At 63.1% G+C, this 56,708-nt stretch carries 53 protein-coding genes, 1 tRNA gene and 3 pseudogenes (1 of these 57 running past the window's edge); 31 read left to right on the top strand and 26 right to left on the bottom strand.

Translation table 11 applies throughout. The annotated features are described in order from the left end of the window. From EN955_RS07155 to EN955_RS07095, 13 genes are all read left to right on the top strand, one after another. On the top strand, positions 1-32 hold the end of the coding sequence (locus EN955_RS07155; protein ID WP_128278528.1) for an ABC transporter permease. It extends 835 nt beyond the left edge of the window; only the last 32 of its 867 coding nucleotides appear in the window; its start codon lies beyond the left edge, outside the window; the stop codon is at positions 30-32. Then, positions 29-949 (top strand): ABC transporter permease, encoded by a 921-nt coding sequence (locus tag EN955_RS07150; protein WP_024502122.1) that lies wholly within the window; start codon positions 29-31, stop codon positions 947-949. Before EN955_RS07155 ends, EN955_RS07150 begins: the two co-directional genes overlap by 4 nt. 33 nt (positions 950-982) lie before the next feature. Continuing rightward, positions 983-2,626, top strand: coding sequence for an ABC transporter substrate-binding protein (locus EN955_RS07145; RefSeq protein ID WP_024502121.1), 1,644 nt, complete (start codon positions 983-985; stop codon positions 2,624-2,626). After that, positions 2,616-3,560 carry an acetamidase/formamidase family protein gene (locus tag EN955_RS07140; RefSeq protein ID WP_024502120.1) on the top strand — a complete coding sequence of 315 codons (945 nt, stop codon included), beginning with the start codon at positions 2,616-2,618 and terminating at the stop codon, positions 3,558-3,560. The genes EN955_RS07145 and EN955_RS07140 overlap by 11 nt, the downstream gene beginning before the upstream one ends. 46 nt (positions 3,561-3,606) lie before the next feature. Next, positions 3,607-5,370: an ABC transporter ATP-binding protein gene (locus tag EN955_RS07135; protein WP_024502119.1), complete on the top strand. Its 1,764-nt coding sequence runs from the start codon at positions 3,607-3,609 to the stop codon at positions 5,368-5,370. Between the two features lie 206 nt (positions 5,371-5,576). Then, positions 5,577-6,785 (top strand): ABC transporter substrate-binding protein, encoded by a 1,209-nt coding sequence (locus tag EN955_RS07130; RefSeq protein ID WP_024502118.1) that lies wholly within the window; start codon positions 5,577-5,579, stop codon positions 6,783-6,785. 12 nt (positions 6,786-6,797) lie between these two features. Next, positions 6,798-7,577, top strand: coding sequence for an ABC transporter ATP-binding protein (locus EN955_RS07125; RefSeq protein WP_024502117.1), 780 nt, complete (start codon positions 6,798-6,800; stop codon positions 7,575-7,577). Next, positions 7,570-8,280 (top strand): ABC transporter ATP-binding protein, encoded by a 711-nt coding sequence (locus tag EN955_RS07120; protein WP_013528528.1) that lies wholly within the window; start codon positions 7,570-7,572, stop codon positions 8,278-8,280. The genes EN955_RS07125 and EN955_RS07120 overlap by 8 nt, the downstream gene beginning before the upstream one ends. A 7-nt stretch (positions 8,281-8,287) precedes the next feature. Continuing rightward, positions 8,288-9,175, top strand: a complete 888-nt coding sequence (locus EN955_RS07115; RefSeq protein ID WP_024502116.1) for a branched-chain amino acid ABC transporter permease — start codon at positions 8,288-8,290, stop codon at positions 9,173-9,175. Between the two features lie 22 nt (positions 9,176-9,197). Then, a complete protein-coding gene (locus EN955_RS07110) occupies positions 9,198-10,169 on the top strand; it encodes a branched-chain amino acid ABC transporter permease (RefSeq protein ID WP_024502115.1) in 972 nt (323 codons plus the stop codon). 27 nt (positions 10,170-10,196) lie between these two features. Further along, the gene (locus EN955_RS07105; RefSeq protein ID WP_024502114.1) at positions 10,197-10,844 is read left to right on the top strand and encodes a class I SAM-dependent methyltransferase; all 648 of its coding nucleotides are present in this window, start codon (positions 10,197-10,199) and stop codon (positions 10,842-10,844) included. A 91-nt stretch (positions 10,845-10,935) separates the two neighbouring features. Further along, entirely contained in the window at positions 10,936-11,994 is a 1,059-nt protein-coding gene (locus EN955_RS07100) for an aminopeptidase (RefSeq protein ID WP_024502113.1), read from the top strand. A gap of 336 nt (positions 11,995-12,330) precedes the next feature. Continuing rightward, positions 12,331-13,821 (top strand): gamma-glutamylcyclotransferase family protein, encoded by a 1,491-nt coding sequence (locus EN955_RS07095; protein WP_024502112.1) that lies wholly within the window; start codon positions 12,331-12,333, stop codon positions 13,819-13,821. A gap of 200 nt (positions 13,822-14,021) precedes the next feature. Here EN955_RS07095 and EN955_RS07090 read toward each other — a convergent pair whose 3' ends face one another. The 9 genes from EN955_RS07090 to EN955_RS07050 form a co-directional block, all read right to left on the bottom strand. Further along, positions 14,022-14,255 carry a hypothetical protein gene (locus tag EN955_RS07090; RefSeq protein ID WP_024502111.1) on the bottom strand — a complete coding sequence of 78 codons (234 nt, stop codon included), beginning with the start codon at positions 14,253-14,255 and terminating at the stop codon, positions 14,022-14,024. 104 nt (positions 14,256-14,359) lie between these two features. After that, a complete protein-coding gene (locus EN955_RS07085; RefSeq protein WP_024502110.1) occupies positions 14,360-14,743 on the bottom strand; it encodes a VOC family protein in 384 nt (127 codons plus the stop codon). Positions 14,744-14,838: 95 nt separating this feature from the next. Continuing rightward, complete coding sequence (locus tag EN955_RS07080; RefSeq protein ID WP_013528521.1) at positions 14,839-15,819, bottom strand: 2-dehydropantoate 2-reductase; 981 nt, start codon at positions 15,817-15,819, stop codon at positions 14,839-14,841. 2 nt (positions 15,820-15,821) lie between these two features. Next, entirely contained in the window at positions 15,822-17,348 is a 1,527-nt protein-coding gene (locus tag EN955_RS07075) for an acyl--CoA ligase (RefSeq protein ID WP_024502109.1), read from the bottom strand. Between the two features lie 88 nt (positions 17,349-17,436). Beyond that, positions 17,437-19,023: a gamma-glutamyltransferase gene (gene ggt / locus EN955_RS07070; protein WP_024502108.1), complete on the bottom strand. Its 1,587-nt coding sequence runs from the start codon at positions 19,021-19,023 to the stop codon at positions 17,437-17,439. Between the two features lie 61 nt (positions 19,024-19,084). Continuing rightward, on the bottom strand, positions 19,085-19,885 hold the full coding sequence (locus tag EN955_RS07065) for an ABC transporter permease (protein WP_024502107.1): 801 nt from the start codon (positions 19,883-19,885) through the stop codon (positions 19,085-19,087). After that, positions 19,882-20,808, bottom strand: a complete 927-nt coding sequence (locus EN955_RS07060) for an ABC transporter permease (RefSeq protein ID WP_013528517.1) — start codon at positions 20,806-20,808, stop codon at positions 19,882-19,884. Before EN955_RS07060 ends, EN955_RS07065 begins: the two co-directional genes overlap by 4 nt. Then, positions 20,808-21,890: an ABC transporter ATP-binding protein gene (locus tag EN955_RS07055; protein ID WP_024502106.1), complete on the bottom strand. Its 1,083-nt coding sequence runs from the start codon at positions 21,888-21,890 to the stop codon at positions 20,808-20,810. The genes EN955_RS07060 and EN955_RS07055 overlap by 1 nt, the downstream gene beginning before the upstream one ends. An 82-nt stretch (positions 21,891-21,972) precedes the next feature. Continuing rightward, positions 21,973-23,013: an ABC transporter substrate-binding protein gene (locus tag EN955_RS07050; protein WP_024502105.1), complete on the bottom strand. Its 1,041-nt coding sequence runs from the start codon at positions 23,011-23,013 to the stop codon at positions 21,973-21,975. 231 nt (positions 23,014-23,244) lie between these two features. On the opposite strand from EN955_RS07050, the gene EN955_RS07040 reads away from it, so the two are divergent. Beyond that, positions 23,245-23,946, top strand: a complete 702-nt coding sequence (locus EN955_RS07040) for a GntR family transcriptional regulator (RefSeq protein ID WP_024502104.1) — start codon at positions 23,245-23,247, stop codon at positions 23,944-23,946. A 124-nt stretch (positions 23,947-24,070) separates the two neighbouring features. Next, positions 24,071-24,640 carry a TMEM175 family protein gene (locus tag EN955_RS07035; RefSeq protein ID WP_027161123.1) on the top strand — a complete coding sequence of 190 codons (570 nt, stop codon included), beginning with the start codon at positions 24,071-24,073 and terminating at the stop codon, positions 24,638-24,640. A 28-nt stretch (positions 24,641-24,668) separates the two neighbouring features. Here EN955_RS07035 and EN955_RS07030 read toward each other — a convergent pair whose 3' ends face one another. Together EN955_RS07030 and EN955_RS07025 are read right to left on the bottom strand one after the other, a co-directional pair. After that, a complete protein-coding gene (locus EN955_RS07030) occupies positions 24,669-25,427 on the bottom strand; it encodes an SDR family NAD(P)-dependent oxidoreductase (protein ID WP_024502102.1) in 759 nt (252 codons plus the stop codon). A gap of 276 nt (positions 25,428-25,703) precedes the next feature. Beyond that, on the bottom strand, positions 25,704-26,597 hold the full coding sequence (locus tag EN955_RS07025) for a LysR family transcriptional regulator (RefSeq protein ID WP_024502101.1): 894 nt from the start codon (positions 26,595-26,597) through the stop codon (positions 25,704-25,706). A 55-nt stretch (positions 26,598-26,652) separates the two neighbouring features. Between EN955_RS07025 and EN955_RS35950 the strand changes: the two are divergent. The 3 genes and pseudogenes from EN955_RS35950 to EN955_RS07010 all read left to right on the top strand — a co-directional run bounded on the left by EN955_RS35950 (position 26,653) and on the right by EN955_RS07010 (position 29,619). Next, positions 26,653-27,989 (top strand): annotated as a pseudogene (locus EN955_RS35950) (MFS transporter). Continuing rightward, positions 27,980-29,074, top strand: a complete 1,095-nt coding sequence (locus EN955_RS07015; protein ID WP_024502100.1) for an alpha/beta hydrolase — start codon at positions 27,980-27,982, stop codon at positions 29,072-29,074. Before EN955_RS35950 ends, EN955_RS07015 begins: the two are co-directional and overlap by 10 nt. A 74-nt stretch (positions 29,075-29,148) precedes the next feature. Next, the gene (locus EN955_RS07010) at positions 29,149-29,619 is read left to right on the top strand and encodes a cyclophilin-like fold protein (protein WP_024502099.1); all 471 of its coding nucleotides are present in this window, start codon (positions 29,149-29,151) and stop codon (positions 29,617-29,619) included. 371 nt (positions 29,620-29,990) lie between these two features. Here the strand turns inward: EN955_RS07010 and EN955_RS07005 are convergent. Together EN955_RS07005 and EN955_RS07000 are read right to left on the bottom strand one after the other, a co-directional pair. After that, a tRNA-Arg gene (locus EN955_RS07005) sits at positions 29,991-30,067 on the bottom strand. Positions 30,068-30,390: 323 nt separating this feature from the next. After that, positions 30,391-31,893, bottom strand: coding sequence for a HAMP domain-containing sensor histidine kinase (locus EN955_RS07000; protein WP_013528506.1), 1,503 nt, complete (start codon positions 31,891-31,893; stop codon positions 30,391-30,393). A gap of 278 nt (positions 31,894-32,171) precedes the next feature. Here EN955_RS07000 and rpmH point away from each other — a divergent pair, with 278 nt between their 5' ends. From rpmH to EN955_RS06975, 4 genes are all read left to right on the top strand, one after another. Beyond that, positions 32,172-32,306: a 50S ribosomal protein L34 gene (gene rpmH, locus EN955_RS06990; protein ID WP_008833937.1), complete on the top strand. Its 135-nt coding sequence runs from the start codon at positions 32,172-32,174 to the stop codon at positions 32,304-32,306. Between the two features lie 16 nt (positions 32,307-32,322). Then, positions 32,323-32,676: a ribonuclease P protein component gene (gene rnpA / locus EN955_RS06985; protein WP_013528505.1), complete on the top strand. Its 354-nt coding sequence runs from the start codon at positions 32,323-32,325 to the stop codon at positions 32,674-32,676. A 14-nt stretch (positions 32,677-32,690) separates the two neighbouring features. Next, entirely contained in the window at positions 32,691-34,502 is a 1,812-nt protein-coding gene (gene yidC, locus EN955_RS06980; RefSeq protein ID WP_013528504.1) for a membrane protein insertase YidC, read from the top strand. Positions 34,503-34,679: 177 nt separating this feature from the next. After that, complete coding sequence (locus EN955_RS06975; protein WP_013528503.1) at positions 34,680-35,240, top strand: fasciclin domain-containing protein; 561 nt, start codon at positions 34,680-34,682, stop codon at positions 35,238-35,240. Between the two features lie 185 nt (positions 35,241-35,425). Here the strand turns inward: EN955_RS06975 and EN955_RS06970 are convergent, their stop codons facing one another. The 3 genes from EN955_RS06970 to EN955_RS06960 are packed head-to-tail and all read right to left on the bottom strand — an operon-like array spanning position 35,426 to position 38,713. After that, the gene (locus tag EN955_RS06970) at positions 35,426-36,967 is read right to left on the bottom strand and encodes a DHA2 family efflux MFS transporter permease subunit (protein ID WP_024502098.1); all 1,542 of its coding nucleotides are present in this window, start codon (positions 36,965-36,967) and stop codon (positions 35,426-35,428) included. Then, on the bottom strand, positions 36,964-38,256 hold the full coding sequence (locus EN955_RS06965; RefSeq protein WP_024502097.1) for an HlyD family secretion protein: 1,293 nt from the start codon (positions 38,254-38,256) through the stop codon (positions 36,964-36,966). Before EN955_RS06965 ends, EN955_RS06970 begins: the two co-directional genes overlap by 4 nt. After that, on the bottom strand, positions 38,249-38,713 hold the full coding sequence (locus EN955_RS06960) for a MarR family winged helix-turn-helix transcriptional regulator (protein ID WP_013528500.1): 465 nt from the start codon (positions 38,711-38,713) through the stop codon (positions 38,249-38,251). The genes EN955_RS06965 and EN955_RS06960 overlap by 8 nt, the downstream gene beginning before the upstream one ends. Positions 38,714-38,891: 178 nt before the next feature. Between EN955_RS06960 and EN955_RS06955 the strand changes: the two genes are divergently transcribed. The 3 genes from EN955_RS06955 to yihA all read left to right on the top strand — a co-directional run bounded on the left by EN955_RS06955 (position 38,892) and on the right by yihA (position 40,623). After that, positions 38,892-39,206: a hypothetical protein gene (locus EN955_RS06955; RefSeq protein ID WP_024502096.1), complete on the top strand. Its 315-nt coding sequence runs from the start codon at positions 38,892-38,894 to the stop codon at positions 39,204-39,206. Positions 39,207-39,328: 122 nt separating this feature from the next. Then, entirely contained in the window at positions 39,329-39,967 is a 639-nt protein-coding gene (locus EN955_RS06950; RefSeq protein ID WP_024502095.1) for a CatB-related O-acetyltransferase, read from the top strand. Continuing rightward, a complete protein-coding gene (gene yihA / locus EN955_RS06945; RefSeq protein ID WP_024502094.1) occupies positions 39,964-40,623 on the top strand; it encodes a ribosome biogenesis GTP-binding protein YihA/YsxC in 660 nt (219 codons plus the stop codon). Before EN955_RS06950 ends, yihA begins: the two co-directional genes overlap by 4 nt. A 91-nt stretch (positions 40,624-40,714) precedes the next feature. Here the strand turns inward: yihA and EN955_RS06940 are convergent, their stop codons facing one another. After that, positions 40,715-41,449 (bottom strand): TetR/AcrR family transcriptional regulator, encoded by a 735-nt coding sequence (locus EN955_RS06940; RefSeq protein ID WP_024502093.1) that lies wholly within the window; start codon positions 41,447-41,449, stop codon positions 40,715-40,717. Positions 41,450-41,581: 132 nt separating this feature from the next. Here EN955_RS06940 and EN955_RS06935 point away from each other — a divergent pair, with 132 nt between their 5' ends. Together EN955_RS06935 and EN955_RS06930 are read left to right on the top strand one after the other, a co-directional pair. After that, the gene (locus tag EN955_RS06935; protein ID WP_024502092.1) at positions 41,582-42,781 is read left to right on the top strand and encodes an HlyD family secretion protein; all 1,200 of its coding nucleotides are present in this window, start codon (positions 41,582-41,584) and stop codon (positions 42,779-42,781) included. Positions 42,782-42,803: 22 nt separating this feature from the next. Next, positions 42,804-44,399 (top strand): DHA2 family efflux MFS transporter permease subunit, encoded by a 1,596-nt coding sequence (locus EN955_RS06930; RefSeq protein ID WP_024502091.1) that lies wholly within the window; start codon positions 42,804-42,806, stop codon positions 44,397-44,399. A gap of 198 nt (positions 44,400-44,597) precedes the next feature. Here EN955_RS06930 and msrB read toward each other — a convergent pair whose 3' ends face one another. From msrB to EN955_RS06910, 4 genes are all read right to left on the bottom strand, one after another. Further along, on the bottom strand, positions 44,598-45,101 hold the full coding sequence (gene msrB, locus EN955_RS06925) for a peptide-methionine (R)-S-oxide reductase MsrB (RefSeq protein ID WP_013528493.1): 504 nt from the start codon (positions 45,099-45,101) through the stop codon (positions 44,598-44,600). A 213-nt stretch (positions 45,102-45,314) separates the two neighbouring features. Then, positions 45,315-45,872, bottom strand: a complete 558-nt coding sequence (locus tag EN955_RS06920; protein ID WP_013528492.1) for a fasciclin domain-containing protein — start codon at positions 45,870-45,872, stop codon at positions 45,315-45,317. A 221-nt stretch (positions 45,873-46,093) separates the two neighbouring features. After that, positions 46,094-46,822, bottom strand: coding sequence for an anti-sigma factor (locus tag EN955_RS06915; RefSeq protein WP_024502090.1), 729 nt, complete (start codon positions 46,820-46,822; stop codon positions 46,094-46,096). Then, a complete protein-coding gene (locus EN955_RS06910; protein WP_013528490.1) occupies positions 46,819-47,358 on the bottom strand; it encodes a sigma-70 family RNA polymerase sigma factor in 540 nt (179 codons plus the stop codon). Before EN955_RS06910 ends, EN955_RS06915 begins: the two co-directional genes overlap by 4 nt. 151 nt (positions 47,359-47,509) lie before the next feature. On the opposite strand from EN955_RS06910, the gene EN955_RS06905 reads away from it, so the two are divergent. Both EN955_RS06905 and argB read left to right on the top strand, forming a co-directional pair. After that, a complete protein-coding gene (locus EN955_RS06905) occupies positions 47,510-49,009 on the top strand; it encodes an amidase (protein ID WP_024502089.1) in 1,500 nt (499 codons plus the stop codon). Positions 49,010-49,112: 103 nt separating this feature from the next. Further along, positions 49,113-50,006, top strand: a complete 894-nt coding sequence (argB, locus tag EN955_RS06900; protein WP_013528489.1) for an acetylglutamate kinase — start codon at positions 49,113-49,115, stop codon at positions 50,004-50,006. 8 nt (positions 50,007-50,014) lie between these two features. Here argB and bchE read toward each other — a convergent pair. Next, positions 50,015-51,581: pseudogene (gene bchE / locus EN955_RS06895) on the bottom strand (magnesium-protoporphyrin IX monomethyl ester anaerobic oxidative cyclase). A 116-nt stretch (positions 51,582-51,697) separates the two neighbouring features. Beyond that, positions 51,698-52,174, bottom strand: a complete 477-nt coding sequence (locus EN955_RS06890) for an Lrp/AsnC family transcriptional regulator (RefSeq protein WP_024502088.1) — start codon at positions 52,172-52,174, stop codon at positions 51,698-51,700. A 136-nt stretch (positions 52,175-52,310) separates the two neighbouring features. Between EN955_RS06890 and phhA the strand changes: the two genes are divergently transcribed. Beyond that, a complete protein-coding gene (phhA, locus tag EN955_RS06885; protein ID WP_013528486.1) occupies positions 52,311-53,147 on the top strand; it encodes a phenylalanine 4-monooxygenase in 837 nt (278 codons plus the stop codon). Between the two features lie 122 nt (positions 53,148-53,269). Here the strand turns inward: phhA and EN955_RS06880 are convergent. From EN955_RS06880 to EN955_RS06870, 3 genes and pseudogenes are all read right to left on the bottom strand, one after another. Next, positions 53,270-54,705: pseudogene (locus EN955_RS06880) on the bottom strand (GMC family oxidoreductase). Then, positions 54,702-54,878: a hypothetical protein gene (locus EN955_RS06875; RefSeq protein ID WP_013528484.1), complete on the bottom strand. Its 177-nt coding sequence runs from the start codon at positions 54,876-54,878 to the stop codon at positions 54,702-54,704. The pseudogene EN955_RS06880 and the gene EN955_RS06875 overlap by 4 nt, the downstream one beginning before the upstream one ends. A 194-nt stretch (positions 54,879-55,072) precedes the next feature. Next, a complete protein-coding gene (locus EN955_RS06870; RefSeq protein WP_013528483.1) occupies positions 55,073-55,834 on the bottom strand; it encodes a GGDEF domain-containing protein in 762 nt (253 codons plus the stop codon). Between the two features lie 160 nt (positions 55,835-55,994). Here EN955_RS06870 and EN955_RS06865 point away from each other — a divergent pair, with 160 nt between their 5' ends. Continuing rightward, entirely contained in the window at positions 55,995-56,708 is a 714-nt protein-coding gene (locus EN955_RS06865) for a pyrimidine 5'-nucleotidase (protein ID WP_013528482.1), read from the top strand.

Genomic DNA, 56,708 nt, shown 5'->3' with positions numbered 1-56,708 from the left:
TTCTCGATCCGACGCAGAGGGGCCGGGCATGATCGCCTATCTCGGCCGCCGCCTCATCCAGTCGCTGCTGATCCTGCTCGGCGTCTCGCTGATCACCTTCGCGCTGCTCTATCTCCTGCCGGCCGATCCGGTGCGCCAGATCGCCGGCCGCAGCGCCACGCCGCAGACGGTCGAGAACATCCGCCAGCAGCTCGGCCTCGACCAGCCGTTCGTCGTCCAGTACTGGCGCTATCTCACGAAGCTCGTCAGCGGCGATCTCGGCCGCTCCTACATCCAGCGCTCCGAAGTCACCGAGCTGATCGTTTCGCGGCTGCCGGCCAGCCTGTTGCTGATGGTCGGCGCCATCCTGTGCGAGCTGTTGCTCGGCCTGAGCATGGGCCTGATCGCCGCCGTCAAGCGCGGCACCGCCACTGACCAGACGTTGATGGTCGCCTCCTTCGTCGGCGTCTCGGCGCCGCAATTCGTCGTCGGTCTGCTGCTGCTCTACGTCTTTGCCGTGCGGCTCAGCTGGTTCCCGATCGGCGGCTACGGCACCTGGCGTCATCTGGTGCTGCCGTCGCTGACCATGGGAATCCTCGGCGCCGGCTGGTACGCGCGCATGATGCGCTCGTCGATGATCGACGTGCTGCGCCAGGATTACGTGCGCACCGCCCGCGCCAAAGGCCTGGCGCGGCGAGCTATCCTGTTCCGCCATGCGCTGCCCAACGCCATCCTGCCGGTGATCGCCATGATCGGCATCGACATAGGCATCTTCATGGGCGGCATCGTCGTCGTCGAAAGCGTGTTCGGCTGGCCCGGCATCGGCCAGCTCGCCTGGCAGGCCATCCAACGCGTCGACATCCCGATCATCATGGGTGTGACGCTGGTGTCGGCCTTCGCCATCGTGCTGGGCAATCTGCTGGCCGACATCATCGCGCCCTTCATCGACCCCCGCATCAAGCTCAGATGAAATGAAAACCAGACAGAGAAAGGGAACATAAAAATGAAAAATTTTCTCGCATCCACGGTAGCGGCATCGGCGCTGGCGCTGATGCTCGGCATGACGAGCGTTCGCGCCGAGGACGCCGTCGATCCGAACGCCAAGCAGGGCGGCGCCATCACCATCACCTACAAGGACGACGTCGCCACGCTCGATCCGGCGATCGGCTATGACTGGCAGAACTGGTCGATGATCAAGAGCCTGTTCGACGGGTTGATGGATTACGAGCCGGGTACCACCAATCTGAAGCCCGACCTCGCCGAAAGCTACGAGATTTCGCCCGACGGCAAGACCTTCACCTTCAAGCTGCGCCATGGTGTGAAATTCCACAATGGTCGCGAGATGACGGCCGACGACGTGAAATATTCGCTCGACCGCGTCACCAATCCGAAGACGCAGAGCCCCGGCGCCGGCTTCTTCGGCTCGATCAAGGGCTATGACGATGTCGCCGCCGGCAAGGCCGAGAGCCTCTCCGGCGTCACTGTCGTCGACCCTTACACGGTCAAGTTCGAACTGACCCGCCCCGACGCCACCTTCCTGCATGTGATGGCCATCAACTTCGCCCATGTCGTGCCGAAGGAAGAGGTCGAGAAATACGGCGCCGATTTCGGCAAGCATCCGGTCGGCACCGGCGCCTTCAAGCTCGCCGAGTGGACGCTCGGCCAGCGCATCGTCTTCGAGCGCAATGCGGACTACTGGCACAAGGGCCTGCCGCATCTGGACAAGATCACCTTCGAGATCGGCCAGGAGCCGATCGTGGCGCTGCTGCGCCTGCAGAAGGGCGAGATCGACGTCCCCGGCGACGGCATTCCGCCAGCAAAATTCCAGGAGGTGATGGCCGATCCCGAGCAGAAGGCACGCGTCGTCGAAGGCGGCCAGCTGCACACCGGCTATGTCACCATGAACACCACCATGGCGCCGTTCGACAATGTTAAGGTGCGCCAGGCAGTCAACATGGCGATCAACAAGGCGCGCGTCATCCAGATCATCAACGGCCGCGCCGTGCCGGCCAACCAGCCGCTGCCGCCGTCGATGCCGGGCTACGACAAGGAATACAAGGGCTATCCCTATGACGTCGCCAAGGCCAAGGCGCTGCTCGCAGAGGCTGGCCACCCCGACGGCTTCGAGACACAGCTGTTTGCCATGAACACCGATCCCAACCCGCGCATCGCCCAGGCGATCCAGCAGGATCTGGCGGCGATCGGCATCAAGGCAAGCATCCAGTCGCTGGCGCAGGCAAACGTGATTGCCGCCGGCGGCGACAAGGCCGGCGCACCGATGATCTGGTCCGGCGGCATGGCCTGGATCGCCGACTTCCCGGATCCGTCGAACTTCTACGGCCCGATCCTCGGCTGCGCCGGTGCGGTGCCAGGCGGCTGGAACTGGTCGTGGTATTGCAACAAGGATCTCGACGCCAAGGCGGCCGAGGCCGACTCGGTGGTCGACCCGGCTAAATCAGGCGAACGCGACAAGATGTGGAGCGCCATCTACGACAAGGTGATGGAAGACGCGCCCTGGGCGCCGGTCTTCAACGAGCAGCGCTTCACCATGAAATCGGCGCGCATGGGCGGCGCCGACAACCTCTATGTCGACCCGGTTCATATCCCGATCAACTACGACAATGTGTACGTAAAAGATGTGCAATAACTGCGACTACACCATCCACGGGCGCCAACATCATTTCGGCTGGGACAATTCGTTTGCCCCGGCCGAGCGGGTGGCGCCCGGCTCGACGATCGAGTTCCAGTGCCTCGATTCCTCCGGCGGCCAGTTGCAGGCCGGCAGCACGGTCGCCGACGTCGCCAAGCTCGACTTCGCCACCGTCAATCCGGTGACCGGGCCGATCTTCGTCGAGGGCGCCGAGCCGGGTGACGCGCTGAAGGTGACGATCGAGATGTTCAAGCCGTCCGGCTTCGGCTGGACGGCCAACATTCCGGGGTTTGGGCTGCTCGCCGACGACTTCAAGGAGCCGGCGCTGAACATCTGGAAATACGACGCTGCCTCGCTCGAGCCGGCGCTGTTCGGCAAGAATGCGCGTGTGCCGTTGAAACCCTTCGCCGGCACCATAGGCAACGCGCTGGCGGAAAAGGGCCACCACTCGGTGGTGCCGCCAAGGCGCGTCGGCGGCAATCTCGACATCCGCGATCTCGCCGCCGGCACCACGCTCTATCTGCCGGTGGAAGTGGCGGGCGCGCTGTTTTCGGTTGGCGACACCCATGCCGCGCAAGGTGACGGCGAGGTCTGCGGCACGGCGATCGAAAGTCCGATGGACGTCGTGCTCAAGCTCGACCTGGTCAAGGATGCCAGGCTGAAGACGCCGCGCTTCACCACGCCAGGCCCGGTGACGCGCCATCTCGACGCCAAGGGCTATGAGGTGACGACCGGCATCGGTCCGGACCTGATGACCGGCGCCAGGGAAGCGGTTGCGCAGATGGTCGACCTGCTCGCCGGTCGTTATCACATCGACCCAGTCGAGGCCTATATGCTGGCCTCGGTCTGCGGCGATCTCCGCATCAGCGAGATCGTCGACATGCCGAACTGGGTGGTGTCGTTCTACTTTCCGCGCTGCGTGTTTGAATGAGGAGGGGGGTGTGCCGGAGTAAATCCCTCTCCGGGTCACGCGCGCAATGATCGCCGCCAGCGAACCCATACTCGGCATCGCCAACCTCTCCGTCAGCGTGCGCGGCGAGGAGGGCGAGCGCGAGGTCGTCTCCGACCTGTCGCTGACGTTGTCTCGTGGCGAGACGCTGTGCATTGCCGGTGAATCCGGCTCCGGCAAATCGATGACCGCTCTGGCCATCATGCAGCTTCTGCCGCAGCCTGCCGCCAGGATTTCATCCGGCAAGGTCCATCTCGGCGACACAGATCTGACGATTCTGGACGAGCGCCGGATGCGGCGCATTCGCGGCAACCGCATCGCCATGATCTTCCAGGAGCCGATGACCTCACTCAACCCGGTGCTGTCGATCGGCCGGCAGCTCACCGAATCCATCGAGGCGCATACCTCCCTGTCGCAGAGCGAGGCTCGCCAGCGTGCCATCGAGGCGCTGAAGGCGGTGCGCATTTCGGAAGCCGAAAGCCGGCTAAAGCAGTTTCCGCACGAACTGTCCGGCGGCATGCGCCAGCGGGTGATGATCGCCATGGCGCTGGCGCTCGAGCCGGACGTGCTGATCGCCGACGAGCCGACGACGGCGCTCGACGTCACCGTGCAAGGCGAGGTGCTGGAACTTTTGCGCGATCTGCAGCGCCAGCATGGCACCAGCGTCATCCTCATCACTCATGACATGGGCGTCGTCGCCGAAATGGCCGACCGCGTCATCATCATGCGGCATGGCCGCATGGTCGAAGAGGGAAAAACCGCTGACATTTTCGCCAGGCCGCAAGCCGGCTACACGCGCGAGCTGCTGGCCGCCGTGCCGCGCATCGGCAGCGGTATCGGTCGCCAGGAATCCAGGAGTGCCGAGACGGCAACGCCGGCCAATGTCGCTGACGTCAAGGACCTGCATGTCCGTTTCGACCTGCATGGCGGCTTCTTCGGCCGGGTCACTCGTCGCGTCCACGCCGTCGAAGGCGTCAGCTTCTCGATCGCGCCCAACGAGACGCTGGCGCTGGTCGGCGAATCCGGTTGTGGCAAGTCGACCACCGCCAAGGCGCTGGCCGGACTGGTGCCCTACAGCGGCGACATCGCCATTGGCGGCCGCAATCTGTCCGGCCTCGGCCGCGACGAGCGCAAGGCGGTGCGCCGCGACGTGCAGATGATTTTCCAGGACCCCTATGCCTCGTTGGACCCGCGCATGCGTGTCGGCGACCTCGTCGCCGAGCCGCTGCTGATCCACGGTATCGCCTCGAAGGAAGAGCGCAGCGAGCGTGTCGCGGCGCTGTTCGAGCGCGTCGGCCTGTCGCCCGATCAGATGGAACTCTATCCGCATGAATTCTCCGGCGGCCAGCGCCAGCGCGTCTGCATTGCCCGCGCGCTTGCACTGCGGCCGAAGCTGATCATCGCCGACGAAAGCGTCTCGGCGCTCGACGTCTCGGTGCAGGCGCGCGTGCTCGATCTGTTGAAGGAGTTGCAGCGCGAATTCGGCGTCGCCTATCTCTTCATCTCGCATGACATGGCGGTGGTCGAGAACATCTCCGACCGCGTCGCCGTCATGTATCTCGGCCAGATCGTCGAGATGGGCACCCGCGACCAGGTCTTTTCCAACCCGCGCCATCCCTACACCAGGCGCCTGATCGAAGCCGTGCCCGTGCCCGATCCCGCGCAGCGCAGAAGCCGCTTCGCGCGCCTCGACCAGGAAATCCCGAGCGCCACCCGCAGGATCGGCGAGGCGCCGCTGAAACTGGCGCTGAGGGATGTCGGCAACGGCCACCTCGTCGCCGTCGAGGGCTGAGCCGGCACTGCCGCCGGGCGGTTCACATGTTTGTGTCTCTATCTCTCGCCCAAGGCTCGCGTTCCGCCGCCAAACCGTATCGCTTCGAACACTAAATCCCTAACGGCCTCTTGCCCTCTGTCCCTATCTTCCTCATGTTCAATACCATTGCGATGATCGATCGTAGGAGGGTCGGTCGGATTCATCGCTATGGGAGGAAGTCAACCATGAAGGTAAGCCTTTTCGTTTCCGCGGCACTTCTCGCCGCATCCGCGATCCCCGCTTCGGCCGCCGAAATTTCCGACGGCAAGGTCAAGATCGGCATCCTCAACGACCAGTCGGGCGTCTACGCCGACTTCGGCGGCAAGTGGTCGGTCGAGGCGGCCAAGATGGCCGTCGAGGATTTCGGCGGCAAGGTGCAGGGAGCGCCGATAGAAATCATCAGCGCCGACCACCAGAACAAGCCGGATATCGCCTCCAACATCGCCCGGCAGTGGTACGACACCGAGCAAGTCGATGCCATCATGGAACTGACGACCTCTTCGGTAGCGCTCGCCGTCCAGGGGATTTCCAAGGAAAAGAAGAAGATCGACATCGTCACCGGCGCGGCGACCACGGAGCTGACCGGCAAACAGTGCTCGCCCTACGGCTTCCACTGGGCCTATGACACTCACTCGCAGGCGGTGGGTACCGGCGGCTCTCTCGTGCAGCAGGGCGGCGACAGCTGGTTCTTCGTCACCGTCGACTATGCATTCGGCTATTCGCTGAAGGATCAGACCACCAAGTTCGTCGAAAGCCATGGCGGCAAGGTGCTGGGCGAGGTGCGTTATCCCTTGGGATCGACCGATTATTCGTCCTTCCTGCTGCAGGCGCAATCGTCGGGCGCCAAGGTCATCGGCTTGGCCAATGCCGGCCTCGATACCTCCAACTCCATCAAGCAGGCGGCCGAATTCGGCATCGTGCAGGGCGGTCAGCGTCTTGCCGCACTCCTGTTCACGCTGGCCGAGGTGCATGGGCTTGGCCTTCAAGCGGCGCAGGGCGTCGTGTTGACCGAAGGCTATTACTGGGATCGCGACGACAAGAGCCGCGAATTCGGGCAGCGCTTCTTCAAGCGCACCAACCGCATGCCGAACATGATCCAGGCCGCGACCTATTCGGCGGTGACGCAGTATTTGAAGGCGATCGACAAGGCCGGCACGGACGAGACCGAAGCCGTCGCCAAGCAGCTGCATTCGATGCCTGTGGACGACGCGGTGATAACCAACGGCAAGGTGCAGGCGGACGGCAACATGGTCCACGACATGTACCTCTACCAGGTCAAGTCGCCAGCCGAGAGCACCAAGGATTGGGACTACTACAAATATCTCGCCACCATTCCAGGCAACGAGGCCTTCCTCAGCGAGAAGGAAAGCGGCTGTTCGACGGCCGGCCAGTGATAGGCGCGGCCGATGGCGCCGACTGACCTGGACGCGAACGAGCCGCGGGTTGTGCTTTCCGCCCGCGGGTTGCGACGCGACTTTGCCGGCTTCATCGCCGTCAAAAACGTCGATATCGATGTCCGCCATGGCAACATCCATGCCCTGATCGGACCCAACGGCGCCGGCAAGACGACCGTCTTCAACCTGCTCACCAAGTTCCTGGCGCCGACCAGCGGCAGGATCGAGCTGCTTGGCCACGACATCACCCGCACCTCGCCGGCCAGGGTTGCGCGGATGGGGCTGGTGCGCTCGTTCCAGATATCGGCGATTTTTCCGCACCTCAGCGTGCTCGACAATGTCCGCGTCGCGCTGCAGCGGCCGGGAGGGCTCGGCGTTCAGTTCTGGCGCTCGCTCGCGGCGCTCGACCGGCTGACGCCGCGCGCCGAGGAATTGCTGCGCTCGGTTGGTCTCGACGACGCCAGGAACAGGCTCGCCGGCGATCTTTCCTATGGCAGGAAACGCGTGCTGGAGATCGCCACGACGCTCGCGCTCGATCCGAAAGTGCTGCTGCTGGACGAGCCGATGGCCGGCATGGGGCACGAGGACGTGGCCACGGTTTCCAGCCTCATCCGTTCGGTTGCCAGGGATCGCGCCGTGCTGATGGTTGAGCACAATCTGACCGTGGTGGCCGACCTTTGCGACTGGATAACGGTCATGCAGCGCGGCGAGGTGCTGGCCGCTGGCGACTACGCCACCGTTAGCCGCGACGAGCGCGTCAAGATCGCCTATATGGGCACCGCCGATGACTAGTGCCGCACCTCTGCTTGCCGTCACCGGCCTCAACGCCTGGTATGGCGAGGGCCATGCGCTGCACGGTGTCGATCTGGAAGTGTTTGCCGGCGAGACGGTCACGCTGCTCGGCCGCAACGGCGTCGGCAAGACGACGACGCTGCGCGCCATCATGGGGTTGATCCGCAAGCGGACCGGCCGGATCGCCTTCGACGGCAAGGACCTGATGCGGCTGCCGCTGCACCGCACCGCCCATCAAGGCATCGGCTTCGTGCCGGAGGAGCGCGGCATCTTCGCAACGCTGACCGTGGACGAGAATCTGGTTCTGCCGCCGGTCGTCGCGCAGGGCGGCATGAGCGTCGAGGAGATATTCGATCTGTTCCCCAATCTGAAGGAGCGGCGCAACAGTCCCGGCACCAGGCTGTCGGGCGGCGAACAGCAGATGCTGGCGATCGCGCGCATGCTGCGAACCGGCGTGAAGATGCTGCTCCTCGACGAACCGACGGAGGGGCTCGCTCCCGTCATCGTGCAGCGCATCGGCGCGTTGCTGGCGACGTTGAAAAAGCGCGGCATGACGATCCTGCTGGTCGAGCAGAACTTTCGCTTCGCCAGTCGTGTCGCCGACCGTTTCTATCTGATGGAGCACGGCAAGGTGGTGGCGGGGTTTCCGGTCGGCGAACTGCCGGACCGCATGGCGCAGCTCCACGAAGTCCTGGGTGTATGATGGCGCCATGACGATGATCTTCGGAATCCCGGTTCAGGCCTTCCTCGGCCAATTGCTGGTCGGCCTGATCAACGGCTCGTTCTACGCCATGCTGAGCCTGGGCCTGGCTGTCATATTCGGCTTGCTGCGCGTCATCAATTTCGCCCATGGCGCCCAGTATATGTTCGGCGCCTTCGTCGGCTATCTGCTTCTCACCCATCTCGGCATCGGCTATTGGCCCGCTTTGATCCTTGTGCCGCTGATCGTTGGCGTCTTCGGCGTCGTGGTCGAGCGCCTGGCGCTGTCGAGGCTGTACGATCTCGATCCGCTCTACGGGCTGCTCTTCACCTTCGGCCTCGCTCTCGTGCTCGAAGGCATCTTCCGCTATTATTACGGCGTCTCGGGAAACCCTTACGCCGTGCCGCCGCTGCTTGCCGGCGGCACCAATCTCGGCTTCATGTTCCTGCCCAACTATCGCGGCTGGGTCGTGGTCGCCTCGCTGATCGTCTGCTTCGGCACCTGGGCGCTGATCGAGAAGACCAGGCTTGGATCCTATCTGCGCGCGGCAACCGAGAATCCCCGTCTCGTCCAGGCTTTCGGCGTCAACGTGCCGTTGCTGCTGACCCTCACCTACGGCCTTGGCTCCGCGCTGGCCGGGCTTGCCGGCATTCTAGCAGCACCGATCTATCAGGTGAGCCCGCTTATGGGATCGGACCTCATCATCGTCGTCTTCGCGGTGGTGGTGGTCGGCGGCATGGGATCGATCCTCGGTGCGATCGTCACCGGCTACATGCTTGGCCTCGCCGAGGGCCTGACCAAGGTCTTCTACCCCGAGGCCTCCAATCTCGTGGTCTTCGTCATCATGGCCATCGTGCTTCTGGTCCGGCCGGCTGGCCTGTTCGGAAGGGACGCTTGACATGTCGGAAGGGACATCTGACATGACCGAACTGACGCTTCGCGAGGCATCGGCCAAAACCTCGGCACGGCTGGAATGGATGCTGGTCGGGCTCGGCATCCTGGCGCTGCTGGTAGCGCCTTTCCTGATCTATCCGATCTTCCTGATGAAGATGCTGTGTTTCGCGCTGTTTGCCTGCGCGTTCAATCTTCTGCTCGGCTATACCGGGCTCTTATCGTTCGGCCACGCCACCTTCTTCGGCGGCGCCGCCTACTTCACTGCGCATGCCGTCAAGGTCTGGGGCTGGCCGCCGGAAGCCGGCATTCTGCTCGGCATGGCGGGTGCGGCCTTGCTCGGCCTTGTCATGGGCTTTTTCGCAATTCGCCGGCAAGGCATCTATTTCGCCATGATCACGCTGGCGCTGTCGCAGATGTTCTTCTTCTTCTGTGTGCAGTCGCCCTTCACGCAAGGCGAGGACGGCATTCAGGGCGTGCCGCGCGGCATGCTGCTTGGCGTCCTCGACCTGAACGTCTCGCTGAACATGTATTACTTCGTGCTGGCGGTGTTCCTGATCGGCGTCTTCGCCATCTGGCGCATCGTCAACTCGCCGTTCGGCATGATCCTGCGCTCGATCCGCGAGAACGAGAACCGCGCCATTTCGCTGGGCTATTCCGTCGCCAACTACAAGCTGGGCGCCTTCGTCATGTCGGCGGCCCTGGCCGGGCTGGCCGGCTCGCTCAAGGCGATCGTTTTCCAGTTCGCCACGCTCACCGACGTCACCTGGCAGATGTCGGGCGAGGTGATCCTGATGACGCTTCTCGGCGGCATCGGCACCATGGTCGGGCCGATCATCGGCGCCAGCCTTGTCATTGGCCTGGAAAACACGCTTGCCACTTCCGGCTTTCCGGTGACCATCGCCACCGGCCTCATCTTCATGGTGTGCGTGCTGATCTTCCGGCGCGGCATCGTCGGCGAATTTTATGCGCGGATTTTCAAGCGGGCGGGCAAGGACTGAGCACCGGAATCTGGGGGCCGCACGCCAATGTTGGACAACTACGCGGTGGACGGGTTTGGCGTGATCCACCAGGTCGACTCCAAACCGATCAAGTATGACAAGCAGTATATTTCCTATTACGAGGACCTGAGTGACCGGACCATCAAGCTCGGATATCAGCGACTCGGCTGGGTGCTGGGGATCACTGGCGAGATTCCCCGGTCCGTGCTGGAGATTGGATATGGCACCGGCACATTCATCGAAGCCGCGAAAATAACCGGGGTCGCCGACTGCGCCGGCTGCGACATAACCAGGTTTCCGCTGCCCAAGGGCGTCCGCTTCGTCGATTGGGATGAGGCGCTCTCCAGCTCGTGGGATCTCGTCGCCATGTTCGATGTGCTTGAGCATATCCCGGATCTGGGTTTCCTCGCCCGGCTTAAGGCCCGCTACCTGGCCGTCGCCGTCCCTTATTGCCGCTGGCGCGAGCTCGGCGCCGACGGCGACGCCTGGTTCCGGACGTGGCGTATGCGTCTTCCCGACGAGCACCTCCACCACTTCGATCGTGACTCGCTGGTGGCACTCCTCGCACACAGCGGCTTCGAATGCATGACGCTGAACTGCTTCGAGGACGGGATCAGACTGCGCCCTGGCGAAGTGGGTCCGAATATTCTGTCCGGATTCTTTAGAAAGCTATAGACCTCGATCAAATCGATGCGGCTGCTTGGGACCTGGGGCAATCGCGACAATCGCCCGATCGGTACGGGAGCACTGCTGTGGGCAAATCGTGATGCGCGCATTCTTTCGATTGGTTGCCGTTATGATCGTGGTGTCTGGCGCGACCGGCTGCACCAGTGTTTCCTATTACGCGCAATCCGTGCAGGGTCATCTGCGGATCATGACGGCGCGCCAGGATGTCGGAAAACTGATCGAGGACCCTTCGACGCCGAAGGCATTGCGCGCTCGAATGGCATCGGCGAGCGCCATACGACAGTTCGCAACGGATGAACTGGCGCTGCCCGACAACAGCAGCTACCGCAGCTATGTCGATATCGGCCGGGATTCGGTGACATGGGCCGTCTTCGCCGCGCCGGCATTCTCGCTGACGCCGCGAACATGGTGTTTTCCCGTTTTCGGCTGCGTGCCCTACCGGGGATATTTCTCCAGGAAGTCCGCAATTGAAACCGCTGCCGAACTTCAAGGACAGGGCATGGATGTCTATGTGACGGGCATCACCGCATATTCCACGCTTGGCTGGTCGAGTGACCCGCTGCTGAGCACGATGTTCAGCGAGGATAAAACCTATCTTGCAGGGCTGGTGTTCCATGAACTGGCCCACCAGCGCGTCTACGTGCACGACGATTCCGCATTCAACGAGTCGTTCGCTGTCGCCGTCGAAACGACCGGCGTGAAAAAATGGCTGCGCGCGGCTGGCGATACCGCAGCATTGCGCCGTTACGAAGCCGCCCGGAGGCGCAAAGCTGAATTTCTTGCGTTGGTGTCGCAAACACGGGACGAGTTGGCGAAAGTCTATTCCAACGCCGGAACCTCGGAGCAAAAACTGGCCGCGAAGACGGCCGCGATCGAACGGCTGCGGATGCGCTACCGACACATGCGCGACAGGCGCTGGGGCCGATACCGGGGATACGATGCCTGGTTCACTTCCCCGATCAACAATGCAAAGCTCGCCGCGACTTCCGTCTATAGCGATCGGGTGACCGCGTTTCTCCGCCTGTTCGATCTGTGCTCGGGCGACTATGTCAGGTTCTATGCGTCGGTCCGACGGATTGGCGCACTGGACCAAGCTCACCGTGCCGAAGCCCTTGCGGCGGCAGATCGCTGTTATTGAGTCGGTCGAAGTGACGGCCAGAAGTGTCGCGATTTATGATTTTGGTGGAATGAATCGCCTATGCACTCGGCAGCCGATGGAGGAGTTGAGTGGATCATTGGTTGGCCGAGCTCCAAAACCTCTCCGACATGATGGGCCGGTAACGGACCGGCAGGTTCCGGCATCCGACAAGTGACAGCGGCCGCTGAATTCGGTGGACTAACGTCTCAAATTGGCCCAATGCGGATATCCCGCGTTGCAGCGCTGGATTTTGAAAGCTCAGTGACATCGGACTATTGTTGAGGCTGTCGCAAACCCTTTGCAGCGCTGTATGACAGGCGTTCGCGGGAGACAATCATGTTGAAGGCTACCGAAGAGGAGATCGAGGAGGTCCAGGAATACTTTGAATGGCAGGCGCCCGACCTCGAAGTGACCTTTATGCAAAAGGTCTACTCGGAATCTGTCCTGAACACTCGCCACGATGTGTGGGATATCCATACCAACAAGGATCGCTGGTGGGTCATCACGGGCGGCACAAACCTCTACTCTCAGGAGCAGTTCCCAAATATGGACCTTGCTCTCACCTTCCATATTGGCCTAATGCTCCGCATTCCGCGTACGGAAAAACAACAGGAGGGAGATCTACGCATACTCCCGTTCGGTCCCGTCTTCGAGAAGATGGAAGAATCCGGCACCGCTGTGACGCAAGCGCATAATCTCGCGGACTATCAAGCTGTAGGCGTCCGCTGCCGGGAGGCGCTTCTCGAACTGATCAGTGTCGCGCAGGACGCGGCAATATGGACAGGCACGCCGCCACAACGTGCGAACTTCCGCATTTGGACGGAGATCATCTGCAACGATCTTCTGCCGGGCGACACCAACAAAGAGCGTCGCGGGACCCTCAAGAGTGCGCTTGAGTCCGCATGGACGTTTTCAAACTGGCTGACGCATTCAAAGTCGGCCACTTGGATTGATGCCGAGATGGCGCAATCGTTGATCCAACACGCCATCGGCATGGCGACATCACTAATCATTCGCGAGTTGCGCGGGGTGCCTCCGGAGTGCCCGAACTGCGGTTCGCCGCATCTCGAACCCGAGCATGGCGGAAATAATGAGGCACCCGGTATACTTTGGGAACGACCGCGCTGCGCCGACTGCGGATGGGCAGGCAGGCCAGTTCCAATCATTGATCTCGAGGACGGACGGCCAATCATCACACGCGAAGGCGAAGAAACCGACGAGTGCAGCATAATGACGGTACCGTTACGAACGATCCTGAAGCCGGGAAATCCCACGATCGAACCGCTGAGGAACATAGAGACCGGCCCCCCCGAACACGTCGTCTATTTTGCCTACGGGTCAAACATGTCGACCGCCCGGCTGCGCGAACGCATGCCGAGCTGCAAGCCACTCGGCATCGCCACCTTGCCGGGTCATGAACTCCGTTTTCATAAGCGTAGCGTCGACAAGTCCGCGAAGTGCAACGCATTGGCCACTGGCAACGAGAATAGCGTGATCGGGGTTCTGTTCAGCTTCGACCCTGCCGAACGTGCTGAGCTAGACAAGGCCGAAGGCGTCGGAATTGGCTACGAGCACGCGACGGTCACGGTCATTAATGACAAAGGTCGTAGGCGAAAGGTCCTTACATATCTCGCCACTCCCGACTACATCGACGACAGCCTCAAACCTTATAGCTGGTATAAGGACTTTGTCCTTGCAGGTGGCAGAGAACACGGACTGTCACCGGAGTATATTGCCAAATACATCCAGTCGGTTGAGGCGATCGAAGATTCCGACAAGACACGGGACAATAAGCAACGGGCCACGCTCGGAAGTTTCGGGCGGTGAGACTACGGTGTCGGGGCAAGTTGCCCGGCCACACTGCGGACCCGATGTCCGCTTAAAGCGCAACACGCGACCGCATTCAGATGTATGCTTGGGTAGCCGCAATCAACATCGTTGCGGCAAACATACAGCGCAGTCCCGACGTCCAGATGGCGACGGACCGAATCGAGAAACGGCGCGGTTGAGATCGCCCGTGCGCGGTTCTATTGGTCCGAAAACGTCACGCTCACGCCGCGTTGCCGAAAATAAGCCTGCATCAACTTGCGGCCCGAGCGGTTGTTCTGCGCCAGCTTGGTCGGATCGAACACCGCCTGTTTGATCCCCTCTCGCGTCAGCGCCGCCTTAAGCGCCGCGATATGTGTGTCGATGTCGGCATTGTCCGCCCGGAGCGAGGCATAGATGCTCTCGGTCGCCTCGGCCACGGTCAGTTCGCTCATTGGTGTCGTCCTTTGGTTGGTTGGGCGGCGCTTAGCACAGATTCGCGGTCCGCCGATACCGAGACCGTCAGTACAAAGCGCCCATCGTGAAATCGAACCGTTCCTTATGGGGCTTCGTAGAGTTCCAGCGGCAATCCATCCGGGTCCCTGAAAAAGGTAAACCGTTGGTCTGTGTATGGATCGATCCGGATTGGCTCGACGGCAACGCCTGCGGCTTCCAGCCGGATAATCACGGGATCAAGATGAGCCACCGCGAATGCCAGATGTCTCAGGCCTGTAGCCTCTGGGTGGGACGGCCGCATCGCCGGTGCAGGGAAGGAGAACAATTCCAGTTGGGCCGACCCGATCCGCAGATCCGCCTTCCATGACTGCCGCTCCTCCCGATAAACCTCCCGGACCAGATCGAGGCCGAGGAGTTCGACGTAGAACCGTCGCGATCGGTCGTAGTCGGTGCAGATGAGCGCGACGTGGTGAATGGCGTTCAGCATGCTGCTAACCCTGGTCAAGCTGGGAGATGAGGCCAAGGCGCTTCAAGGCCTGGATCGTCGCGCCCTTGCCACGGTGCTGATCAACCCCGAGCCCATTATCCATAACACCCGCGTTCCACCGCCAGCCGCCGCACCAGCGCCAGCACGGCATCGATGGTCGGGGTCGGCTTGTCCGTTAGCCTGCCAAGTTCCTGCACCGCGCTCACCAGCGCGTCGATCTCCATCGGCCGGCCACGCTCCAGGTCCTGCAGCATCGAGGTCTTGTGCTCGCCGACATCGCCGGCGCCCTTGATGCGCCGGTCGACCGCGATGGGAAAACGCACGCCGAGGCTTTCGCCGATCGCCTGCGCCTCCAGCATCATGGTGCGGGCGAGCGTCCGGGTGCCCTCGTCGGCAACGATCGCGGCAAGCGTGCTGCCGGTCAGCGCCGAGATCGGGTTGAAGGAGAGATTGCCCCACAGTTTTACCCAGATCTCGCTGCGGATGTCTTCGCGCACCGGCGCCTGCAAGCCGCCCTTGACCATCTCCTCGGCCAGAAGCGTGACCCGTTCGCTGCGCTCGCCCGAGGGTTCGCCGAGCGAGAAGCGTTTGCCCTCGACATGGCGGATGAGCCCCGGCGCATCTACCTCGACCGCGGGATAGACGACCGAGCCGATGACGCGGTCCGGTCCAATCCGCTGCCAGATCGCGCCGCCGGGATCGACCGCGTTCAGCCTGGTGCCTTCGAGTGGCCCGCCGACGCCGTGGAAATACCACCACGGCACGCCGTTCTGCATGGTGACGACTGATGTGTGGTCCCCAAGCAGCGGTGCGATCTGGTCGAGCGCCGGGGTGAGGGAATGGGCCTTCAGCGCCAGCACGACATAATCCTGCACGCCAAGTTCCTCGGCCTTGGCGGCGGCCCGGACAGGGACGGACGTCTCCTGGCCATCCTCGATCAGGCGCAGGCCATCTGCCTTGATCGCTTCCAGATGGGCGCCGCGCGCGACGATCGAGAGATCGGTGCGGCCGGCGGCGGCAAGCTTGGCAGCGAGATAGCCGCCGATCGCACCGGCGCCGAAGATGGTGATCTTCATCGTCAAAGCCCGAGTTTGGCGGCAAGGCCGATGCGCTGCAATTTGCCGGTCGCGCCCTTGGGGATCTCGTCCAGGATCAGGATCTTGCGCGGCACTTTGAAGTCGGCAAGCCGCGTCGCGGCATAGGTGCGGATGTCGCCCTCGGTGGCGCTGATGCCTTCGCGCAGCACAACCGCCGCCGCCACCTCCTCGCCAAGCTTGCCATGCGGCATGGCGAAGGTGACGACCTGCGCCACCGCCGGATGGTCCATCAGCACATCGTCGACCTCGAGTGGCGAGATCTTTTCGCCGCCGCGATTGATGATCTCCTTGAGCCGACCGGTGACCCTGAGATAGCCGTCCCCGTCCAGCACGCCCTGGTCGCCGGTGTGGAACCAGCCATGCGCGAAAGCCGTGGCGTTGGCATCCGGGTTCTTTTCGTAGCCCGTCGTGACATTGGGCCCGCGGATGACGATCTCGCCGGTCTCGCCTGCATCGAGCAGCCGCCCGTCGGGCGCCATCACAGCCACCTCCGGCCCGGCGGAGGCACCAACGCTGCCGGGCTTGCGCTGGCCCGGCGGCAGCCGGTTCGAGGCCATCTGGTGAGCCGCCTCGGTCATCCCGTAGGATTCGATCACTGGGCAGCCGAAGGTCGCTTCCAGCTCGGTCATTACCTGCGCCGGCAGCGACGCCGAGGACGAGCGGATGAAGCGCAGGCGCGCCGCCGCCAGCGCCTCGGTGTTGCGCGCCGCGCGGGCCAGGATCGCCTGATGCATGGTCGGCACCGCCGTGTACCAGCTCGGCTGCGCCTCGCTCAGCCACTGGAAGAAGCGCAGCGCGTTGAAACCCGGCGTGCAGTAGATGCTGCCGCCGGCAGCCAGCGACGACAGCACGGCCGCGATCAGGCCGTGAATGTGGAACAGCGGCATGATATTGAGGCAACGGTCATCGGCCGTCAGGCCAAGCGTGCCGCCGATATGAGCTGCCGAGGCCGCGATGTTGGCATGGCTGAGCGGCACCAGTTTTGGACGCGATGTCGTGCCGGAGGTATGCAGCAGCAGCGCAATGTCGCTGTCTTGCGCCATGTCGGGCGCGGCCTTCGGTCCGATCGCCGCGCCCTCGATAGCAAAACTGCCGGCGGGTGTGCCGGGCTGCACGACAAGCCGCAGCACGCCGATGCCGAGGCGTTCGGCCACCGTCACCGCGGGGCCGGTCTCACCCTCCGCGACAAGGATCGCCTTGGCGCCGATGTCGGTCAGGTAGAAATCGAGCTCGTCGGCCCGGTAGGTGGGGTTGAGCGGCGCCGTCGAGGCGGCGGCCGCCACGGCGACGAAGGCGGTGGCCATCTCGGGCCCGTTCGGCAGCACGATCGCCACCCTGTCGCCGCGGCCGATGCCGCGCGCATGCAGCTGTTTTGCCGTGTCGGCGATCATGCTGCGCAATCCGCCATGGCTGAGCGTTGCCCTGTCGGGCGCCAGAATGGCGGGGGCGTCGTCGGCGCCGGCGGCGAGACGGCGGGAGAGATCTGCGTGGGTTTCAGTTTGGGTCATGATCACCGGCTGGATTTCGAACGATTACTGGCGAGAGCCCTTCTGACGGGCTTGCCTCGATATGGGCGCCATTGGACAACGGATCGCCTCAATAGCCAAGCGCCAAACCATCCTTGCGCGGATCGGAAGCGCCGGTCAGCGTCCCCTTCTCCCAGTCGATCAGCACCACTTGCCCGCCGCCAAGCGGATGATGCGGTTCGGCGATGCGGTGGCCGCGCCGGCGCAGGCCCTCGGTTGCATCAGTGGGAACGCCACGCTCGGCTTCCACTGTGTCATCGTTGTAAAACACCCTCGGCGCATCCAGTGCCTGCTGCGGGTCCATGCCGAAATCGATCATGTTGGTGAGCAGGTGGACATGGCCAAACGGCTGGTAACCGCCGCCCATGACGCCGAACGGCATCACCACGCGGCCGTTCTTCGTCGCCATGCCCGGCATGATCGTGTGCATCGGCCGCTTGCCCGGCGCGATCGCGTTCGGATGCGCCGGGTCGAGGCGGAAGCTCGAACCACGGTTCTGCAGCACGATACCGGTCTTCGGGCCGACGACGCCACTGCCGAACGAATAATAGGTCGAGTTGATGAAGGAGACCGCGTTGCGGTCGCGGTCGACGATGGAGATATAGACCGTGTCGCTGCCGGGCAGCTCGACGCGCGGCAGATGCGTCATGGCGCGGTCGCGGTCGATCTCGGCGCGTAGCCGGTCGGCATAGGCGCCGGACAGGAGCTGCTTCAGGGGCACCGGGACATGGTCCTGGTCGCCGACATAGCGGTCGCGGTCGCGGTAAGCCAGGCGCCCGGCCTCGATCTCCAGATGCAGGCGTTCGGCGCCATTGGGGTCGAGCCCGCCAAGCTCGAAGCCCGACAGCAAATTGAGCATCAAAAGCGCCGTCAGCCCCTGATTGTTCGGCGGCATCTGGTGGATCTCATGGCCGCCATAGGAGGTGCTGACCGGCGCCACATAGTCGCCTCTGGTCGCGGCAAAATCCTCGGCCGTATGAAGTCCGCCCAATTCGTTGAGCCGGCTCACCATATCGTCGGCGACCGCGCCTTCGTAGAAACCGGACCGGCCGTGTTTGGCGATGATGCGCAAGGTCGCCGCCAGTTCCGGCTGCCGATGGACGTCACCCGCCTTCGGCGCCCTGCCGCCGGGCAGGAAGATGCGCGCGGCATGCTCGTCGGCCGACAGGTCGGTCTCCGGCTCGGCCCAGTCGAAGGCGACGCGGTCGTGCACGACATAGCCGTTCTCGGCATAGTGAATGGCCGGCGCCAGCGCCTCGGCAACGCCCTTGCGGCCATGGTCTTCGAGCAGGCGGCTCCAGGCGTCGACGGCGCCCGGTACGGTGACCGCATGCGGACCCTGCAGCGGGATGCGGTCGAAGCCTTTTTCGAGATACCAGCCGACCGTCGCCCTGGCCGGCGCTCGCCCCGAGCCGTTGAAGGCCAGCACATTGCCTTGTCCTCCGGGAGAATAAAGCACGAAGCAGTCGCCACCGATGCCCGTCGATTGCGGCTCGACCACACCCTGCACGGCGGCGGCGCAGACCGCGGCGTCCATGGCATTGCCGCCGGAGCGCAGCATGTCGATGGCCGCAAGCGTTGCAAGCGGATGCGAGGTCGCGGCAACCGCCTCGGTGGCCCGAACCGGCGAGCGGCCGGGAAACTGGAAATCACGCATTCTGTCTGAATATCCCCTAGTCACTTCTGCAAATTGGTCACTGCGAATTGATCTGGTGAAATCAATGCCGCCGGCCGAAGATCTGCGCAACCGACAACAGCACGACCGACAGAACGATCAGGCAGGTCGAGATGGCGGCGATCGTCGGGTCGATCTGGTCGCGCAGCGCATTGAACATACGGCGCGTCAATGTCGTCGTCTCGCCGCCCGATATGAACAGCGAAACCACCACTTCGTCGAAGGAGGTGATGAAGGCAAACAGCGCGCCCGAGACAATCGAGAAGCGCATCTGCGGCATCGTCACCTGCCAGAAGGCGGCGACGCGGCCGGCGCCGAGGCTGCGCGCCACGCGCTCCTGGTTCATGTCGTAGGAGCGCAATCCCGACAGCACGGTCAGCACCACCAACGGCAGCGCCTGCACCGTATGCGCGATGACCAGGCCGGTCAGCGTGTTGTTGAGGCCGATGCGCGCATAGAGAAAGAAGGTGCCGATGCCGATCAGGATCACAGGGACGATCAGCGACGCCGTCAGCAGCGCGTTGATGGTGCCGTTGAAGCGCAGCGTGCCCCGGTTGATGGCATAGGCGGCCGCGGTGCCGAGCGGCGTCGCCACCAGCACTGTCATGACAGCCACCTTGACCGAGACGATCGTGGCATCGCGCCACTCCAGCGACCCGAAATAGGCCTGGTACCAGCGCAGCGACCATTGCTGCGGCGGGAATTGCAGCAGCGTCGAATCGGAAAACGACATGATGACGATGATGATCGACGGTGCGATCAGGAACAGCAGCACGAGGCCGCCGAGGCAATAGAGCCATAGGCGTTGCCGGTGCGAGATAGGCAGGCCGAGATCCCTACTCATCGTGAACTCCACACGCCGGTGGCACGCGCGCCGAGCAGCCACTGGAACAGGCCGAGAAGCGCCAGCGTCACCACCAGCAGCACCACGCCCAGTGCTGCACCCGCGCCCCAGTTTGAATAGAGGCTGGTGGTCTGTTCCATGCGCATCGCCCACATGATGACCTTGCCGCCGCCCATCAAAGCCGGCGTGACGAAGAAGCCCAGGCAGAGCACGAAGACGATGACCACGCCCGAGGCGAGGCCTGGCAGCGACAGCGGAAAGAAGATCTGCCGGAAGGTGGCAGTCGGGCCGGCGCCGAGATTCATGCCGGCGCGCAGGCAGTCGGTGTCGATGGTCTTCATCGAAGCGTAGAGCGGCAGCACCAGGAACGGCAGCAAGATATGCGTCATGCCGATGACGACGCCGGAAAAATTGTTGGCGAGCGATAGCGGCTGGCTGATGATTCCGAGATCGATCAGCCAGCTGTTGATCAGTCCCTTGCGCTGCAGGATCACCAGCCAGGCATAGGTGCGCACCAGAACCGATGTCCAGAACGGCAGGATGACGAAGATCAGGCAGATCGAAGCCGCCCGCCGCGGCAGTTGCGACAGCATGTAGGCCAAGGGATAGCCGAGCAGCACGCAGGCGCCGGTGACGATGAAGGCGACCTTGAAGGTGGTGATGAAGGTCTTGATGTAGGAGGCCTGCTCGAAGAATCGCGCATAATTGGCGGCGCTGAAGCCGCCCGCTTCGTCGAACAGCGACAGCCAGAACAGCCAGCCGATCGGCACGATGATGATGGCGAAGACCAGAAGCAGGCTTGGCGACAACAGCGCCAGCAGCCGTAGTGATTCACGCCGGGCGTCGGCGTGAAGTCCCTGCGTGTTGAGCTCCCGGCCTGCGGCGCTGCCGATCTCTTCCATGAGGGCGGGCTGCGCGCTCATCAGTCTGCCGCCACCAGGATCGTGTCCTGCGCATCGAGACCGAATGAGACTGGCTGGCCGGGCGCCGGCATTTTGGCCAGCACATCGCTGCGGCAATAGTCGCGCAAAGTCAGCTGGCGGCCGTCGCGCAACGCCGCGTAGCAGACGAAGCTGTCGCCCTGATAGATGATGTCGCTGACTTTCGCCTCGAGCACGTTGACGCCGCTTGTCGGTTCGGCGTCTGCCAGGAGCCGCAGCTTTTCCGGCCGCACCACCATCAGGTGCTGGCCTGCCGCCGGCACTGGTGCCGCGGTATGGATTCTCCGGTCCTCGTACCAGACGGAGCCGTTGCGGCACTCGACCGGAATGAAATTCGATTCGCCGATGAAGCCGGCTACAAATCGCGTTTGCGGCCTGGCGTAGAGGGTTTCAGGCTTGTCGAGTTGTTCGATGCGCCCGGCGTTCATGACCGCGATGCGGTCGGACATGGTTATGGCTTCGCGCTGGTCGTGCGTGACATAGACGGTGGTCATGCCGAGCCGGCGATGCAGGGCGCGCAGCTCGATCTGCATGTGCTCGCGCAGGCCCTTGTCGAGCGCCGACAAGGGTTCGTCCATCAGCACGATGCGCGGCTCGAAGACGATGGCGCGCGCCAGCGCCACACGCTGTCGCTGGCCGCCGGAGAGCTGGTCGATCCGGCGCTCGCCCAGGCCCTGCAATTTCACCAGATCGAGCGCCTTCTCGACACGTTCGGCCGTCTCGGCGGCGGCGACGCCGCGCTGCTTCAGCGGAAAGGCGATGTTGTGGAAGACGTTCATGTGCGGAAACAGCGCGTAGTTCTGGAACACCATGCCGATGTTGCGCTTGTGCGGCGGCGTGGTGATGATCTCGTCGCCGCCGACCCTGATCGAGCCGGCATTGGCCCGCACGAAACCGGCCAGGATCATCAGCAGCGTCGTCTTGCCGGAACCGGAAGGGCCGAGCAGCGTCAGGAATTCGCCGGCCTCGACATCGAGGTTAAGGTCGCGCAGCACAGGCACGCTGCCAAATCGTTTCTCGATCCCGCGCATGCCGATGGGCAACGCGGATGGCGCAATGGACAAGATTTTTCGCTCCTTAGCCGCAGAGAACAGGTGGCGAGGCAGTGGCTGGTTACGCTGCCCGCCGTAAGCTTGTGTCCGCAGCCTATTGCTGGACCAGGTTGTTGAACTTTTCCGTCGCCTCGACCAGATTGTCGCGCCAGAATTCTGCATCCTGCAACACCTGCTTCTTGACGTTTTCGGGCGCCGAATTGATGTCCTTGATCCTGTCCTGCGGGATCTTGCCGGTCTCGAAAGCCTTCTCGTTTACTGGGCCATTGTCGACGTAGAGCGGCAGATTGGCCTGCAGCTGCGGGCTGACGAACATCGCAAGCGCCTTCATCGCGGCTTCCTTGTTCTTGGCACCCTTGGGGATGACCATGCAGTCGGCGGTCAGCACGCCCTGGTCAAAGGAGAAGCTGACCGGCGCGCCTTCCTTCTTCAAGGTGCCGGCACGGCCGTTCCAGATGCTTGCCATGTCGACCTCGCCATCCTTGACCAATTGCATGGCCTGAGCGCCGGAGGTCCACCAGGCGTCGACATGGCCACGGATCTTGTCGACCGATTTCAGCGCGCCGTCGACATCCACGGGATAGACCTTGTCGATCGGCAGGCCCGAGGCGAGAGCCGCGACGCTCAGCGTTTCGGTCGCCTGGCTGCCGCTCAACGCGCGCCGTCCCGGAAACTTTTCCACGTTCCAGAAGTCGGCCCAGGTCTTGGGGCCTTTGTCGCCGAAGACGTCTGTGCGGTAGATCAGCACGACGGAGGTGTAGGATATGCCTACCCAGTCGTCATGGACGAGCTTGGGGTTGATGCCGCTCTTGTCGATAATGCCGTAGTCGAGCTTCTCGAACAGCCCTTCCTTCGAACCGCGCGCGCATTCGTCGGCGCCAAGTTCGGTGATGTCCCATTTCACTGCATTGCCGGTTACCTGCAGCCGGACGTCGTCGAGGCCGTTGGTGGTGTCCTCCTTGATGGTGATGCCGAGCGCGTCGGCGGTCGGCTTGAAGAACGCCTTGGTCTGCGCTTCCTGGTAGGTGCCGCCCCACGAGGCGACGGTGATGGTGTCGCCCGCCATTGCGGGGGCCGCGAGGGAGGCCATGAGGCCCGCCATCGCAACGATACTAACGCTTCTGGTCCTGTTCATTTTTTCGGCTCTCCACCGGTGTTCCCATTGTTTTTGATTTAGCATGCTATTTTGTATACAATTTTGAGTGTAGCTTCGGGATCAGCGATGTCAACGCCGATCGGCGCGCCTGGGGTCGTCGACCCGGGCTGGGAGATGGGGCGCCGGGGCGTGGCAAACCGCGCCGACTTTGAATACAGCTATGCGTGAGAACATATGCCGGCGGAAAGACCGGAGAACTGGAAACGGAACTTGGCCAAGGAAACCAAAAACACGCTGCGCGACTCGGTCTATTCCGCGCTCAAGGCGATGATCGTGACCGGCCAGATCCCGCCGGGATCGCGCGTCACCGAGAACGACATCGCCGCAAAACTCAATGTCAGCCGCACGCCGGTGCGCGAGGCCTTCAACCGCCTCGAGCGCGACGGCCTGGTCACCGGCCGGCCGCGCCAGGGCTATGTCGTCACCGAGTTCGACATCAACATGTTCCGCGAGGCCTTCGAGATCCGCGAACTGCTCGACGGCCACGCGACGGCACTGGCCGCCGCTGCTGCGACGGAACAGGACAAGGCGCGGCTGCGTGCCATGCTGGCCGAATGCGAGCGGCTGGCCGCCATTCCGGAGCGCACCACGCACGAAAAATTCCAGGAGCTCGAAGTCGGCATCGACCTGCACCGCGTCATCGCCGAAATCAGCGGCAATGCGATGCTGCATGGCATGCTGTGCGGCATCCTCGACAAGTGCCAGCACTATGTCTGGACCGAGCTGTTGTGGCTCGACGAATGGAAGATCGCCCGCGACGAGCATGCCGAGATCGTCGAGGCGATCTGCGCCGGCGATGCCGCCCGAGCCGGCACGCTGGCCCGCGCCCACGTAAGGGGCTCGCGCGACAATGTGCTGCGCCTGCTGCAGGCGAAATCGGACTACCAGAGTTTTCTGGCCAAGGCGTCCTGAGCGGCGCTGGTGGCGGCGTCAGATGGTCCGAGCGGCCATGGATATTGCTATCGACAGCACTACTATATGTCTCACGAACTGCGACGAGGACGGTCCAGTGCTTCCCTCGACAGGGCTCGATCGGTTGAGCGCATTTTCGGATGGCGTGTTCGCCGTCCTCATCACGGTGCTGGTCCTCGACTTGCGCCCGCCGGAGTTGCCGACGTTCAAGGCGCTTCTGGAGCTCTGGCCGACATGGCTGAGCTACAGCGTCAGCTATCTCTTCATCGCCATCGTCTGGGCGAACCATCATCATCTGTTACGCCACGCCAGGGAGGCGACAGCCAGCCTGATGTGGTACAATTTCGCACATCTGTTCTCGGTTTCGCTGCTGCCGCTGGCGACCGCGTGGATGGCGGTCAGCGAGCTGGCGCCGCAGCCGGTCGCCTTCTATGCCGCCGTCTTCTTCCTGGTGAACCTGACCTACATTCTTCTGATCCGCGAACTCATCGACCCGATGCCGGAGAACGCGGTTCCGCTCGCGGTGCGCAAGCGCATGCGCATCCGGTCGCTCGCGACGCTCTGCCTATTCGCGCTGGCGGGGCTGGTCGCCCTGAAATATCCAGTCGCGGGTTTGGCGATCTGTTGCTGCTGCTTGGCCGTCTATCTCAGGCCGGAAGCGCCCGGGGCAGGCAAAAGCTCGGGCAAAGGCTGAATTCTCGCACCCGACGCGTTAAACGGCTTCAGCCCTTGCGCTCCTGAAGGCTGTTGCCGCCATCGACCACCAGCAGGGCGCCGTTGACATAGCTGGCGCCTTCCGAGGCCAGGAACACGACCGCGGCGGCCACCTCATCCGGTCGCCCGGCCCGCGCCGGCGGCGTATTCAGGGCGGCTTGCCGCTCCATCTCGCTCGACGACCCTGTTTCGATCCAGCCGGGAGCCACGGCATTGACGGTCACGCCGCTTTTCGCCACTTCGAGCGCCAGCGTCCGCGTCAGGCCGACCATGCCGGCCTTGGCGGCGGAATAGGCTGATGTGCCTTCGAAAGACACCAGCGGTCCGGTGACCGACGCCACATTGACGATACGCCCATAGCCCGCTTCGACCATCGCCGGCAGAAACGCCTTGGTGACGAGGAATGCCGTCTTCAGGCTGACGTCGATCCCCTGATCCCAGTCGGCCTCGGTCATGGCGAGAAACGCCTTGTCGACCGATGGCGATGCCAGCGAGCCCATGCCGGCATTGTTGACCAGGATGCCGACCGCGCCGACATCGGCCCGCAGCCGCGCGACATCGGCAGCTATGGTGAGATCGGCGACCACGGCCTTAGCGTCGATGCCTTCTGCACGGAGCTCAACGGCGCGATCGAGCACACGCCCACTGGCACCGGTGAGAAAAACGGCATGGCCGGCACGGCCGAGCTGGCGGGCAATGGCGAAACCGATGCCGTCGGCCGCTCCGGCCCCGGTGATCAAAGCGCGCTTGATGGGGGTAGAGGTCATGGTCAAATCAGGCTCCGCTGGTTGCGCCTGTCGCGGTCTTACCACGCACATTGGGGTGATGGCGCTGCGAAGATTTGCTCTGCAACATCCCGCCCCGCTTTGCGTTCTCGACGTGCGAAGACGAGCCGAACGAGGCGTGGCGATAGAGCGGGCGTGGGAAGGACGATCTTGATGCCCTAGATCCGGAAAATACCGTGTCTTCCGCAGGTGGGTGCTATGCGAGCGGGGCGAAACGGACTCAGCGTGAGCCAATCGCGCGGGTTAGATCCTCTTGTCTCAATTCCGATGTCGTAGCGCGTCGACGATCACCTTGAACGCGGGAAGATTCTGACGACGGCTCGGATAATAGAGGAAATAACCGTCGAAGAAGGGCGACCAATCATCGAGAACCTGCACCAGCAGGCCCGAGGCGATGTGCTGCTCCACGATGTTCTCGGGCACATAGGCGATGCCGTAGCGGTGCACGGCTGCGTCGATCATGGCGTAGGAATTGTTGAAGGTCAGCTGGCCGTTTACCCGGACGCGCAACGCCTGCCCATCCTTCTCGAACTCCCATGCATAAAGACCGCCGGCGGTCTCGTGACGCATATTGATGCAGACGTGGCGGATCAGGTCCTGTGGGTGCTCAGGCACACCACGCGCGGCGAAATAGTCGGGAGAAGCCACGGCCACCAAACGCCAGTCCGGACCAATTCGGACCGCGATCATGTCCTTCTCGACGCTCTCTCCCAACCGGACGCCCGCGTCGAAGCCCTCCTCGATGATGTTGCGGAACGTGCTGTCCAGGATCAGTTCGACACCGATATCGGGATAGGCGCTGAGGATCGGCTTCAGCTTGGGCCAAACCACGCTTTCAAGCGCGTGGTCGGACAGCGTCAGCCTGATCGAGCCCGAGGGTTTTTCACGAAACGCCATCAACGCGGCGATCTCATCCTCGATTTCGCCGATGCGCGGGGCGATCGTCTGTAACAGCCGCTCGCCTGCGGCGGTCGTCGCGACATTGCGCGTGGTGCGGGTCAGGAGGCGTATGCCCATTTGCGCTTCGAGCTGCTTGATCCTGTGACTGAGCGTCGACTGCGCGACGCCGAGCTTTGCCGCCGCCTTGGTGAAGCTGCGCTCCTCGGCGACGGCCTGAAACCACGTCAGTTGATTGAGGTCGGTTTTGGCCATGAGCTTCTCTCGTTTGCCATGCCGCAGCACATTATTCGATGTGGTCGATTAGTTCATGCGAATTTCGATGGCTAATCGCTTTATGGCAAAGCCACTAGTTTTGCGTTGCAACAATTCAGCAGGAGCAAACGACATGGCGATTGCCGCCGCAACCGATGCGGATAGCAAACCGGACGCCGCCTGGGGCGCGGTTCTTTCGATGGCACTGTGTGTGGCAATGCTGATCGCCTCGGAATTCATGCCGGTCAGCCTGCTCACCCCCATGGCCGAAGGATTGCGCGCAACTGAGGGACAGACCGGACAGGCGATCTCGATCGGCGGTCTTTTCGCCATAGCGGCGAGCATGGTCATCACCACTGCCGCTGGAACGCTGAACCGCAAATGGGTTCTGGTCGCGATGACGGCTTTCATGCTGTTGTCACTGGTTCTGGTTGCGGCGGCCCCGAATTTCTCCGTGCTGATGCTCGGTCGAGGCCTGTTGGGCATCTGCATCGGCGGCTTCTGGGCACTGGCCACCGCCGTCATCATGCGGCTGGTCCTGAAAGGGATGTGCCGCGCGCGCTCGCCTTGATGTATGGCGGACAGGCGATCGCTGCGGCCTTCGCCGCGCCGATCGGCAGCTATCTCGGCGCCGTGTTCGGCTGGCGCGCGGTGTTCTGGGCGCTGACGCCAATCGTCGCCATCAACCTCGTCTGGCACTTGATCGCGCTGCCGTCGTTGCCCGCGCGCCAGCGGCAGGATTTCCGGACGATGTTCGGCCTGCTGAAGCGCCCCCATTTCCTGCGCGGCCTTATTGCCTCGATGTTATCCTGGGGCTCGGCCTTCACCATGTTCACCTATCTGCGCCCCTTCCTGGAGCAGGTGACGGGCGTCAACGTGGGGACGCTCTCGATCCTGTTGCTTGTACTGGGCTGTGCGGGCTTCCTCGGAACATGGGCGGCAGGGCGTTTCGTGAGCGGCAATGTCGCACCGCTGCTGCGGTTGCCCGCGCTGCTGATGGGCGGCTGCACGCTGGGGCTCCTGCTTCTCGGCGGTTCGGTAGCCGCCGCCGGCCTCTTCCTTGCTCTCTGGGGCGCGGCGAACACCGCAATGTCTGTGATCTGGATGACGTGGATGTCCCAAAACGCGGACGATGCGCCGGAAGCCGCCGGAAGCCTGATGGTCGCAGCCATCCAGGCGTCGATCCTGCTCGGTGCCGTGGTCGGCGGGCTGCTGCTGGATGGCATGACGGTCTTCGCGACCTTCGCCGGCAGCGTGGTTCTCGCCGGCCTTGCAATCGCCCTGATCGGCAATGGCCGGCGGTTGCTGAAGCCCGGACGCCCCGCACTGACGTTCGTTCAACGAACTGCCCAATCCCAATTCATACCAACAGGAGATCGGAAATGCCCATGAATACCCCTGACACGAAAAATTCGGCAAGCGTCATCCACCGGCGCGAACTGTTGAAGTTGACCGGCGCAGGCGTCGCCGCCTTCGGTGCAGTTTCAATATCCAACCCCTTCAAAGCAAAGGCTCAGAATATGTCAAAGCAATGGGATAAGGTCTTTCCGCTCAGCGATAAGATCGATCACGAGAAGATCACATTCAAGAACCGCTACGGCATCACACTGTCGGGTGATCTCTATCTGCCGAAGGACCGGGCCGGCGGACGTCTGCCGGCGCTTGCCGTCGGCGGTCCGTTCGGCGCTGTTAAGGAACAATCCTCTGGCCTTTACGCGCAGACGATGGCCGAGCGCGGCTTCGTCGCACTGGCTTTCGATCCGTCCTACACCGGCGAAAGCGGCGGCGAGCCGCGCAATCTCGCTTCGCCGGACATCAACACCGAGGATTTCAGCGCGGCCGTCGACTATCTCGGCCTGCACGCCGCCGTCGACCGTGAGCGCATCGGCGTCATCGGCATCTGCGGCTGGGGCGGCATGGCTTTGAATGCCGTCGCCGCAGACAAGCGCGTCAAGGCCGTGGTGGCGAGCACCATGTACGACATGACCCGTGTTATGTCGAAGGGCTACAACGACAGCGTGACCCCCGAACAGCGCGCACAGACATTGGAGCAACTGGGTCGGCAGCGTTGGACGGATGCGGAAAACGGCGCGCCAGCCTATCAACCACCCTACAACGACCTGCACGGCGGCGAGGCGCAGTTCCTGGTCGACTACCATGACTATTACAGGACGCCGCGCGGCTACCATGCGCGCGCGGTCAACTCAGGCAATTCCTGGACGCAGACCACGCCGCTGTCGTTCATGAATATGCCGATCCTGACCTACATCGCTGAAATCTCGCCGCGCCCGATCCTGTTCATCCATGGCGAAAAGACCCATTCGCGCTACTTCAGCGAAACCGCCTTCGCGGCAGCGGCGGAGCCGAAGGAACTCATGATCATTCCAGGCGCCAGCCACACCGATCTTTACGACAAGGTGGACGTGATCCCGTTCGACAAGCTGACCAGCTTCTTCAACCAGCATCTCGCTGCCTGACCAGGTCGTATCGTCGAAGGGTGCGGCCGTGTGCAGGAACGATGGACATGGCCGCACCGACCGGGAGACTTTAAATGACACGCGCCGCCGTATGGCTTTCACGCCGCACCTTGCTGGCAGGTGCTGCCAGCCTCGCGCTCCCCTCTTCGGTGCGCTCTCAGACCGACGCAGCCACGGATAGGAAAGGAGCCACCATGCGCCTTAGATTCATCTTCGGGGATCAGGATTTCACGGCGACGCTGGAGGACAATCCTTCCGCGCACGATCTGGTCTCGATCCTGCCGCTGGATCTGACGATCGACGACTATTCGACCAACGAGAAGATCGCCTACCTGCCGCGCAAGCTCACCGAGGAAGGCAGCGGTCGCTTCGGCAACGAGGCGACTGGCGATCTCTGCTACTACGCCCCCTGGGGCAATCTGGCGATGTTTCATGGTCCCTACCGCTGGTCGCGCGGCCTGATCCGGCTCGGGCGACTGGACCAGGGCCCGGCGCCCCTTCTGACGCGCGGAGAACATCCGCTGCGCGTCGAAATGCTTTCCTGAACCCGGGAAGGCCGCTGCGCATGGGGACAATGCCGCGGATGCCGGAAAACCGAAGCAGGTTTCGAGTGACTGACACACGCCGACCAAGTGGCATGAGCGCCTGCTGACCTCGATCCATGATCTGATACAAATAAATGATGCTCGCCTGTCGGGAGATCGCTGTCAGATCGTCGTCGGCACCATCCACATCGCCAATCACCGCTTGGAGCTCCGCCCCGACCGCGTCAGAACTCCGCCAATCTGAAGAGCTTCGAACTCTTTACTGCCTAACGCCGCCGTTTCTACGCTTTTTCGCTCGCAGGCTATTCCCCGCTCGTCGCGTAGGCGCCAATTCGGCAGCTATATCGTCGCAGGGAAACGATGAATGGTTTTGGCGCGCCCGAAGAGATTCGAACTCCTGACCCCCAGATTCGTAGTCTGGTGCTCTATCCAGCTGAGCTACGGGCGCGCAACAGGCCATGCTTTCCATGACCCCGCGATCCGATCGTGAACGACCGGTCGCGACGAGACGTGTTCCCTAGCGACTGAATTTCCGAAAAGCAAGCCGATCCGGTAAAAGTTTTGTCGCAGGCGTGTCATCCGGCAATGACAGCTCGCTTCTCGGCGCCTCAAAACAACCAAAGCGCATCGTGTCTGGGTGGTTCAGACGATGCGCTTTCCATGCATGCCGGACTCTCAGGGCAAAAGGCCGTTTCGCGGGCGACATGTTTCTGGAAGAAAGGGGTGAGACCGAAAAGCTAGGTGTTGCCAAGCGGAAACCGGTCAAGAACCTCACGCCGGGCGGCGCAGGCCGTTGCGGGCCTGGTCGAGCCGGACCGGCTGGTCGGGGATGGTGACGGCGAATGTGGTGCGCCCGCCAATGCTCTCGACCAGCTCGACCGTGCCGCCATGCGCGCGGATCAGTTCGTGCGCGATCGCCAGGCCAAGGCCGGTGCCGCCGCTGCGCGCCGAGCCGCGAAAGGCCGCGAACAGGTTTTCGCGCGCCTTGGGCGGCAGGCCGGGGCCGGTGTCGCTGACGGCGATGCGGCTGACGCTGCCCAGGCGCACGGCCGACACCGCCAGGCGGCGCACCAGGGCGCTTTCACTGTCGGCCGCCATCGCCTGCACGGAATTCCGGCACAGATTGGTCAGCACCCTGAACAACTGGTCGGAATCGGCATCGACCTCGAAGGCCGGCTCGACCGAATTGACGAACTCGATGCCTTGCTCGATGTCCAGCAGGCCGTGCACGTCCTCGACCAGTTGCCGCAGCCTCAGGCGTCGGCGCGCCGGCGGCGGCTCCTGCGTGCGGCCGTAGTGAAGCACGCCTTCGGAATAAGACACGGCGCGGTCGAGCGCGCGCAGCAGTTTCGGCGCGAAGGCCTGCACCGTCGGATCCTTGACCTGACGCAAGCGGTCCGACATCAGCTGCGCCGAAGCCAGGATGTTGCGCATGTCATGGTTGATCTTGGAAACCGCCAGGCCGAGATCGGCAAGATGCTTCTGCTCGGAGAGCATTTTTTGCAGCCGTTCCTGCATCTGCGACAGCTCGCGCTCGGCAACGCCGATCTCGTCGGCGCGGGCAGCCGGATGGATGATCCGCCCGGGATCGTCAGGGGCTTCGGAGAAGGACAGCATCGAGCGCGTCATCGTCCGGATCGGCCCGATCATGATCAGGTCGATGGCGGCGTAGACCAGCATGGCGGTGAACAGCGAGATCAGCAGCGAGACGAAGGCGACGTTGCGCGAATAGCGCAGCATCGCGTTGCGCAGGCTGTTGTCGGGCATGATCAGCTCGAACTCCTTGTCCGAGTCGCCGACCGGACCGAAGACGCGCAGCATACGGTCGCCGCCGAAAAACAACGTGTCGAGCGCGCCGGTCATGCCCTTGATCATGCCGATCGAGGCGATATCGATGTGTTCGTCGACCTTCGGCGGCATTTCGGCCACCACCAGCAGCCGCGAGACGCCGCCGTCGCGCACCGCGATCGCCTTGGCGCCGATCGCCATCAGCACGTCGTTCTGCGCCGTGCGCGACAGCGAGGTGGGTTCACCCTGCACCAGCACGATCGACACCGCCGCCGCCGTGCTCAGCCGCTCCTTCAGCCAGTTCAGCCGGTAGCTGGCGATCCAGGGCAGGAAGATCAGCACTTCGGCCAGCAGCACGAAGACGATGGTCAGTAGCAGCAGCTTGGTCGACAGGCCGCGCGACAGCGGAACCGTGCGCACGCTGGCCGGCGCCTCGGTGGACCCCGCCGTGCCGATCCCTTCCTGTGCCTGTATGGTTTCGCTCATGCGGCTAATGTCTTCACGATCACTTGATCAACGCAGATTAGGCGATTACGGCTTTTTTGCCAATTTCATCCTTGGTCGCAAACATAAACCGGCCTGAATGGCGAAGCTTTCGGCCCGACGACTCCGGATTGACTTCCAAAAGCCTTCTTTCTATAAGCCCGCACACGCTCGGGCCATTCGTCCCGGCGCGGTTTCGATCGCGCCAAAGCCGGCCCGGCAAAGCTCCTGTTACACAGTGACAGAATCAAGAAGGGCCGCACCCCGCGGTATTAAAACAAATGAAGCGTACCTACCAACCGTCCAAACTCGTCCGCAAACGTCGGCACGGCTTTCGTGCCCGCATGGCCACCAAGGGTGGTCGCGGCGTCGTCGCAGCTCGCCGCAACCGCGGTCGCAAGCGGCTCAGCGCCTGAACGGAAGACGAGATCGTTGCCCGCATCCGGCAAGCCAGTGGGACCAAATCCCAAGCGGCTTCTGAAGCGCGCGGAATTCCTGGCTGTCCGTCGTGGTGAAAAACGACGCGGGCGGCTTTTTCTCGTCGAAGTTCTCGACCGCGGCGACGGCCTGTCGCCGCGCGTCGGCTACACCGTCACCAAGAAGGTCGGCAATGCGGTTGTCCGCAACCGCGTCCGGCGGCGGCTGCGAGAAGCCGTCCGTACGCATGCGGCAAGTGACATGGCGCCTGGCAATGACTATGTCATCGTCGGGCGCGAAGACGTGCTTACCACTCCGTTCGGCCAATTGAAGGCCGAACTCTCCCGCCGACTGCGCGGAACACGATAGGCCAAGGGCTTTCGATGGAAAACAACCGGAACTTCTTCATCACCATCGCGCTGTCGGTGCTGATCCTGGCGGTATGGCAATATTTTTATGTGTTGCCGCGCAGCGAAGCGCAGCGCGAGGCCGCCCGCGTCGAACAGCAGCGCGTCGAGGAGCAGAAGAAGGCCGCCGGCACCAATCCCGGTACCGACACCGGAACGCCCGCCGCCCCTGGCGCCATTCCCAACGCACCCGGCACCGATGCCGTGACGCCGGCCGGCCGCGAACAGGCGCTCGCCACGACGACCCGCGCGAAGATCGACACGCCGAGCCTCGAGGGTTCGATCAACCTGACCGGTGCCCGTCTCGACGACCTCAAGCTCAAGCACTACACCGAGACGGTCGACAAGAACTCGCCCGAGATCAGCCTGCTCAACCCGGCGGCACTGCCCAATGGCTACTATGCCGAGATCGGCTTCGTCGGCAACGACAAGACCGGCGCGGTGCCCGGTCCCGAAACAGTGTGGGCTGTCGACGGCAATGCGACACTGACGCCGACGACCCCGGTCACGCTGACCTATTCGAACGACAAGGGCCTGACCTTCAAGCGCACCTTTTCCGTCGACACCAACTACATGTTCACGGTGTCCGACACGGTGCAGAATGCCGGCACGGCCGCCGTCTCGCTGTCCAATTACGGCCGCGTCACCCGCTTCGACAAGCCGCTCGTTGCAAGCACCTATGTGCTGCATGAGGGCCTGATCGGCTTCACCGGCACGGAAGGCCTGCAGGAACACAAATACGCGTCCATCGAGAAGGACAAGCAGTTCACGCCGGGCAAGTCGACCGACGGCTGGCTCGGCATCACCGACAAATACTGGGCGGTGACGCTGGTGCCGACCGAGAAGCAGCCGTTCCAGCCGCGCTATGCCTATTTCGAGGACGGCCGCCATCGCTACCAGTCCGACTTCCTCACCGACCCGATCACCGTCGATGCCGGCCAGTCGGCGACGGTGGAGAGCGAGATCTTCGCGGGCGCCAAGGAAGTCGGCAAGATCAACGCCTATGCGGAAGACCGTCATATCAAGCGGTTCGACCTTTTGATCGACTGGGGCTGGTTCCACTTCATCACCAAGCCGATGTTCTGGCTGATCGACACGCTCTACAAATTCTTCGGCAATTTCGGCCTGGCCATTCTCGCCACCACCGTCATCGTCAAGGCCATCTTCTATCCGCTCGCCAACAAGTCGTACGCGTCGATGGCGAACATGAAGAAGGTGCAGCCGAAAATGCTCGAGATCCGCGAGAAATACGCGGACGACAAGATGAAGCAGCAGCAGGCGATGATGGAGCTGTACAAGACCGAGAAGATCAACCCGCTTGCCGGCTGCTGGCCGGTGGCGCTGCAGATCCCGGTCTTCTTCTCGCTCTACAAGGTGCTCTACATCACCATCGAAATGCGGCACGCGCCGTTCTTCGGCTGGATCCAGGATCTGGCCGCGCCCGATCCGACGTCGCTGTTCAACCTGTTCGGCCTGATCCCGGTCACCCTGCCGCACATGCTGATGATCGGCGTCTGGCCGCTGATCATGGGCGTCACCATGTTCCTGCAGATGCGCATGAACCCGACGCCGCCGGATCCGACGCAGGCGGCGATCTTCACCTGGATGCCTGTCATCTTCACCTTCATGATGGCGGGTTTCCCGGCCGGCCTGGTCATCTACTGGGCCTGGAACAACACGCTGTCGATCCTCCAGCAGGGCATCATCATGAAGCGCCAGGGCGCCAAGATCGAGCTGTGGGACAATCTGGTCGCGCTGTTCCGAAAGAAACCATCACCGGCCGAATAGAATGCGCAGCGCTTTCTCCAGCCTTCAAAGCCCCGCCTCGCGCGGGGCTTTTCGTTTAAGCAGCTCCGGCATCACGTTCCCGTGATCGGCGAAACTTGCGCCCCCTCGGCGGCGTGACTGCCTGTGCGTTTCCAAAGGCTATCAATTCCGATCAGCCCTCACACGGAGGAAGACCACATGCGCTTGCCGTCATTCAGGATCATCGCCCTTTCCGCACTCGTCGCCGGCGTGGCGATTGCCGCGCCCGCCTATGCCAAGAACCCGAATGTCGGCGGCGCGCCGATGTACACAACCAAGAACATCGTCGAGAACGCCGTCAATTCGAAGGACCACACGACGCTGGTCGCTGCGGTCAAGGCTGCCGGCCTGGTCGACACGCTGCAAAGCGCTGGCCCGTTCACCGTCTTTGCCCCGACCAACGCAGCGTTTGCGAAACTGCCCAAGGGCACCGTCGACACGCTGCTGAAGCCGGAGAACAAGGGCAAGCTCACCAAGGTGCTGACCGCGCATGTCGTGGCCGGCAAGATCTCCGGCGCCGAGATGATGAAGAAGGCCAAGGCGATGGGCGGCAAGTACGAGATGAAGACCGTCTCCGGTGACACGCTGACCGCCGAAGTCAAGAAGGGCAAGCTCTACATCATGGATGAGTCAGGCGGCGAGGCGCGAGTGACGATCGCCGACGTCAACCAGTCGAACGGCGTCATCCATGTCGTCAACAAGGTGTTGTTGCCGAAGTAACGGCTTTCGGCAAAGGGGATCAAGGCAGGTCCGTTGGGGCTTTCTCGGGCCTGCCATCCCCGCCTCATGACGAGGTGCCATGTTTCTTGGGAAGTCGTATCGGCATCGGCCGGGGTCCTGTCCCTCACAGGACCCCGGTTTCTTTTTGGCTGCTGCCTGTGCAGCCGGATAAGTTTCGAGCGTCGTCACTCCATCACGGCGCTGTGGTCGATCTTGGCCGGAGTCGCCGGCTTGCGCAGCAACAGAACCAGCGGAATGGCGGCAAGCGACAGGATCATCATCAGCTTGAAGTCGTTCATATAGCTGATGATCGTGGCCTGCAGCGTGACCACGCCGTCGAGCGCGGCGCGGCCCGCGGCGCTGTAGGGATCCATTGCATGGAAGATCGCCGGATTGCTGAACGCCTGGTTGTAGGGCGTCACATAGGTAGCGATGTTGGCGTGGTTGATCTGCACGTTCTGCGTCAACAGCGCGGTGACCACCGAGATGCCGACGCTGGAGCCGATGTTTCGTGACAGATTGTACAGGCCGGTGCCTTCCGCGCGCCGCTCCGGCGCCAGCGTGGCGAAGGTGATGGTGGTCAGCGGCACGAACAGGAAACCCAGGCCCGCGCCCTGGATGAAGCCGGTGCTGATGATCGTCCATTGCGAGACGTCAGGCGTCCAGCCGGTCATGTCGTACATCGCCCAGGCGGTGACCAGCAGGCCGGTTAGAAGCAGCCAGCGTGTGTCCACCTTGCCGATCAGCCTGCCGACCAGGAACATGCAAGCCATGGTGCCGAGACCGCGCGGCCCCATGACGATGCCGGCCGTCACCACCGGATAGCCCATCAGCGTCTGCAGATAGGGCGTCATCAGGGCCAGCGAGGCCAGATAGGTGATGCCGATGATGAAGATGAAGATCATGCCGACGGCGAAATTCCTGTCGAGGAACAGCCGCGGGTTCACGAAGGTGTTGCGGGCGGTGAAGGTGTGGACGAGGAAGATGTAGAAGGCCGACGCGCAGATCAGCGCCTCGACGATGATCTCGGACGACGAGAACCAGTTGAGCTGCTCGCCGCGATCGAGGAACATCTGCAGCGACGCGATGGTGACGCTGAGCATGCCGAAGCCCAGCCAGTCCAGCCTGGCCTTGAGGTCCGTCTTGGTTTCCTGGACGAACATCGAGACGCCGGCGAAAGCCAGCGCGCCGATCGGTACGTTGATGTAGAACACCCAGCGCCAGCTGACATTCTCGGTCAGCCAGCCGCCGATGACCGGCCCGAGCACCGGCCCGACCATCACCGAAACGCCGAACAGCGCCATCGCCGAGCCGCGCTCCTCGACGCTGTAGATGTCGAGCAGGATGCTCTGCGCCAGCGGCACCAGGGCTGCGCCGAACAGGCCTTGCAGCAGGCGGAAGCCGACGATCTGCGGCAGCGACTGCGCGAAGCCGCACAGCACCGACGCGACGACGAAGCCGGTGATGGAGATCAGCAGGATGCGCTTGCGGCCGAAGCGATTGGCAAGATAGCCTGAAGGCGGCGTCATGACGGCCGCCGCGACGATGTAGGACGTCAGCACCCAGTTTATCTGGTCGGCGCTTGCCGAAACGCTGCCCTGGATATAGGGCAGCGCCACATTGGCGATGGTGGTGTCCAGCGCCTGCATGATCACGGCCAGGATCACGCACGCGGTGATGGCGCCGCGATTGGCGACCACGCCACCTGTCGCGGACGCGCCGGTCATGACTTTTGTCCGAACCGACCGAGGAGCTCCGTCACGAAGTCCGGCAGGCCGCGCGCATGGCCGGTATCGATGCCGACCACGACGCTCATCCCGCCGCGCAGCGGCGGCTTGCCCTGGAGATCGTCCACCGTCACGCGCATCGGAATGCGTTGCACGACCTTGACCCAGTTGCCGGTGGTGTTCTGCGCCGGAAGCAGCGAAAAGCTCGACGACGACGCCGGGCTGATCGAGGCGACCCTGCCGTGCCAGACGGCACCGGGATAGCTGTCGACGCTGATCGTCGCCGTCTGTCCCGGCCGCACATAGGTCAGTTCGGTTTCCTTAGGCTCCGCCGCGATCCACAGCTCGGTCGCCGAAATCAGGCTGAACGCCGGCTGCGAAGCCGGCAGGTACTTGCCGACCTGAAGCGCGTCGACATTGGTGACGATGCCGTCGAATGGCGCCTTGACGATGGAATCGGCAAGGTTGCGCTGGGCGTCGTCCACCGCCGACTGCGCCTGGAGATAGAACGGGTTCTTCTCCACCGGCTGGCTGGCGTCGCCGCCGAGCTGGGCAAGCGTCGCCTGTGCCTGCGCTTGGGCAACGGACACTTTCTGGCGGGCGGCGACGAGGTCGTGCTGGGCGCTGTCGAAGGTCGCCTTGGAGGAGGTGGAGGTCTTGAGCAGATCCTGCTGGCGTTGGAAAGCGGCCTCGTAATAGGGGATGTCGGCCTGCGCCTGCTCGATCAGCGCCTGCGACTGCTGGTAGCTCGCCTGCAAGGTCAGCACCTGGTTGCGCACTGTGCCGAGCTGTGCCTGGGCGGCGGCAAGAGCGGTTTCGAAAGAGGCCGGCCGCAACCGGAAAAGCACCTGGTCCTTCTTCACCGCCTCGTTCTCGTGCACGTCGATCTCGGACACAGTGCCGGAGACATCGGTGGAAACGCCGAGCGACTGCGCCTGGATGTAGGCATTGTCGGTCGTCATGACCTGGCCGCCGATGACGTAGTAATAGCCGCCGACGACCAGCGCGAACGGAAGCAGGGCAAACAGGATCGGCCGTGCCCGGCCGCGCTTGGGCTTGACCGGCGCCGGAGGCGCCACCGCAACCCCGGCCTGGCGTGGCTCCTTGGACGGAGCCTCGAGCGCCGCCGGCTCCAGGGCGACCGGTGCTTCGAGCTCGTCATTGTCGATGACGGTGCTGGCTCGCCTTTGCTCGCGTTCGCTGTCCAGCCGGATGACCTGGTCGCGCGCCCGGTCGGCGGCGGATCCGTCTTCTTCGACAGGCTTCTTTGGTGAGGTTGATTCAGCCATGTGTTTTCTCCCGGTCGGCGGCAGGCTGGGCGCAAGCCGCGAGCAGATTGGATTTGATGAGGGATAGGGTTTGCAGCAGATGCAGTTGCGCATCCGCGGAAAGGCCGACAAAGGCCTCGTCACGCGTCTTCCGCCCATTGCCGCGCATGATTTCGATCAGCGGATGGGCTTGCGGCTTCAGGTACAGCAGCCATGCCCGGCGGTCAGCGGGATCGGGCCGGCGCTCGATGAAGCCGCTTGCTTCCATCTTGTCGAGCAGCCGGGCGAGCGTGATCGGCGTGATCTCGATCAGGTCCGCCAGTTTGTTCTGGTGGATGCCTTCATGCAGGCTGAGATAGGCCAGCACCTGCCACTGGGCGCGGGTCAGCCCCGATGCCCGCGACCTCTGCTCGAACCGCTTTCGAAGCAGGCGCGCGACATCGTGCAGCACGAAGCTGATGTTGGGTGACGATGGCATGGGAGGTACTGGAGTTTTTCGGCGCAACTGTTAGTGAGCATGCTTATTATCATCATGCACATAATCTTGCTGGACGCGGTGCGCAAGACGGACTAAGCCCGCCTGGAAAAAATGACGCATGGGCTGCGACCCACCCAAAGGCTCAGGTAGCGGGCTGTTGCCGGGCAAGGATACGACGATGAATTGGCTGAAGATCGCGACCGTGGCGGCCATTGCGGGATGGCCGGGCATTGCGCTCGCAAAGGGCGCCGTCAGTTGCGGCGGCGCCGCCATGCTGGGTGGCGCGCAATTGAACTGCAGCCACGTCGAACCCCAGGCGCCGCCTCAGTTTTGCACTTATAGCTGGGCTCTCCACATGCCGGCCGGCGACCAGAAAATCGTCGAAGGCAGCTTCATGCTGCCGCCCGGCGCCACGAATGTCACCGTCTATCAGGGCAGCGGTTTCGACAGTGCGCTGTCCGATCCGATCGTGATTTGCCGCGGCAGCAAATGAGCAAGGCCGTCAAGGAAAGCTCGCTCGTCGCCCGATTGGTGCTATAGGGCGGATCACGCTATTTTGAACGGGCATTTGAGTTTCGGATGCACCTGGCGGCCATTTCTCTGACGGATTTCGACATGGACGGACCCAACCCAGACATCAAGCACCCGATCCCGATGCATACCCGCGTCGGCTTCCTCAAGGGACTGGTGAACGCGCCGAACATCGAGATCGGCGACTTCACCTATTATGACGACCCCGACGGGCCGGACAAATTCGCCGAGAAATGCATCCTGCATCACTATCCGTTCATAGGCGACAAGCTGATCATCGGCAGGTTCTGCGCCATCGCCGAGGGCGCGCGCTTCATCATGAACGGCGCCAACCACGCCATGTCCGGCTTTTCGACCTATCCGTTCAATATTTTCGGCCATGGCTGGGAAAAGGGTTTTGATCCGGCGACCTGGTCGAAGGAGGTGCGCGGCGACACCATCGTCGGCAACGACGTCTGGATCGGCATGGAGGCGGTGATCCTGCCCGGGGTGGAAATCGGCCACGGCGCCATCGTCGCTGCGAAATCGGTGGTGACGCACGACGTGCCGCCCTATGCGATCGTCGCCGGCAACGCGGCCAAGGTGGTAAAGATGCGTTTCGACGACCGGACAATCAGGCGGCTGCTGGCGGTGGCGTGGTGGGACTGGCCGGTAGACAAGGTCAGCCGCAACCTCGATGCTATCCGGGGTGCCAATATTTCTCTTCTGGAGGCAGCAGCTTGAACGCTCTGAACAGCAGCATAATCGGCACCGAACTGTTTACGCGAGGGTGGATCTTCATCCGCGGCGTGCCGGCGATGAAGTTCCTGCCACCGGAAGGGCCGCCGGAAATCGCCTTTGCCGGCCGCTCGAATGTCGGCAAGTCGTCGCTGATCAATGCGCTGGTCAACCAGAAGGGGCTGGCGCGCACTTCCAACACGCCGGGGCGCACGCAGGAGCTCAACTATTTCGTGCCGGATGGATTTTCGGGCGAGGGCGCCGACCTGCCGCCCTTGGCGCTGGTCGACATGCCCGGCTACGGCTACGCCACCGCGCCGAAGGAGAAGGTCGACGAGTGGACCAAGCTGGTCTTCGATTACCTCAAGGGCCGGGTCACGCTGAAACGCGTCTATGTGCTGATCGACGCCCGTCATGGCATCAAGGCCAAGGACGACGAAGTGCTGTCGCTGCTCGACAAGGCGGCGGTGTCCTACCAGATCGTGCTGACCAAGACCGACAAGATCAAGACTGCCGGCGTGCCGAGGCTGATCGAGGAGACGCTGGCAAAGATCAAGAAGCGGCCGGCGGCGTTCCCGTTCGTGCTGGCCACCTCTTCTGAAAAGGCCGAGGGCCTTCAGGAATTGCAGGCAGCCATCGTGCTTGCCGCCAATGGCGGCTAAAGCATCCGCACCTTAGAGCAATTCTAGGAAAAGTGTGAAGCGGTTTTCCGTCCAGAATTGCGTCTAAACAAAGAGTTAGAGCATGGTCGGGCTAGGGCTTGGCCTCGATAGCAATCGTCTGATGGCCTTCTTCCGCCACAAGTCTTTCGGTGCCGTAGGCCTTCAGGAACATGCTGACGCCTGACCTGACGATGTGGTCGATCTCGTCCTGGGTCGGGGCCTTGGTGCGGTAGGCGAAGATGCACTGGCGGAACAGACCGGCCAGGCACAGTTCGGTGAACTGATAGGCGGCAAGATCGACATCGTCGATGCGCAGCAGGTCGCGCTCGATGGCGGCATTGAGAAAGGCCGCGACCTTGTCGTGGCCACGCTTGGGACCGCGCTCGTAAAAACGCGCGCCCATGTCGGGGATCCGGTCTGATGCCCCGATCACCGTGCGCTGCGCTTGGACGACCTTGGCCGACGTGATCTTGAGAGCCAGCACCTTGCCGAACTTCACCAGCGTCTCGCGCAGGTTGTCGGCATTGTCCAGCACGTCATACATGTTCTTGAAGATGGTGCCGCGCTCTTCCTCGATCAGCGCCTCGAACAGCTCTTCCTTGTTGGCGAAGTAGACGTAGATCGTACCCTTGGAGACGCCGGCCTCGCGGGTGATGTCGTTCATCGAGGCGGCTTCGAAGCCCTTGTCGATGAAGACACGACGGGCGCCGTCGATGATCTGGCTGCGCTTGGCCGGATCCTGCCCCGCGGCCGGGCGGCCACGGCGCAAGCTTTCCAACAGGTCGTCACACGACTCGTTTTCGACATTGGGCGGGGTCTCGGTCATGAAAGTCACACCTCGAAAATAATTCGAACCAAGCGGTTCGATTGCCCTTGATATGGTCCTCTTTACGCGCTATGTCAACGGCCGGATCGAACCGAACGGTTCAGTATTATATTATAACTTTAGAGAGATGTCATGTCCTCGAACGCGCCGACCACTGCCGAAGTCCGTCCCTTCCCCAACGCCAAGGTTGCGCCAGCGACGGAAGCACCGGAAGTGCCTGTCCAGCCCGTCTCGTCGCCGCCGGCAGAGGCTCCGGCCAGGAAGAAGCGTTCGGTGCGTTCCTTCCTGCTGCCGGTCATCGGTATTGCCTTGCTGGGCGCCGGCGCCTGGTATGGGTACGACTACTGGACAACGGGCCGCTTCATGATCTCGACGGACGATGCCTATGTCCAGGCGGACATGGCGTTCATCTCGCCCAAGATTTCCGGCTATGTCGATCAGGTCAAGGTCAGCGAGAACCAGCTGGTCAAGGCCGGCGATCCGCTGCTCGTCGTCGATGACGGCGATTACAAGATTGCCGTCGCCCAGGCCGAGGCGCAGATCGCCACCTTGAGCAAGACGCTCGACCGTATCGACGCCCAGACCGACGCGGCCCGCGCCTCGCTGCAGCAGGCCCAGGCGCAGAAGGTCGCCGACCAGGCAGCGGCCGACAATGCAGCCAAGGTCGCCGCGCGCGCCTCGCAGCTGCTCAAGACCCATGTCGGCACGCAGGCGCAGCTGGACGACGCCCAGACCGCGGTCCAGCAGGCCGATGCCGCCCTTGTCGGGGCCGACGCACAGATCGCCGCCGCGCAAGCCAATATCGGCGTGCTGCAGGCGCAGCGCGCGGAATCGGCGAGCACGCTGGCGTCCCTGCAGCTCAGCCATGACAAGGCGCTGCGCGATCTTTCCTTCACCGTGCTCAAGGCGCCATATGACGGCATCGTCGGCAACCGCTCGGTCGAGCAGGGCGACCTTGTCAGCCCCGGCCAGAAGCTCGCCGTCATCGTGCCGATGGACAAGCTCTACATCGTCGCCAACTTCAAGGAGACACAACTTGCCCGGCTTGTTCCCGGCGAGAAGGTCAGGATCTCGGTCGATGCGACCGACGGCCAGGACTTCGAGGGAACCGTTTCGTCGCTGGCGCCGGCTTCGGGTGCCGTGTTCTCGCTGCTGCCGCCCGAAAACGCCACCGGCAACTTCACCAAGGTCGTGCAGCGCGTTCCGGTCCGCATCGATGTGCCGGCCGATGCGCTGAAGAGCGGTAAGCTGCGCGCCGGCCTGAGCGTCGTCGTCGCCGTCGACAGCCGCACCGCCCCATCCGGGTCGGCGTCAGTGGCAGCGTCGAATTGAGCGGCGGCCGGGGAGCAATGCCATGGCAACCGCAACCCTGACAGCAGGAGCGCCGCCGGCGAGGCCGGCTGTGCCTGACACCATTTCGACGCGGCGCGTCATCGCCTTCCTGGCGATGGTGTTCGGCATGTTCATGGCCATCCTCGACATCCAGATCGTCTCCGCCTCGCTGTCGGAGATCCAGGCCGGCCTCAGCGCCAGCTCCGACGAAATTCCGTGGGTGCAGACCGCCTACCTGATCGCCGAAGTGGTGATGATCCCGCTGTCCGGCTTTCTCAGCCGGATGCTGTCGACGCGCGTGCTGTTCACCATCTCGGCGGCGGGCTTCACCGCGGCCAGTGCGCTGGCGGCGACCGCCACCAACATCGACCAGATGATCGTCTACCGCGCCGTCCAGGGCTTCATCGGCGGCGGCATGATACCGAGCGTCTTTGCCGCTGCCTTCACCATCTTCCCGCCCTCGCGCCGCGCCGTCGTCTCGCCGATGATCGGCCTCGTGGCGACGCTGGCGCCGACCATCGGCCCGACCGTCGGTGGCTATATCAGCCATGCCATGTCCTGGCATTGGCTGTTCCTGGTCAACGTCGTGCCCGGCATCCTGGTGACAACGGCGGCCTGGACGCTGATCGACTTCGACAAGCCCAACCTCAAGCTGTTCAGCAAGTTCGACTGGTGGGGCCTCGCCGGCATGGCGGCCTTCCTGGGCTGCATGGAATATGTGCTCGAGGAAGGCCCCAACAATGATTGGCTGCAGGACCAGGGCGTCTTCATCTGCGCCGTCGTCATGACCGTCGGCGCGGTGCTGTTCTTCTGGCGCGTGTTCACCGCCGAGGAGCCGATCGTCGACCTGAAGGCCTTCACCAACATCAACTTCGCCTTCGGCTCGCTGTTCTCGTTCGTCATCGGCATCGGTCTCTACGGCCTGACCTATCTCTACCCGGTGTTCCTCGGGCGCATCCGCGGCTACGATTCGATGATGATCGGCGAGGCTCTGTTCGTCAGCGGCCTGGCGATGTTCTTCACCGCGCCGATCTCGGGCATCCTGTCGAACAAGATGGACCCGCGCCTGATGATGATGATCGGCTTCTTCGGCTTCGCCACCGGCACCTGGTGGATGACGCATCTGACCGCCGACTGGGATTTCTATGAGCTGCTCATCCCGCAGATCCTGCGCGGCTGTTCGATGATGCTGTGCATGGTTCCGATCAACAACATCGCGCTCGGCACCTTGCCGCCCGAGCGGCTGAAGAACGCGTCCGGCCTGTTCAATCTCACCCGCAACCTTGGCGGTGCCGTCGGCCTTGCGCTGATCAATACCGTGCTGATCGACCGCAACGCCTTCCACTACGCAAGGCTCTCCGAGCATGTGCAATGGGGCAGTGAAGCCGCGCAGACCAAGCTGCAGAACATGACCCGCAATTTCGAGCAGACCCCCGGCCTCGACGCGACAAGCGCTGCGATCTCCAAGTTGTCTGGCATGGTCCAGCAGCAGGCGGCGCTGCTGTCCTTCATGGACGTGTTCTTCATGCTGACGGTGCTGTTTGCGACGCTTGGCCTGTTCACCATGCTGATCCGCAAGCCGGCCGCACCGGGTGGCGGCGGCGGTGGGGGGCACTGATAGGGAGCAATTCCAGGAAAAGTGTAAGGCGGTTTTCCCGGGAAAAGCGCGCAGCGCTTTCCCTTGGGGATTGCGACAAGACAAAGATACGTGGGCAGCGGTTTCGGGAAGCTCCTCCAGTCCATGCCCGAAAAGCTCTGACCGCGCAAAAAACTCCGGGCCGCAAGCCCGGAGTTTTTTGCATTCCAGTCTATGGACTCAGGCCGTGGCGGGTTTGAAGGTCAGCGCGACGCCGTTGATGCAGTGGCGCAGGCCGGTCGGCGCCGGACCGTCGTCGAAGACATGGCCGAGATGGCCGCCGCAGCGGCGGCAATGTGCCTCGGTACGCGTCATGCCGAGCGACCTGTCCACGGTCGTGCCGATCGCCTTGGGGATCTCTTGCCAGAAGCTCGGCCATCCGGTGCCGGAATCGAATTTCGTCTCCGACGAATAGACCGGCAGGTCGCAGCCGGCACAGGCGAAAATGCCCTTGCGGTGTTCGTTGAGCAGCGGGCTGGTGCCGGGGTACTCCGTGCCTTCCTTGCGCAGCACGTCGAAGGCAGCCGGCGACAGGATGGCTTTCCACTCGGCGTCGGTCTTGACGACCTCGAAGCTCTCGGCCGCTTGTGCTGCCTGCGGATCGCCCATGCGCAGCATCGTTGCCGCGGCCCCGATCACGCCGATGGCGGCGGCACCGCTCAAAAGAAAGTCGCGACGGTTCATGACCAGTTCCTCCTGATGTCCTTTTTGCCAAACTACACCGCCGCGCGGAAATCAAAAGCCGGTGACGGTAGCCCCTCGAACGAACACTCCGCGCCCTCCCACATCCGAATGCAGGCGGGCGCGAAGTGCACGGGCCAATTGCGGATCACGGGAGCGGGATCGTGCAATCGACGGAGGGTCCTTGCCGTCAGTTCGCCGGCAGCAAGCCCCTTGTTACATCTTGGGCAAAAGAACCTTGTCGATGACGTGGATGACGCCATTGGACTGTTCGACATCGGCGATCGTCACATTGGCGACATTGCCGTTCTCGTCGGTGACCGTGACCTTGCCGCCGTCGGCCTTGAGCGACAATTCGCAGCCGCCGACCGTCTTGACCTTGTGGGTGCCGCCGTCAGCCTTGGCCATCGCGGCGACATCTGCTCCCATCGCCTTGGCGCCGATGACATGGCAGGTCAGGATTTTGGTGAGCTTGTCCTTGTTTTCGGGCTTGAGCAGCGTCTCGACCGTACCGGCCGGAAGGGCTGCGAAGGCTTCGTTGGTCGGCGCGAACACGGTGAACGGACCGGCGCCCTGCAGCGTCTCGACAAGGCCGGCGGCCTTCACGGCGGCGACCAGCGTGGTGTGATCCTTCGAGTTCACGGCGTTCTCGACGATGTTCTTGTTGGCATACATGGCGGCGCCGCCAACCATCGGGTTTTCGGCGTAGGCGGCGGTGGCAAGGGCCGAAACGGCGATCGTACCGGCGAGCAAAAGGGTGGCGTATCTACGCATGATGTCGAACTCCTCGGGTTTTTCTCTTCCCATTTTTGGGGACGCGAGGAGATACGGAACAAACTCGCCCGAGTTTCAGAAATATTGTGATTTTTGATTTTATCCATGGCGCAGAGGGATTTCCCGAGCCGTCGGCCGCCTGCCGACATGCTGTCTATGGGCATGTTCAGCGAAGGATAGACTTATGATAGTCTGTTGTGATTTTTCAGGTGAAGAGCCGGTCAGATGCTCTTCAGCTCGCCAGCGGCAACCACCGGTCCGGTCGGCTGTCCGGTCGGCGAACCGCCCGACGGCTCGAGGCTGACGGCAAGCACCGCGCCCTGGGCAAGTTTCTGATGGGCCGCCGGCGAGACGATAATATGCGCCGTTGCACCTGCCGGAATGACGCCCATCGAGACCGGCGGGTTCTTGCCCTCGATCATCCACAGCTCGAAGTCCTTGCCGGAAGCACGCTCACCGGAGACATGCGACAGGCCGACTTCGTGATGCGCGGCGTCGTAGACGGCAAGATATTTGACGTCGCTGCCTTCGGCGGCCAGCGAAGCGACGAGTCGCGCCTGCGGCTGCTCGACCGGTGGGTTGAGAATGGGCACGGCGATGTAAATCGCCAGTGCCGCAACCGCGGCTGCGGCAAGGCCGCGCCAGAAGGCCAGGCTGGACCACAGGCCGCCGCGCACTTCGGCGGGCCTGCTCACCGCGGCAGCGGTACCGAACAGGCGGCGGTCGACCGCGGTCTTCACCGAAACCGGCGGCTCGACTTCCCGATAGGCGGCGGCAAGCGGTGAGAGACTGACCTCCCAGTCCTCGACAAGACGGGCGAAAACCGTATCCGCATCGATGCGGCGAGAGACGATCTGGCGTTCGTCGGCATCGAGCACGCCGAGAACGTACTCGGCGGCGAGCAGGTCGTCGCCTCCACGTTCCGGTCCTGTGTCTTCTGCCAGCGTCATCTTTCCAGGCATTCTCTGAGTTTCAACAGGCTGCGGCGCAGCCATGTACGCATCGTGTTCAGCGGCACGCCATGGCGCTCCGCCAGTTCGGCATAGCTCTCGCCCTTGAGATAGGCGCCCCGGACGGCGGCTGCCCGGTCCTTCTCCAGCTCATCGAGACAATGGTGGATACGTTCGGATTCGTCGCCCGCCACCGCCATCGCTTCAGGCCCCGGCGCCGGATCGGCCACGTCGAGCGCGGCATCGATGTCGGCGGCGGGTTTGCGCCGCGCTCTGATGCGATCGATCGCATGATTGCGCGCGATTGCCACCAGCCAGGAGATCGGGCTTAGATCGGAAACAGCAAAACGGTCGGCCTTCGTCCATATCTTGACGAAGACTTCCTGCAGCGCTTCTTCCGCGTCTCCCCGGTCGTTCAATACACGAAGACAGACGCCAAAAAGTTTCGCGCTGGTCTGCCGGTAAAGCAGATCGAACGCGGCCCGATCCTTCATCGAAGTCCGAACGATCAGCTTGGTGATGTCTTGCGGCGTCATTGCAAGCAAATTAGGCGATTGCCATGTATTTGCAACGACGGAAATAACCTTGTGCACGCCTAAGCTTTTGTGTGTCGCCGGCCCGGATCCGTCGGTCGATTGCCAATGGAATTGCCACTGGCTAGCTTGCCTTCATTGATGGGGAGCGCGCATGTCGGTCGAACGGATCCTTTGGGAAGAAGATGCCACGGGCCTCGCCAATCTGGTCCGCAAGGGCGAGGTTTCGGCCGTCGAACTGACCGACGCCGCGATTGCCCGCGCCGAGGCCACCCGTCCCGACATCAATGCCACGGCCGAACCGCTCTACGATGCTGCCCGCGCCCGCGCCAAGACCGTCGACCCCTCGCTGCCGCTGGCTGGTGTTCCCTTCGCCATCAAGGATCTCGGCATCGCCATCCAGGGCGTGCCGACGCATGGCGGCAGCCGCATTCCGGCATGGCTGGCCGACGTCAATTCGGCGCTGACCGACCGCTATCTCGCTGCCGGACTTATCCCGATCGTCACCTCGACATCGCCGGAGCACGGGCTTCGATTGATGACCGAATCCAGGGCCTTTGGCATCACCCGCAATCCGTGGAACACCGGCCATACCAGCGGCGGCTCTTCGGGCGGTTCGGCAGCACTGGTCGCAGCCGGCGTCGTGCCGGTGGCGCATGCCTCCGATGGCGGCGGCTCGATCCGTGTGCCTGCCGCCTGCACCGGACTTGTCGGCCTGAAGACGTCGCGCGGCCGTATACCGCTGACGCCCCTGGTGAGCGAAAGCTGGTACGGCATGGTCGTCGACCATGCGCTCACCCGTTCGGTGCGCGATTGCGCGCTGCTGCTCGACCTGACCCACGGGCCCGATCCTCTGTCGCCCTATGCCGCGCCGCGGCCGAAAGGCACGTTCGCGGCTGCCGCCGCGCGCGATCCCGGCAAGCTCAGCCTGGCCGTGTACCGCAAATCGCCGCTTCGCCTGCCGATCTCGGACGAGACGCTCGAGGCGCTCGACACGGCGGTGGCGCTTGCCCGCGAGGGCGGCCACACGGTCGAGGAGATCGACTTGCCCTTTATCGGCCGCGATTTCTTCGCCGATTTCTGCAGAACGGTTGCCTCCGCCGTCGCTGGCACGATGCGGGCCGAAGCGCTGCGCGTCGGCCGTTCCGTTGCCGGCGACATCGAGCGGGCGACGCGCGTGCTCGCCCGCTTCGGCGAACTGGTGTCGGCCGGCGAGACCTATGCCGACCTGCAGCGGCTGCATGCCGCCTCACGGCGGCTGATCGCAGAGACCGCGCAGTATGACGCCGTGCTGATGCCGATCATTGCCCACCCGCCGCTTGCCTGCGGCGCAATGGATCCGAAAGGCGCCGACGACCTCATCGAGAACCTGCTCGACAAGCTTCACCTGACGCCCTTGCTGAAGCTGAAGCCGTTCTTCGGCCAGTTGATGGACAAGAGCCTCTGGTTCACCCATTGGCCGGCGATCCAGAATGTCAGCGGCCAGCCATCGATCGCCCTGCCGGTCCATGTCACCGACGCCGGTCTGCCGATCGGCGTCCAGGCTGCCGGCCGTCCGGGCGACGAGGAGACGCTTTTGTCGCTCGCCGCGCAGATGGAGAAGATCTCAGGTTGGCTGGGCCGCAGGGCGCCGCTGATGGTGCCGACACGATGACGAGGCCGTGAGGCGCTCGAATATGACAGCAAAGCCATTTGCGGGCGGCGCCAATTCCCGCTAAGACGCCGCCGTCCTTACCGATCTCCAGGGAACCAAGCCGATGACGGAAATAACCGCCACCGCCGAAATGCAGGCAGCCCTGTTGTCGCGGGCGCTGCCCTACATGCAGCGCTACGAGCACAAGACGGTCGTGGTGAAATATGGCGGCCATGCCATGGGCGACATCGAGCTCGGCAAGGCCTTCGCGCGCGACATCGCGCTGCTCAAGCAATCCGGCGTCAACCCGATCGTCGTCCACGGCGGCGGCCCGCAGATCGGCGCCATGCTGGCCAAGATGGGCATCGAATCCAAGTTCGAAGGCGGCCTGCGCGTCACCGACCAGAAGACGGTCGAGATCGTCGAAATGGTGCTGGCCGGTTCGATCAACAAGGAGATCGTCGCGCTGATCAACGCCGAGGGCGAATGGGCGATCGGCCTGTGCGGCAAGGACGGCAACATGGTGTTCGCCGAAAAGGCCCGCAAGACCATGATCGATCCGGACTCCAACATCGAGCGCGTGCTCGATCTCGGCTTCGTCGGCGAGCCGGTCGAGGTCGACCGTACCTTGCTCGATCTTCTGGCACGCTCCGAAATGATCCCGGTGCTGGCGCCGGTGGCGCCGGGACGCGATGGCCACACCTACAACATCAACGCCGACACCTTCGCCGGCGCCATTGCCGGCGCCTGCCAGGCGACGCGCCTGCTGTTCCTCACCGACGTGCCGGGTGTGCTCGACAAGAACAAGAAGCTGATCGACGAACTGACCGTGGCCGAGGCCAAGGCGCTGATCAAGGACGGCACGGTCTCGGGCGGCATGATCCCCAAGGTCGAGACCTGCATCGAAGCGATCGAGCGCGGCGTCGAAGGCGTCGTCATCCTCAACGGCAAGACCCCGCATGCGGTGCTGCTGGAACTGTTCACCGAACATGGCGCCGGCACGCTGATCGTGCCCTGAGGGGCTCGTCAGCCGGCTAACTTTCTCGCCTCGGAATCTTCAATATTGTCGATGGTGGGAATGGCGGGCTTTCTGGCCGGGCGTCGAACGGACATCGATTCCTCCTCGGCGTCCTGCGGCGCGCCCCAGAATTCGGCCAGCGTCGGGCCGTCTTTCACCCTGATGTCGCGGACCAGAAAGCCCCAGACCTCGCGGAACCACACGCGGCGGCCCATCTGTGTGTACCAGCGCATCGAATGGCGCTGCTCGGGATCCTTGTGGAACAGGATGCGGGCCAGCGCCTTCGGCCGTGATTGCACCGCCAGCTCGATCAGCTTGACGCTGAAGAACAGCATCCACGGCTTCAGCCGCGTCATCTGCAGCACCTGGTGCTTGTAGTCCCACAGGCGCATCCTGCTGGATCACCTTGCGATCCCGCGCGATGCGGAAGAACGGCGTCCAGCGATGCGGCGTCACATAAAGCGCCTGGATCTGGTCGGGGTCGTAGGCGATGAGTTGGCGAAAGCCGCGCCACAGGTCGCGAAACCCTTCGTCCTCGAAGCCGGACACCCAGGTCGCCATAGACAGGATGCCGCTGAGACGCAGCAGCCTTATCGCCTCGCGATCGGATGAGGTGCTGCCGCCCTTGCGGATCAATTGAAGCGTCTGCTCGTCGGTGTTTTCCATGCCGAGCAGCCAGCGGATGACACCGGCCTTGCGGTAGAGATGCAGGATGTCGGCATCGCGCACGATGTCGTCGGCACGGGTCGAACCGACGATCAGCACCGGCACGTTCTCGGCGATCAGGGTATCGAGGAAGGCCCGCCAGGCTTTCTTCGAGACCGTCGGATTCTCGTCGGCAAGATTGATGAGCTCGACGCCATGTTGGCGATGCAGCCATGCGATCTCCCTGGCGAATTTCACCGGATCGCGATGCCGCCAGCGGGTCCAGAAGCCGCGCTGGCCGCAATAGTTGCACAGATGCGGACAGCCGCGCGAAAACTGCATGACCACGGCCCGCTTGCCGCCCCAGTAGCTGTAACTGGGATGGTCGATCAGTTCCCAGCCGACGCGGTAGGCGTCGAGGTCAGCAATGGTCATGGCCGCCTGTGTGGCGAAGGGGCGGCTGAGATCGTCGCGATAGGCGATGCCGGCCACGCTCGCCGGCGGCTGGCGCATCTCCAGCCCTTCGACCAGCGCCACCACCGTCGCTTCGCCCTCGCCGCGCACGATGAAGTCGAAGGCATCGGTAGCGGCCAGGATGTCGCGCCAATGATAGGTCGGGAAAACGCCGCCATAGATGATGATGGTCGCCGGCTCGCGCTCCTTGATCATGCGCGCGATCACCAAGGCGGTCGGGTGCGCCGAGGTCGAGCCGGAATGGCCGATCAGGACGAAGTCGGGGTGGTCCTCCAGTGCGCTGCGCACGACGTCATCGAGCGGCATCGGCCCGAACTCGGCGTCGACGAGGCGCACCTGATGGCCGGCATCGATCAGCGGCCCGCCGATCGCCAGCAGGCCGAGCGGCGGCAGGTGATCGTCGGGCACGCGGCTGCCGATGGCGGTGTGCGGCGGATTGATCAGGACGATTTTCATGGCGGACCTCCTGGCAGTTGGTCCGCACAAGCTGGCCGGCGATGTGGACACGCGCTTGGCCCGTTTCAGCAGTTTGCGTGCAGCTTTTCCTCAAGGAGTGCGAAGGGCAGGCATTGTCATCGCCTGAGATGCCCGAGCGGCACATGGCCCGGGCCCTTGATGTTCTGCAGCACCAACTGCGTGTGGACGTCGCGCACGCCGTCGAGCCGCATCAGCCGGTGCATGACGAAAGCGTTGAGCTCGTCGACCGACGGCACCATGACATGCAGCAGAAAGTCATGGTCGCCGGTCATCGTCCAGCACGAGGAAACCTCGTCCATGCGCTGCACGGCGGCGATGAAGCTTTCGGGCGAGCCGTCGCTGTGGCTGACGAGGCGCACCTGGATGAACACCTCGACCATCAGCCCGACAGCGCGGCGGCTGATCACGGCGGCAAATCCCTTGATGATGCCGGCCTCCTGCAGCGCCTCGAAGCGCCGCGCGCATGGTGTCGTCGACAGGCCGATCTCTTGCGCCAGCTCGGAAACCGGCTTGCGCCCGTCGCGCTGCAGGACATCAAGCATCTTGATCTCGAAATCATCGAATCGAGGCATTTCCACTCCTTCCTGGGAATTTATGAGTGAATATTATCCCGATTTCCGAATTCGAACCATCATCAAAACCGATTCGCCTCCGCAAACCCGCTTAACCTTCAACACGTCAGCCATTTGCTTTGCGAGGAGAAAAACCATGACGACGATGAGCGTTGCCGAATATGCCCGCGACTGCGCGGCGCAAGGATTGCGCGGCGACTACTCGGTCTGCCGTGCCGATTTCACCGTGTCGCAGGGTTACGATTACAGCGATGAAGAGCAGGCGGTGTGGCGCACGCTGTGCGACCGCCAGACCAGACTGACGCGCAAGCTCGCCCACCATTCCTACCTCGACGGCGTCGAAAAACTCGGCCTGCTCGACCGTATTCCCGACTTCGACGAGGTCAGCGCCAAGCTGCGCAAACTGACCGGTTGGGAGATCGTCGCGGTGCCGGGGCTCATTCCCGCGGCTCCGTTTTTCGACCATCTCGCCGATCGCCGCTTCCCGGTCACCAACTGGCTGCGGACCAGGCAGGAGCTCGACTACATTGTCGAGCCCGACATGTTCCATGATTTCTTCGGCCATGTGCCGGCGCTGTCGCAACCGGTGTTCGCCGATTTCATGCAGATGTATGGCGAGAAGGCCGGCGACATCATCGCGCTGGGTGGCGACGAGATGATTTCCCGGCTCTACTGGTACACGGCCGAATATGGCCTGATGCAGGAGGCCGGCCAGCCGCTGAAGGCCTTTGGCGCCGGCCTTATGTCGTCGTTTACTGAGCTGCAGTTCGCGGTCGAAGGCAAGGACGCCCACCACGTGCCCTTCGACCTGGAAACGGTGATGCGCACCGGCTACGAGATCGACAAGTTCCAGCGCGCCTATTTCGTGCTGCCGTCCTTCGACGCCTTGCGCGATGCCTTCCAGACCGCCGATTTCGCGGCAATCGTCGCCCGGCGCAAGGACCAGCCGGCGCTCGACCCGGCGACGCTCTAGAGCAATTCCAGGAAAAGTGTGAAACGGTTTTCCGTCCGGAATTGCGTCAAACAAAGAGTTAGAGCGGATCGCCGTTCCGTGAAACGGTGAACTGCCCTAGGCAGCATGCTGCCCTGCAGCCGTCAGGCGGTGACCACCTTGCTGAGATGGTCGCCCAGCCGGCAGGCCAGCGCGGTGATCGTCGTCGGTTGCATTGCCCCGACGTGCAGAACACCGAGGAGCCGCCGACATAGAGATTGTCCATGCCGTGCACCTTGCAGTTGGCGTCGACCACGCTCTTGCTGATGTCGGTGCCCATGCGCGTGCCGCCCATATGGTGATGGCCCGCCGTCTCGTCGTTGGTCGGATAGTCCTGACCATTGCTGATCCAGTCGGCAATGCGCACGCGGCCGAGATTCTTCTCGATCAGCGTTGCGCCGAACAGTCTGAGCCCTTCGAGAAGGGTGCGATGTTCCAGTTCGGATTTCTTCCAGTGCAGTTCGATGCGCGGCACGCCGGCATGGTCGACATCGGTCTTCGACAACTCGATCTGGTTGGAGGCCAGCGGCGCCTGTTCCCAGGCGACGTAGAGCTGGGCCGCGCAGCGCAGTCGCTGACTGAGCTGGTAGGACATCCATTCCGCCATGCTGGGCGCCGTGCAGGCGAGGTCGGCGATAAGGCTCTTGACCCCGGGATACGGCGTCTCGATCAGCCGGATGCCGAAATTCATGATCTGCAGCCGCTCCATGGCGGCGAGTGTCGGCGAGAAGAAGGCCTCGTTGACGGCGTCGACCTCGAACGCGTTATAGTCGGCCAGGATGGCGTTGCCGCCCTCGAAGGTCGGATGCTCCATCCAGTAGCGGCCAAGCGCAGTTGCATTCGGCACGACGCCGCCGTTCGAGCGCTGGTTGGACCACAGAAGCAGCCGCGAATTCTCCAGCCCACCGGTGCAGACGATGAAATAGTCAGCGCTGAACGAGCCCGCATCCTGTCCGTGCGACCACAGCCTGGCGCCAGTCACGCGTCTGCCGTCGCCGGCAAGTTCGGTGGCACAAGTGTTGAGCACCACCGCGATGTTCGTGGCCTTGTCGAGTTCATCGCCGAACTTCTCGGCGAAGCGCACGGCCGGGCTCTTGATCAGCTGCACCCAGCGAATGTCGTCCGAGATCGGCATATCGGGCCGGAGGGCCGGAAGGTCGAGAATATCGCGCACTTCCGGCAGATAGGGTTCGATGTCGGTGCGGGCGATCGGCCAGCCCGTATCGGGTACCCAGGCCTTCGGCTCGAAATCCTGCTTGTCGAGCACGCGGCACCAGCCTGCCCAGTGGTTGGAACTGCCCCCCATGAACCGCAGCCGGGTGATGTCGAGATCGAAATAGAAATCCCCGACCGTGCTGCCCCGGTAAAAGTCCTGCGAGTCGTCGCTGAATTCGCGCGGACCGGCCTCCATCACCACCACCGGAATGCCGGCCGCGCCAAGCTTGCGGGCAATGGTCATGCCGGCCGGACCGGAGCCGAGGATGCAGACCTTCGGGGTGAAGTTCGCAGCGCGATACGCCTCGTAGCTGTCGAAGATCATGCCAGGTCGCTCCGCTTCAGGATCCAGCCACCGACCTCGACGATCTCGTTCGGGTCGGGCTTTGGACCGGCGGCATCGGCATCAGGCAGCTTGCGGAACAAAGACAGGGCAGGCAATGCGATCAACGCCTGCACGAGCGCGCGGCGTGACATTTTCTTGATGATGAAACTCATGGCTGGTCTCTCGGCTGGGCTTCGTCACTGCATGGCGTTCCCAGAACGGCAATTCCCGGAACGACACATGCATCACCGTGGAAGCCAGTATCGTGCCAAGTCTGGCCGCAAAGCAGTGAAAACCCGGCTAAGCGGTACAACCGAGTGCAAACAAGGTTAGAGTTTTCTTAACAGGCCGGTTGCGGCAGATCGGATCACGCCGCCTCGGAAATGCCGGTGTCGATGATCGTCAGGTTACGGCCCTGGTGCTTGGCCTGGTAGAGGCGTCGGTCGGCGGCGCGCATCAACTCCGACACGCTGGCTTCCTCGCCGCAGACAGTACCGCCGATGCTGACCGTGAGCGGAATGGTCCGCTCGTCGACGGGCCGGAAGCGGATCAGCTCGACTTCGCGGCGAATGCGCTCGGCGACGCGCTTGGCCTCCTGCTCGGTGGCGCCAACCAGAAAGGCGCCAAATTCCTCGCCGCCGATGCGGCCGAGCACATCGCCGCTGCGCACGCCGCGCTGAATCGCGCTGGCGATCAAAAGCAGCGCGTCATCGCCGGTCAGGTGGCCGAAATTGTCGTTGATGGTCTTGAAGTGGTCGGCATCGATGATCAGCAGCGCGCCGCGATCGGACTTGCGGCGCGAACCGTCGAGCGCCGCAAAGAAGCTTTCCCGGTTGAGCATGCCGGTCATGTCGTCGCGGCTCGCCTTTTCCGCCAGGCGGCGATGCGCGGCGGCGAGTTGGGCATGGGCTCGGGCGAGATCGCGATGCGCGTTTTTCAGCCTGTCGCTTTGCCAGAAAGTGCTTGCGCTGGCGGCCCACGCCAGCACCAGCGGACAGAGCGTGGAGGTCAGCCAGATCGTCCGGTTGACCGGAAATCCCATGGCCGGAACGATGATCAGGGTCAGCAGGAGAGAGGCCGCGACTGAGGCGAAAGCAACGGCGGCGGATCTCAGAATTATGCTGTTCATCGCTTGCTCCCACAAGACTGCCTCTCTGCCAGCAAGCCCTGAAGGCCACCTTTCCCAGATGCCTAAAATTTGAATCGTGAGACGATTTACGCAACCTCAACGAGCAGAAGTTGTGGATAAAGTCGCTTTCGGAATGCGCGTTTCATGCCATAAGGAGCCCATGACCACGCTCCCTGACCCCGCCCGCTTCGCCCATGTCACCGACTGGGTCTTCGATCTCGACAACACGCTCTATCCGCACCATTCGAATCTGTTCTCGCAGATCGACGTCAAGATGACCGCCTATGTCGGCGAACTGTTGGCATTGCCGCGCGACGATGCGCGCAAGTTGCAGAAGGAGCTCTACCGCGAATATGGCACGACGCTGAACGGCCTGATGACACGCCACGGCATCGACCCCGACGATTTCCTCGAGAAGGTCCACGACATCGACTATTCATGGCTGGTGCCCGATCCCGTTCTCGGCACCGCCATCCGCCAGCTTCCCGGCCGCAAGTTCATCTTCACCAACGGCGACCGCAGGCACGCCGAGCGCACCGCGCGCCAGCTCGGCATCCTCGACCATTTCGACGACATCTTCGACATCGTCGCTGCGGGGCTCAATCCCAAGCCGGCGCGCCAGACCTACGAGAAGTTCGCCGAACTCCACGCCGTCACCGGCCACAATGCGGTGATGTTCGAGGATCTTGCCCGTAACCTTTCGGTGCCGAAGTCGCTCGGCATGACCACGGTGCTCATCGTGCCGCGCAATTTCGAGCCGACCTTTTCCGAAATCTGGGAGCGCGACCCGGCCAATGAGGATGATGTCGATTTCGTCACCGACGATCTGGCGGGGTTTCTGACGGCGATTGTGGAGAGGGGCGAGGGGAAATGA

Origin of the sequence: Mesorhizobium sp. M7A.F.Ca.CA.001.04.2.1 (assembly GCF_003998485.1) — a bacterium.
GTDB classification, from domain to species: domain Bacteria; phylum Pseudomonadota; class Alphaproteobacteria; order Rhizobiales; family Rhizobiaceae; genus Mesorhizobium; species Mesorhizobium ciceri.
Note: the sequence above shows the minus strand (reverse complement) of the source record. Positions and strands in the feature narration are given on the sequence as shown.

Coding starts and splice junctions, on each gene's coding strand:
- EN955_RS07150 (WP_024502122.1), top strand. CDS start 29: ATGATCGCCTATCTCGGCCGCCGCCTCATCCAGTCGCTGCTGATCCTG.
- EN955_RS07145 (WP_024502121.1), top strand. CDS start 983: ATGAAAAATTTTCTCGCATCCACGGTAGCGGCATCGGCGCTGGCGCTG.
- EN955_RS07140 (WP_024502120.1), top strand. CDS start 2,616: ATGTGCAATAACTGCGACTACACCATCCACGGGCGCCAACATCATTTC.
- EN955_RS07135 (WP_024502119.1), top strand. CDS start 3,607: ATGATCGCCGCCAGCGAACCCATACTCGGCATCGCCAACCTCTCCGTC.
- EN955_RS07130 (WP_024502118.1), top strand. CDS start 5,577: ATGAAGGTAAGCCTTTTCGTTTCCGCGGCACTTCTCGCCGCATCCGCG.
- EN955_RS07125 (WP_024502117.1), top strand. CDS start 6,798: ATGGCGCCGACTGACCTGGACGCGAACGAGCCGCGGGTTGTGCTTTCC.
- EN955_RS07120 (WP_013528528.1), top strand. CDS start 7,570: ATGACTAGTGCCGCACCTCTGCTTGCCGTCACCGGCCTCAACGCCTGG.
- EN955_RS07115 (WP_024502116.1), top strand. CDS start 8,288: ATGACGATGATCTTCGGAATCCCGGTTCAGGCCTTCCTCGGCCAATTG.
- EN955_RS07110 (WP_024502115.1), top strand. CDS start 9,198: ATGACCGAACTGACGCTTCGCGAGGCATCGGCCAAAACCTCGGCACGG.
- EN955_RS07105 (WP_024502114.1), top strand. CDS start 10,197: ATGTTGGACAACTACGCGGTGGACGGGTTTGGCGTGATCCACCAGGTC.
- EN955_RS07100 (WP_024502113.1), top strand. CDS start 10,936: ATGCGCGCATTCTTTCGATTGGTTGCCGTTATGATCGTGGTGTCTGGC.
- EN955_RS07095 (WP_024502112.1), top strand. CDS start 12,331: ATGTTGAAGGCTACCGAAGAGGAGATCGAGGAGGTCCAGGAATACTTT.
- EN955_RS07090 (WP_024502111.1), bottom strand. CDS start 14,255: ATGAGCGAACTGACCGTGGCCGAGGCGACCGAGAGCATCTATGCCTCG.
- EN955_RS07085 (WP_024502110.1), bottom strand. CDS start 14,743: ATGCTGAACGCCATTCACCACGTCGCGCTCATCTGCACCGACTACGAC.
- EN955_RS07080 (WP_013528521.1), bottom strand. CDS start 15,819: ATGAAGATCACCATCTTCGGCGCCGGTGCGATCGGCGGCTATCTCGCT.
- EN955_RS07075 (WP_024502109.1), bottom strand. CDS start 17,348: ATGACCCAAACTGAAACCCACGCAGATCTCTCCCGCCGTCTCGCCGCC.
- ggt (WP_024502108.1), bottom strand. CDS start 19,023: ATGCGTGATTTCCAGTTTCCCGGCCGCTCGCCGGTTCGGGCCACCGAG.
- EN955_RS07065 (WP_024502107.1), bottom strand. CDS start 19,885: ATGAGTAGGGATCTCGGCCTGCCTATCTCGCACCGGCAACGCCTATGG.
- EN955_RS07060 (WP_013528517.1), bottom strand. CDS start 20,808: ATGAGCGCGCAGCCCGCCCTCATGGAAGAGATCGGCAGCGCCGCAGGC.
- EN955_RS07050 (WP_024502105.1), bottom strand. CDS start 23,013: ATGAACAGGACCAGAAGCGTTAGTATCGTTGCGATGGCGGGCCTCATG.
- EN955_RS07030 (WP_024502102.1), bottom strand. CDS start 25,427: ATGACCTCTACCCCCATCAAGCGCGCTTTGATCACCGGGGCCGGAGCG.
- EN955_RS07025 (WP_024502101.1), bottom strand. CDS start 26,597: ATGGCCAAAACCGACCTCAATCAACTGACGTGGTTTCAGGCCGTCGCC.
- EN955_RS07015 (WP_024502100.1), top strand. CDS start 27,980: ATGCCCATGAATACCCCTGACACGAAAAATTCGGCAAGCGTCATCCAC.
- EN955_RS07010 (WP_024502099.1), top strand. CDS start 29,149: ATGACACGCGCCGCCGTATGGCTTTCACGCCGCACCTTGCTGGCAGGT.
- EN955_RS07000 (WP_013528506.1), bottom strand. CDS start 31,893: ATGAGCGAAACCATACAGGCACAGGAAGGGATCGGCACGGCGGGGTCC.
- rpmH (WP_008833937.1), top strand. CDS start 32,172: ATGAAGCGTACCTACCAACCGTCCAAACTCGTCCGCAAACGTCGGCAC.
- yidC (WP_013528504.1), top strand. CDS start 32,691: ATGGAAAACAACCGGAACTTCTTCATCACCATCGCGCTGTCGGTGCTG.
- EN955_RS06975 (WP_013528503.1), top strand. CDS start 34,680: ATGCGCTTGCCGTCATTCAGGATCATCGCCCTTTCCGCACTCGTCGCC.
- EN955_RS06970 (WP_024502098.1), bottom strand. CDS start 36,967: ATGACCGGCGCGTCCGCGACAGGTGGCGTGGTCGCCAATCGCGGCGCC.
- EN955_RS06965 (WP_024502097.1), bottom strand. CDS start 38,256: ATGGCTGAATCAACCTCACCAAAGAAGCCTGTCGAAGAAGACGGATCC.
- EN955_RS06960 (WP_013528500.1), bottom strand. CDS start 38,713: ATGCCATCGTCACCCAACATCAGCTTCGTGCTGCACGATGTCGCGCGC.
- EN955_RS06955 (WP_024502096.1), top strand. CDS start 38,892: ATGAATTGGCTGAAGATCGCGACCGTGGCGGCCATTGCGGGATGGCCG.
- EN955_RS06950 (WP_024502095.1), top strand. CDS start 39,329: ATGGACGGACCCAACCCAGACATCAAGCACCCGATCCCGATGCATACC.
- EN955_RS06940 (WP_024502093.1), bottom strand. CDS start 41,449: ATGACCGAGACCCCGCCCAATGTCGAAAACGAGTCGTGTGACGACCTG.
- EN955_RS06935 (WP_024502092.1), top strand. CDS start 41,582: ATGTCCTCGAACGCGCCGACCACTGCCGAAGTCCGTCCCTTCCCCAAC.
- EN955_RS06930 (WP_024502091.1), top strand. CDS start 42,804: ATGGCAACCGCAACCCTGACAGCAGGAGCGCCGCCGGCGAGGCCGGCT.
- msrB (WP_013528493.1), bottom strand. CDS start 45,101: ATGAACCGTCGCGACTTTCTTTTGAGCGGTGCCGCCGCCATCGGCGTG.
- EN955_RS06920 (WP_013528492.1), bottom strand. CDS start 45,872: ATGCGTAGATACGCCACCCTTTTGCTCGCCGGTACGATCGCCGTTTCG.
- EN955_RS06915 (WP_024502090.1), bottom strand. CDS start 46,822: ATGACGCTGGCAGAAGACACAGGACCGGAACGTGGAGGCGACGACCTG.
- EN955_RS06910 (WP_013528490.1), bottom strand. CDS start 47,358: ATGACGCCGCAAGACATCACCAAGCTGATCGTTCGGACTTCGATGAAG.
- EN955_RS06905 (WP_024502089.1), top strand. CDS start 47,510: ATGTCGGTCGAACGGATCCTTTGGGAAGAAGATGCCACGGGCCTCGCC.
- argB (WP_013528489.1), top strand. CDS start 49,113: ATGACGGAAATAACCGCCACCGCCGAAATGCAGGCAGCCCTGTTGTCG.
- EN955_RS06890 (WP_024502088.1), bottom strand. CDS start 52,174: ATGCCTCGATTCGATGATTTCGAGATCAAGATGCTTGATGTCCTGCAG.
- phhA (WP_013528486.1), top strand. CDS start 52,311: ATGACGACGATGAGCGTTGCCGAATATGCCCGCGACTGCGCGGCGCAA.
- EN955_RS06875 (WP_013528484.1), bottom strand. CDS start 54,878: ATGAGTTTCATCATCAAGAAAATGTCACGCCGCGCGCTCGTGCAGGCG.
- EN955_RS06870 (WP_013528483.1), bottom strand. CDS start 55,834: ATGAACAGCATAATTCTGAGATCCGCCGCCGTTGCTTTCGCCTCAGTC.
- EN955_RS06865 (WP_013528482.1), top strand. CDS start 55,995: ATGACCACGCTCCCTGACCCCGCCCGCTTCGCCCATGTCACCGACTGG.